Origin of the sequence: Pandoraea fibrosis (assembly GCF_000807775.2) — a bacterium.
Taxonomy (GTDB): Bacteria; Pseudomonadota; Gammaproteobacteria; order Burkholderiales; family Burkholderiaceae; genus Pandoraea; species Pandoraea fibrosis.
Genome location: NZ_CP047385.1, coordinates 4,548,877 through 4,606,547 on the forward strand (window position 1 = coordinate 4,548,877; position 57,671 = coordinate 4,606,547).

The following is a 57,671-nucleotide window of genomic DNA, read 5'->3' on the forward strand; positions in this document are numbered from 1 at the left end:
CGTCGAACAGGTTCTTCTCGTGCGTGGCGATGGCCCCCAGACGCCAGCCCGTCGCCCCGAAGTACTTCGAGTATGAATACACGAGGATGGTGTTGTACGGGGCGATCGCAAACAGCGAGCGGAAGTCATCGGCAAACGTGCCGTAGACGTCGTCGGTCAGGATGATCAGATCCGGGCGCTTCTTGACGATCTCGGCCAGGTGATCGAGCGACGCATCGTCGAGCTTGACCGAGGGCGGATTGCTCGGGTTCACGAGGAAGAACGCCTTGATCTTCGGATCGAGCAGCTTGTCGAGTTCCTTCTTCGAGTACTGCCAGCCCAGATTCGGATCGGCGTTCAGGTTCACTTCGTGAAGCTGGTAATCGGCCAGTTCCGGAATTTCGATATACGGCGTGAAGATCGGCATGCCTAGCGCGATAGTGTCGCCGGCTTGCAGCAGATGGTTGGTCTTGAGCGTGTTGAACAGGTAGGTCATGGCTGCCGTGCCGCCTTCGACCGCGAACAGGTCGAAGTTGCCCACGAACGGGTGACGGCCCACCATCTCGCGTCGCAGATACTTCGCGGAGATTTTTTCGGTGTTACGCAGCATGCGATCCGGCACCGGGTAGTTACAGCCCAGAATGCCGTGCACCATTTCCGTGAGGAAGTCCTCGACGACCAGACCCATCTGGTCGCGAATATACGAGATCGCCTTCTCGAGGAATTTCACCCCCGGCTCGTGCTGATGCTCGCGCGCGAAATCCTGCCAACGGGCTTCCACGCCCTTGCCCGGCGGAATGCCGCCGACGCCTTCCGGCATATACGTGAACTGGCGCGCGGCTTCCGAGAGGGCGAACAGACCCAACTGGAAGAAGCCGTGGCGCGGCTCGAGCGCGAGGAAGTTCGGATTGCCGCGCCCGGCGTTGAGCATCGAGCGCTGTGCGCCATTGTCCTGAGCGAGTTCGATCAGCGTGTCCTTGAATTCGAACGGGCTGAGTTTGGCGAGTGCGTCGAGTTCCTTCGATTTCATAGCAATTTCTCCATGAACAACCAGTGACATCCCATTGCGATTCCGTCTTGCGGGGGGCATCGACGGACGATCGGGCGAATGAATCAAACACGTTGCGCGGCGTGGCGTCGCGAGACGGCAACGCCATGCCGCCTATCAGGTCAGCGACACCACCAACGGTCCGAGCAGCGTGAGCAGCACGTTGGCGATGGCATAGGTAATGGCGAACGGCACCGTCGGAATATTGCTCTCGGCCTTGTCGAGAATCTCACCAAACGCCGGGTTGGCACTGCGCGAGCCCGAGAGCGCGCCGGCCAGAATGGCCACGTTGTCGTAGCGAAGCACGTAGCGCCCGAACAGGTACGTCAGCAGCAACGGCACGATCGTGACGATCACCCCGGCGATGAAGATCGAAACGCCGCTTTGCTGCAGGGTCTGCCACGCCTGTGCGCCTGCCGACAAGCCAACACAGGTCACGAAGGTCGCAAGCCCCAGTTCCTTGAGCAACGAACTTGCGGCGAGCGGCATCGCGCCGAAGGTCGGATGCTTGCCGCGCAGCCAGCCGAAGACCAGACCGGCGAGCAGCGCACCGCCACCACTTCCCAGCGTGAGCGGAATGCCCCCGACCTTGACCACGATGTAGCCGATCAGCAGGCCGAACACGATACCGATGCCCATGTACACATAGTCGGTCTTCACCGAATAGGCCAGCGGATAGCCGGCCTCCTTCGCAGCGCGCTGCACGTCGCTGTCGGCGCCATACAGCGTGACCACGTCGCCGTGATAGACGATGGTGTCGTCGAGCACCGGCACGGGCTGGCCCATCCGGGTGATCTTCGCGATGTACACGCCGTGCTTGACGTCGCGCTCCACACCGGACTTCAACTCGCCGAGCGTCTTGCCGTTGCCGCCCTTGCGCGCGAATACGACTTCCTGCATCCGCAGCGGAATATCGAGATCGCGCGACGGGCGCTGTTCGTCGCCCAGCAGACGCCAGGCCTCGGTCGCCGCCTCACGGCGTCCGATGAGCATGACGTCGTCGCCCGCCTCTAGCACCAGGTCGTCGGTGGCAATGATGATCTTTCCGTTACGCCGCAGGCGCTCGATGGTCACGCCGTCGGTCAACTGCTTCTCAACCTCGATCACCCGCTTGCCCGCCCCGGTCGTGACGCGATAAACGCGGCCAACCAGCGGCGGCAGCGAATCGACCTGATCGGCGGAGAGCACGGCCTGACCACCGGCCATCTCGAGTTCAGCCTTCTTCGCGTCGTCCTTGAGCGAGCGGCCCATGAGCTTCGGCACGAGCGATGCGCACACAATGATCGCGCCGAGGCTACCGAAGATGTACGTGACCGCGTAGCCGATGGCGACTTCCGATTGCAGACGCTTGACCTCGTCGGCGGGCAGCCCCAGACGCGAAATCGCATCGCCGGCCGTGCCGATGATGGCCGACTGCGTGAGGCCGCCGCCCGCGACACCGGCTGCCAGCCCCTTGTCGAAGCCGAATATCTTCGCGCAGATCAGCACCGTGACCAACCCCGAGGCCGCGAGGAACAACGCCATGCCGATTTCGCGCAGCGTCTTGCGTGAGAGCGAGCTGAAGAACTGCGGACCGCTCTCGTAGCCGACGGCGTAGATGAAGAGCGCAAACATGATGCTCTTCACCCCTGCGTCGACCGAGATACCGATTTGGGAGACGACGACGGCCACCAGCAGTGAACCACCTACCCCGCCTAACTGGAACGACCCGAACTTGATCGCCCCGATTGCGTACCCGAGGGCGAGCGATAGAAAAATCGCGACCTCCGGGACATGGTTGAGAATGCTATGCACAAGTTCCACGGCAGAACCTCCGTCAAGAAATGGGAGCGGCGACTGGCGCGGTCAGGGCGGTGCCCCGACTGCACCGGCACGCCCTAACGCGAAAACTGATGGGCGACGAAAACAACCGCCGGCCCCATGAGCGGCAGCAACACGTTCGACAGGGCGTAGGTCACCGTGTACCCCACGACCGGCAGTGCGCTGTCTGCCGTTTGCACCACGGCGCTGATCGCAGGCGTACTCGCCTGCTGACCGGCGATGGCGCCGATCAGGATCGGCCCATCGATGCGCAGCAACTTGTGGCCGACCCACAGCGACACCAGCGCCGGAATGAGAGACACACAGATGCCCACTACCGGCAGCGCCAGACCGTGCTCACGCAGCAACACAGCCGCTTGCGGTCCTGCCGACAGGCCGACGCACACCACGAACACCGCCAGCCCAAGATCCTTCAGCAACTCATAGGCCGCCGGCGGAAACGTGCCCCACGTGGGACGACGCGAAAGCAGCCAGCCACTCGCCAGCCCCGTGAGCAGTGCGCCGCCCCCGGAGCCCAGCGTCATCGGCACACCGCCGATGCGCACGGACAAATGACCGATGCACAGACCGATGATCAGCGCCAGACCGACAAAGACAAGACTCGTCTTGTTGCCATACGGCACCGGCTTGCCGAGCACGGCGCCCGCGCGATCCACATCGCTCTGCAAGCCCTGCAACGTGATCACGTCGCCACGCTGCAACGCGATCTTGCCCAGCGACGGCAACTGCATGCCCATACGCTTGACCGATTTGACGAACACACCGTGGCGCACGTCGACCGGCGCTTCACGGCGAAGGTCGGTCACCGTGCGGCCTTCCGCTTCCTTGTTGGTCATGACGAAATCGCGCTCCACCAGCACGATCTCGTTCGTTTCGGTGCCCGCGACTTCCGGGCCCACGAGAGCATGCGCTTCGAGCATGGCGTCGCGCCGGCCGACCAGCAGCAGTTCGTCGTTCGGCTCGAGTGCAAGGCTCTGCGAGACGGCGACCGACGCCGACGCGCGACGCACTCGCTCGACCGCCACACGCCCTTCGAGCGCCGCCTCGAGCGCGACAACGGTGAGTCCCGAATGCGCGACGCGATAGCTGCGCCCAACCAGATCGGGGGCGGCGGGTGCGCCCGCTTCGTCGCCATTCTCGTCTTCCATTTCGCGGGCGAGACGCGCGCTGTCCTGCTTGAGGTCGATGCCCAGCAGGCGCGGTGCCAGCAGGTTGGTGAACAGCACGATGGTGATGAGGCCGAATACATACGTGAGCGTATAAGCGGTCACGACGTTGGCTTGCAGCGCCTTGAAGGTCTCGGGCGCGAGGCCGAGCCGGTTCAGGGCTTCGATGGCCGTGCCGACCATCGCGGATTCCGTGGCAGCACCCGCCGCCAGACCGCCGGCCGTCCCCGGGTCCAGGCCGAGCAGCTTCACGGCGATCATCACGATGCCGAACACAAACACGACTTCGATAATGGACAGCACACCAAAGCGCAGGCCGCGCAGGTTCAGGTTCTCGACAAACTGCGGCCCGGCGGAAAAGCCCATGGCGAAGATGAAAAGCGCGAAGGCGAAGTCCTTGAGCGAGCCTTCGACCATGCAACCCGTCTGGCCGACGAGCAACGCCACGAGCAGCGCGCCGCACACGCCACCGAGCTGGATCGGGCCGAGCCTGATGCGTCCGAGCAGTTGGCCCAGAACGACGCAGACGAACACGGTGATCAACGGCACGGCATCGAACAACGGTACTGAACACTGCATACGCGCTCCTGCCACATGTCACGCTGCGGTGACGAGCTGAGCCGCACATTCGCGGCGCTTGTCCGGCATTTGAGACTTCAGAAAACGGCAGACCGTCGTGGCGATTGCCCCGAAGATCGAAGAGACAGCAGACCGTGTGTGCGGTCTTACGTGATGTACCCGTGCGTGAGACCGCCGGGCGTTTTCGTGGAAACGGACAGAAACCGAGCAAAGCGCGCTGCCCTGGGGGAGGCGCTTGAGACAATGCGTTTGGTGTACATAGCGGATCCCGGAACGTTGAGACAACCCGATAATCGATTACGCCCTGTCTCCTCCCCCGGAAAACCTCGGGCGCTACACCATCAGCCGCAAGCGACACGTAGGAAAGACTTGTGCGAGGCGCGCGAATTTCACGCAATTTCGCTGCACAAGTAATTTAAATTACGCAATCTGCGACTGTTTCGCGCTTCGTGGTGACGCGATGTCGGCATAGTGTTGTTCAACGTTCTGGACGTGTCAATATGTTTCGCGTAATGGCTCCGCCTTGTGCTCGTCAAGTCTGCTTTTTAATGAATACATTGGATTGCTGACTAATACGACAAGCGCAGTTGCGGCGCGGGCGAGACGGCGCACTGCCATGGCGCAGCGCCAATTTTCGCCATGGCGGCCATCGCAATACATCGAAGGTGCGGATGAAAAATTTTCAAGCACTGCGACGCGATGACGCAGCACAGGACACCGGTCACTTGGGCGCGCGAATCTCGTGAATCGTGCCCGGTCCCCAGCCTGACGACTCCCATGCGCCGTCACGTAAGGTCCATTCGTGATCGCCGGTTTCCTCCCAGTGCGGCGGGGTATAGCGCATGCCCGGGCGTTTGGGTTCCATGTGTCCGTCGACCCAATCGTAGCGACCGTCTTTCCATTGCCAGTAGCCCGGCACCCAGAACTCGCCCTTCGGCGCCGCGTGCGGGTCTTCGAAGCGCGGGGGCGGTGGTCCACGTTGCAACGTCACGTCGGCGAAGACCGGCAGACTCGCGAGACAGAGAGCCACGGCAAGCGCGTAACGACGACGGGCCAGGCGTGAGGGCAAGACGATCGGAGAAGTCATGTGAAACGCAACGATAGAGAGCGACGCGGATGGCATTGGTGAACTTTCCGTGACAACGAAGACGTCAGGCATTGTACCGTTCGTGTTTTGCCAAGGCCTCCCGGCACAGCGTCGCGCCTGGCTCGATGCCGCCGCCGAGCCGCGCCTCCCTGCCCGCTTCGCAGCCCAGCCTCCATCGCTGCGTTCACCCCCGCGTTCACCCCTTATAATCGGCGCACTCATAACCCACCGCCCCGCGCGGATCGACGGTGCCGCCATGAACGGCTGCCGCACAGCTCACCCATGAACCCTGCCCCTGCGGCCGCCGGTCACCGGCAACTTCTTCGTCTGGCGGTGCCTATCGTGCTCGCCAACCTCACCCAGCCTCTGCTCTCGGCCGTCGATACGGCCGTGGCAGGTCATTTGCCGGGGCCTGCCTATCTAGGCGGCGTTGCGCTTGGTGGGCTGTTGCTGAACCTGATCTTCTGGGGGTTCTCGTTCCTTCGCATGGGCACCACGGGGCTCGCAGCACAGGCGTTCGGCGCAAACGACGCAGCGCGTCTGCGCGATACGCTCGCCCGTGCCCTGACGCTGGCATTTGTCATTGGCGCCGTATTGCTGGCCTTTCGCCATCCGCTGGTGTCGGTCGGCGTGTCCTGGCTGGGGGGAAGCGAACAAGTGCAGGCGCTGGGGCGCGAATACGCGAGCATCCGTATCCTCGCAGCACCGCTGGCGCTGGGCAATTATGTTGTGCTCGGCTATCTGCTGGCGTGTCAGCGCGTGCGGCAAGGGCTGGCCGTGCAGGTATTCATCAACGTCGTGAACATTGTGGCGGTGCTCGTCTTCGTGCGCGGCTTCGGTTGGGGCGTGGCAGGCATTGCCTCGGCGACCGCACTGGCGGACACGCTCGGCTTTGCGCTCGGCGCGTGGTTGCTCAATCTCGCCCGCACGCCGGGCCTGCCACCGCTGCGACTGGCCACGCTCGTCGAGCGAGCGGCGCTTTGGCGCCTGCTGCGGCTCAATCTCGATATCTTCCTGCGCACGCTGTTCCTGCAACTCGCGTTTGCATGGTTCGCCCGCGTCGGTGCGCGGCTCGGCGATACCACGCTGGCCGCCAACGCCCTGCTGCTGAACTTCCAGACCTTCATGGCTTACGGACTCGACGGCTTCGCCCATGCGGCCGAAGCGCTGGTGGGCGCCTATGTCGGCGCCCGTCAGCGGCAGGCATTGCTGCATGCGATCCGGCTATCGCTGGGATGGGCGCTGGGCTGCGCCGTCGCGTTCGCCCTCGTCTACGCGCTGGCGGGCGGCGCCATCATCGACACGCTGACCGATCAACCGGCGCTGCGCGAGGCCGCCCGCGAATTCCTGCCGTGGGCGGTGCTCTCGCCGATTGTCGCGGTGTGGTGCTTTCAGCTCGACGGCGTGTTCATCGGTGCGACGCGCACGCGCGAACTCCTCTCATCCTCGCTGATCGGTCTGCTGGTGTTTGGCGCCGTGATGCCGCTCACGCTCGCCGCATGGGGCAACCATGGCTTGTGGCTCGCGCTGCTGGCGTTTCTTGCCACGCGCGGCATTGTGTTGGGGGTCTTGCTGCCGCGCATCTGGCGAGGGCTTCCTCGCCAGCTCGCGTAATCGTCGCCGTGCGGCGTCAGTCCGCGCGAATGCACGCCAGCGCAGCGGCGTGCAGTTCGGCGTTGGCGGCCGCCAACACGCGCCCCTGTGAAGTCAGCGTAAGCGGCTTGCCTTCCCAATCGGTAATGACGCCGCCCGCCGCTTCGACCACCGGCGCCACGGCCAGATAGTCGTAGGTCTGCAATCCGGCCTCCATGACAAGTTCGATGTGGCCACTGGCCAGCAAGCCATAAGCGTAGCAATCGCCACCGAAGCGGCGACGGCTCACCGCCTTCGTCAAGCGCTCGAATTGCGCGTACTCCGCGGCATCGAAGATATCGGGCGACGTTGCATAGACCGTGGCGTCGGCCAGCGCCGTGACCGGACTGGTGTGGCACAGCTCGCCGCCGAAGCGGGCTTCTTGCACGCCGCTCGCCGCATCGTTCACCCCGATCCAACGCTCCCCCGTGGCCGGAATGTCGATCAGCCCGACGACCGGCTTGCCGTTCTGCAACAGCGCCAGCAAGGTGCCCCACAACGGGTGTCCCGTGATGAAGCTGCGCGTGCCGTCGATGGGATCGACCGACCAGACGAACTCCGCGTCCACGCCGCGCTTGCCGAACTCCTCGCCCCAGATGCCGTGCGACGGATAGCGCGCCGCGATCCGCTCGCGCAGGGCGGTCTCGACCTCGCGATCGGCAATGGTGACCGGGCTCTCGTCTGCCTTGTCGTCAACAGCCAGACGCCGGCGGAACCAGCCCAGCGACAGTGGCCTGACGGCATCGGCCAACGACGCTGCGAAAGCCGCGTATTCAGCAACTGCGGGTACGGACGACATGCACGAATCTCCTGCAAAAGTACCGCGCTTGGCGGCAAGAAATGGAATACGGTGACGAATGGCGATCATACGCGTTCGCGGGCCGTTCGCGGGCCTCTTGCGCTTCGCCGCCCCGCAGCGCTCGGCCTCACAAGAAAGCCCCGATCTGGTGCAAATTTGCTATGCTCGCGGCCTGATCCGGGCTTCGCCCCTCCCCCGGCCCTTATTTCACAGGACACCCATGCTTTCCGGTCGCGGCGTGATGCTCTCAGTCTCGGCGTCGGTGATGTTCGCCGTCATGCCCGCGCTCGTCTCGCAGTTGGCTCCCCTGTCCGGGCTGGACGTGTTCGCCTGGCGTATTCTGCTCACGCTGCCCGGCACCCTCGTCATCGTGACGGTGCTGCGGCGCTGGAACGTGCTCGGCCGCACCCTGTCGCACGTGCTGCACCGGCCGGCGTTGCTGGGCGCCGTATTGCTGTGCTCCGCACTATTGAGTGTGCAGCTCTGGTTGTTCGTCTGGGCGCCACTGCAACAGCGCCTGCTCGATGTGTCGCTCGGCTACTTCCTGCTGCCGCTTACCATGGTGCTGGCCGGCCGCACGGTCTACAAGGAGCGGCTCAACGCATTGCAGACGATCGCCGTGATCGCCGCCATCCTCGGCGTCGCGCATGAACTCTGGGCAACGCGCGCGCTGTCATGGGTCACGGCCCTCATCATGTTCGGCTATCCCCCCTACTTCATGCTGCGCCGCCGGTTGCGCCTGGACGCGCTCAGCGGCTTCATCATGGAACTGCTCGCCATGGCACCGGTGGCTGCCGTGCTGCTCTGGCAGGCGTGGCCGCAAAACGCCATGGTGCTCGGCGAGCCGCGTTACTGGTTCTGGCTGCCTGCGCTAGGGCTGCTGAGCGCCAGCGCGCTGGCGAGCACACTCGGCGCCGCGCGTGTATTGCCCATCGGGCTCTACGGCATTCTCGGCTACGTCGAGCCGGTGCTGCTCTTCGCCGTGTCGATCTTCCTGCTCGCCGAACCGTTCACGGCGCGTGGCCTGTGGACCTACGGGCCGATCTGGTGCGGCGTCGCCCTGATCGTGTTCGACAGCCTGCGCACGCTGCGCCGTCAGCGTCTGGCGAGTGCCGCCGCGCGCGAAGAAGCGACACGCTAACGAGCGATCACGGGGCTGAAAACGGGGCTCGGACGAGGCCGCCAAAGGCGCCCCCAGGGGTCCGCTTGTGGCGTATCCCAACCTTGGACGGGCACGCGCTCGCTGCCATGACGCCGCGTTATACTCGCGAGAGCTTGTAAGACGACCATCATGAAAAATCTCGCCAAGATCGCCATTCTGCTTTCCTCGGGGCTTCTCACCGTCACGCTGTCTGCCTGCGGCTCGTCTGCCCCGCTATTCACCTCGGACGGACGTCCCACGCAGCAGATCCAGTGTTCGGCCAACAGCGCCGGCGACTGTGACCAGCGTGCCCGCACCCAATGCCAGCAAAAGGGCTACGACGTGCTCACACGCGATGTGAGCGGCAACGTCGCCAACCTCGTGATCGCCTGCCGGCCGAACTGAGCCTGTCCGCGTTCCGGCATCAAAAACGCATCCGAGACCTCGACGCACTGCACCTCGGCGTGCACGCGTCGGCGGTTGGCATTACGATGCGATATTGCGTAGCGTCAATTCGCCGTCATTGCGCGGGATGACTTTCGATACCCGCAGTGCGAGAATGGAAAGCATACCGAGGAACTGCCGCGCATTGCGTTAGCGATGCCCTCGCAGCAAGCTCGCAACATCATGCAGGCCTAACGCATTTTCAGCCCCAAGAGGACACCATCATGTACGAACGCATTCTGGTCTCGATCGACGGCAGCACCCCCTCGAACCGCGCCATCGACGAGGCCGTCAAACTCGTGGCCCTGAGCCAGGGCAAGATCCGCCTGGTGTCGGTCGTTCCCTCGCTTGCCAACGCCTACGCCGCCGGCGCCTACAGCGGCTTCGTGCCGCTCGAAAGCCAGGAGTCGTTCGAGAAGGAAACGGACGAGATTCTCGCCACGGCACAGGCCGAGCTGAAGAAGCGCGGTGTCGACGCCGAAACGAAGATGATCACGCTCGACGCCGGCACCGACGAGATCGCCGACGCCGTACTGCGTGAAGCGCAGGAATGGAATGCCGACGTGATCGTACTCGGCACGCATGGCCGCCGCGGGATCAACCGCCTGCTGCTGGGCAGCGTTGCCGAAACGCTGCTGCGCATCACGACGCTGCCGGTACTGCTGGTCAAGGCGGCCGACAAGTAAACCGAGCGTCGCGGCAGCGCAAGTCGCCCGCCCGATCCGACAGGCGTCGGGCATTCGACGAAACGGCACACGCCAGCGTGTGCCGTTTTGCTTTTTGGGCGGCGGAATCACGTCCCTTCCCGCTCAGCGAATGCCCGCCCGCATGAACGACTGCACGAACTGGCGCTGAAAGAGCAAAAAGGCGATGAATAACGGCGCCGCTGTCATCAGCGTTGCCGCCGTGATCATCGACCAGTCGATGCCCTGATCGGTCGATGCAAACACCTGCAACCCCACCGTCAGCGGACGCGCCTCGACGGAGTTCGTGACGATAAGCGGCCACAGGAAGTTGTTCCAGTGGTGGCTGATCGACACCAGCGCGTAGGCGACATACACCGGACGGGCGAGCGGCACATACACGCGCCAAAGCACCTGCCATGCGTTGGCGCCCTCCACCCGCGCGGCGTCGTCCAGCTCACGCGGCACCGTCTTGAAGGCCTGACGCAACAAAAAGATGCCGAACGCAGACGCGAAGTACGGCAGCGCAATGCCGAAGATCGTGTCGCGCAGGCCCATCCACGCGATGGTGCGATAGTTCTCGACGATCAGCACATCGGGCATGACCATCAGTTGCAGCAATACGATCATGAACGCCACTTCGCTGCCGCGAAACGTGAAGCGGGCGAAGGCATAGGCGGCGAGCGTCGCGAGTACCAGTTGCGCGGCGAGGATCACCGTCACCAGGGCGAACGTATTGATCAGGTAGCGACCGAACGGCGCTGCTTGCCATGCGTTCACGAAATTCTCGAGCGTAAGCGGCGCGCTCAGCGAAAACCGTGTGGCGTAGGCCGACGGATGGAACGCGCTCCAGAAGGCGTACAGCAGCGGCAGCAGCCATAACAGCCCAAGCAGCCACGCACCGGCGGTATCGGTCAGGCTCGCCTGACCGTTCGCGGAAAACGCCGGCAGCGCGGCACGCGGCTTCGCGGCCTTGCGGGCGTCAGATGTCGGGCGGGCAGAGGTCGTCATTGATAGTGCGTGCGTGAGTCGAGCAGACGGAATTTCACAAAGGCGACGATGGCAAGCAATGTGAGCAAGACCACCGTGAGCGCCGCCGCGTAAGACGTATCCCAGAAGCTGAAAGCGACCTGATAGATGTAATACAGCAGCAATTGGGTCGCGTTGTCCGGCCCGCCACGCGTCATCACGACGATATGGTCGACGAGGCGGAACGCGTTGATGACGGCGTTGATCACCACGAACACGGTCGTGGGCATCAGCAGCGGCCACTGCACGCGCCGGAAGAACTGCCAACGCGATGCGCCTTCCAGGGCTGCCGCCTCGGCGAGCGTGGGCGAAATCTGTTGCAGCGCGGCCAGATAGAAAATCATGAAGAACCCGGCTTCCTTCCAGATCGTCACGACCATCAATGCGGGCAGCGCCGTGCCGGGCTGCCCCAGCCAGTTGTGATCGCCCCAGCCGAACGCCTGCGAGATCTGCGCGATCAGACCGTACTGCGGTGTATAGAAGAACAGCCAGATGTTCGCCACCGCGATCATCGGCAGAATGGCCGGCGTGAAATATGCCAAGCGCAGCAACGCGCGCCCCGGCACCTGCCGGTGCACCCACAGCGCCATGGCAATCGAGAGCACAATCGCCGCAGGCACCGTGATCAACGCGAACAGCAGGTTGTTGCGCAGCGCCTGCCAGAAGACGGGATCATCGACCAGCAACTGGTAGTTCTCTGCGCCGACGAATACCGACGACGCCCCCGCGCGAGCCGTGGAGAAAAAGCTATGCCACAGCGTAGCGACAGCCGGATAGTGAGTGAAAGCGATGAGCAGCACCAGCGCCGGTAACAGCAGCAGCCAGGGCACCCACGAAGCAGAGGAACGGTTCATCGACGGTCCATCGATTCAACACCCGGGGCCGGCCCACGCGGCAGTGTCACCGCGCTACACCGGCCCCGCATTTCAACGAGGCTGACAACGAAGTCCGGCGACATCAGGCCGTCGCGAGACTTCGACGACACTTCAACGCGCGTACGGGCGCAGGATGCGATCCGCTTCGCGTTGCGCATCGTCCAGTGCCTGTTTCGGCGACTTGGTACCGGTGAGCGCCGCTTGCAGGGCATCGTTAAGCGCCTTGGTCACACGCTGATTGTCGTGCGTGGAGAACTCCGCCACGCTCACGCCAAGCTGGTCGCGTGCCACGGCGGCGGCGGGCACCTTCTGCACGTACTGTTTCATCGCCGGGGTCTCCCAGGCGGCCGGCGTCACGGCAACATAGCCCGTGTCGATGCCGAACTGCGCCGCGCGCTCAGGCGTGGTGGCCCACTTGATAAAGGTCATCGCGGCCTGCTTCTCTTCCGGCGAGGTCTTCTTGAACACGTAGAAGTTGCCGCCACCGGTCGGGCTGCCGCCGCGCACCTTGGCCGGCATCTTGCCAACGCCGAACGGGAACGTGGCGTTGGTGCGGATATTGGTCAGGTTGCCGGTGGTGGTGTAGATGATGGCCGTCTTCTTCTCGAGAAAGTCCTTCGGCGTGGTGCCCCATTCGATAGCGCCCGTCGGCATGGCCTTGTACTTCGCGGCGAGGTCTACCCAGTACTGAAGCGATTCGACGGCCTGCGGCGCGTTAAGGAATGTCTTGGTGCCCGCCGGGTTCATCAGTTCGATACCGGCCGGCGTGGTAAACGCCTGGAACAGCCAGTAGGCAAAGCCCACAGACGGCACCTTGATGCCCCACTGGCTCACGTTGCCCGACGCGTCACGCTTGGTGAGCGTCTGCGCATAGCGGGTCAGTTCGGCCCAGTTCGCCGGCGCGCGATCCGGATCGAGACCTGCCTCGCGGAACATGTCCTTGTTCCAGTACATGACGATGGTCGAGCGCTGGAACGGCACGCCCCAGGTATGGCCGTTGATGCGTGAATTCAGCATCAGCGCCGGGTAGAAGCCGTCGAGCCACTGCTTGTCGGCAGCCGTATTGGCAATGCTGTCGATAGGCACCACGGCGTCTTCGTCGATCAGCGTGAAGACGTCTGCGGCGGCGAGCACGGCCAGTTGCGGCGGCGTGCCGGCCTTCGCGGCGGTCAGCGCCTTGACCACGGAATCCTGGTAGGTCCCGGCGTACACCGGTTTGACCTTGATGTTCGGATGATCCTTCTCGAAGTCTGCCACCAGATCGTTGATGATCTTCGTGACCGGACCGCCCACGGCGACCGGGTAGTAGAACGTGAGTTCGACCGGCTTTTGCTGCGCCATGGCCGAGTGCGTCAGGCCACTCAATGCCAGCGTGGCCAGACTGGCCGCAAACGTTTTCAGAATCGTGCGTCGCATGTCGTTGGGTTCCCCATGTAAGCGTGGTGATGGTGGTGTGACAGTTGTCCGATGCCGGGCCTCTCGATCGCCGCGCCGGGACGACGCAGGTCGACTCGACGGCAACGGCGGCGGGCCTGTGTCAGACGTGTTGCTCGGGTTTGTGGGACGTGAGGGCCGCGGCCACCCGTGGTATGACCGTCGCCAGTTCGGGCTCAGGCGCCACGACGGCGTTTGCGCACACCGGAGCGGCCAAGTCCGCCGTTCGCCAGTTGGCCGTGACCTCGGCGAAACGCATGCCGGTGGCGGTGTCGAACAGATGCTGGTCAGCCGAGTCCCATTGAAGACCGATCGCGTCGCCCGGCGCGAACGGCCGATGTCCGGGCACGCGCGTGGCGACCTCTCCGGCTTCGCCCAACGTGCAGGCGACGAGCGTGTCTGCGCCCAGATATTCGACAGCGCTCACCGTGGCGAGCACCGCCCCCACCGACGTTGGCGGAACGGCACGGACATGCTCGGGACGCAGGCCGAGCAATGCGGTGTCCGGCGTGCCGCTCGGTGCGGCAGCCAGCGCAGGACCGGTCTGGCCGGCGGGTACCCACGCGTCGCCGTGGCGTACGAGGCGCAGCAACTGCATCGGCGGCGTCCCGATGAAGCTGGCGGCAAAACGGGTGGCGGGCGTGGCGTAGAGCGTATGGGGTGCGCCGCGCTGTTCGATGCGGCCATCTCGCAGCAGCACGACCTGATCGGCCATGCTCATCGCCTCGGTCTGATCGTGGGTCACGTAGACCAGTGTCATGCCGAGCTGCTGTTGCAGCGCGCGGATCTCGCGGCGCATTTCCTGACGCAGTTGCGCGTCGAGGTTCGAGAGCGGTTCGTCCATCAGACAGACGGACGTCTCGGCGATCACGGCACGCCCAAGTGCCACACGCTGCTGCTGACCGCCCGAGAGTTGGGACGGCTTGCGCTCCAGATACGGCTCAAGCCCGAGCAGCGATGCCACACGCGCCAGACGCTGCGGATAATCGCGTGCCGGTTCACCCCGCACGCGCAGACCGAACAACAGGTTTTCGCGCACCGACAAATGCGGGAAGAGCGCATACGACTGGAACACCATCGAGAGCTTGCGGCGCGCGGGCGGCAGTCCGGTCACATCGGTGCCACCAAGCAGAATGCGTCCGGTGCTTGGCGTATCGAGGCCGGCAATCATGCGCAGCAATGTCGATTTACCGCAGCCGGACGGTCCGAGCAGCACCACCAGCGAGCCCGCATCGGCGGCGAAACTCACATCGTGAAGCGCGTGTGTATTGCCCCACTGCTTGCTGACGGATTCGATGACGAGCGATGACATGGCCTGAGGGTATGCGGCGCCGCCAGCAGGTCATGCAGGAGGCTGGATCGGAAAACCCAGACCATAACCGGCCATCGATGGCAGTTTGATGACACCCTCTCGCTTCAGGATGCTGCGCCCGGATGGCACGCCGATATCAGGCAGCCGGTCAGGCAACCGGATACCTCAATATGTTTCGCAGTACGTGGGAAATGAAGCGAGAAAGCGAGGAAGCGAGGAAGCGGGAAGGCGAGGAAACCGCAGTCGCCGCGCGCACCGTTTGGCAGCTGCGGCGACTGCGCCTGCCGGTCAGGCTGCGGCCTGACGCCGCTTGGCGCGCAGCAGCGCCTTGGAAATGATGCGCGTCTCGGACGTGGCGGCGCCCGTGCTGCGGGCCACGGCATCGCGGAAAAAGCGGCGCGTCTCGTCCGCAACGGTTTCGCGCTCGTTGTCCATCGTCAGAATGTGATAGCTCTCGCCGAGCAGGCACTTCTGCTTGATCTCGGACGACACCCCTTCGTAGACGATGCGCGCGTTATGCGGGCTCGACGTGTCGTCGTCGACGGCGTGAATGATGAGGCAATCGGCCGTGACGCGACTCAGCCGATTGCGCACATGCGCCGCCAGCCGGCGCGCATTGTAGAGGTGCGCCAGCGGCAACGAGGCGGAGCCGATCTCGGAGGCGTCGTGCATCGACATCGATTTCGCCACACGCGCCCGCAGCGCTTCGTTTTTCAGACCGAACGGTGCCTTCTCCTGATAGCGGTAACGATGCCGGAACGGCGTGTGGTAGACCAGATCGATGAGCGGGTAATACCAGGGAATGGTCCAGCCGTCGTACACGAGCGTGACGGCCAGCAGCGACAGCGCTGTAATATCCGGCTCTTCCTCCGCGACGGCAAGGCTCAGCGTCGCGCCCATGCTCAGACCGCACACCGACACGGTGTCGTGCGTGTCGCGCAGTTCGCGATACTTCGCACGCGCCGCCGCTATCCACGAGCGCCAGTCGGTGCACGGCGTGCCAAGCCCATAGCCCTCGATGTGCGGCACCGAGACGGTGTAGCCGTCGCGATGCAATGCCTTCGCGACCGGGCGCATCTCGAGCGGTGTGCTCGACAGCCCCGGCAACAGCAGCACCGCGTGTTCGCCGCCTTTATAGAAAATATCGTTCTGGAACATCCTCAAACTCCGCCAGAGACGACCGGCGTCTCGATAACATCGCGTGCATTGGCCGCAGGCGTAAGCGTGTGCAACGGCGTGACCGGACGCACGGTCGGCCCCGCGTGCAAACGCAAAATCACATACGTGCCGACATGGGCGCGGAAATACTGCAATTCGCAGTGGAACATCTCGTAACCGCCTTCGCGAGTGCGCATGCGCAGGTTATGCGCGCCGTGCTGCGGGCGCTCGCCATCCACCGCAAACAGCCCGGCCAGACGCTGGGCGTCCTCCGGATGCAGCAACGCGCGCAGTCCCTCGCGCTTGACGACCTCGGGGGCCACGCCGGTCGCCCGGCGGAAATGCTCGTCGATGAATTCGTAGTGCGTGGCCGGATTGGCCAGATAGAAGATCGTGTCGAGATGCTTCGTCAGATACGTCATCAAGGCGTTGCCCAACTGCACCGAGTCGGACAGCAACATGCGTTCGTTTTCGGCACGCAACAACATCTCGTAGCGCGTCTGCGCAACTTCCGCGATCAACTCGGCACGGTACTGGGCGCGACGCAGGCGTTCGATCAGCACAACGGCAAGCGGCGTGATCATCAGAAAGCCAGTCACGATCATGGCATCGCGCCGGTCGAGCTGGGCAACGTCGCGAAACGGCGGGACGAAGAAGAAGTCGAAAATCGGAATGCTGATGACCATGGCCATGATCGCCGGCCCCAGCCCCCACACGAATTCGACAATGATGACGGCGCAGACGAAGAAAAGACCCGGCATCGAGTGATCCAGCACCGGATGCAGCAGACTGCGAATAAGAAACGCAGCAAGTACCACCATAAGCGCGCCGACGTAACGTTTCGCGCCGGGCTCCGCCCAACGTCGGGCGTTTCTGATATCCATGATCCACCGCCGGGACTCACCGGCACTCAATAATCCACCGCCGTGCCCCAAAAAGCGGCACACCTGTTACAAAATATTACGGATTATCGCATGCCGGGCCTTGACGTTCTGTGGCGGCGAACCCCTACTCAGTAGCGCCTTAACAACATGGGATGGCAAACCAGCAACGGCGCGGGTGGGCAGGCTTCGCCGGGCCGGTTGACAGGGAAAACCACGGCGGGCGCACAACCAAAAACTCCCCCAAATGCCCTGACGGGCTTTAGGGGAATATCGATTTGGTCCGACGGGGAAAGCACTGGCGGGGTTGCGAAAGCGGACGGGATAGCGTCGCTCAACGCAACATGAATGACATCGCTGACAGGCAGTTCAGCATTCGCACCGCCGCCTCGACGCTCGGTGCCACGAACTGAAGTGTCACGCCATCGACACGTTCAAGCGTGGGCCACTGGCAGAAGAGATCGGCCAGTGCGGTGCTCTGCGTCTGCAGGCGCACGTCGACGGGGGGCTGCACCGTGTACGTATGCCACTTGCGCGGCTCCGCGAGCGCTGCCTTGGCGGCGTCGCGAATCAGGTCGCAGGACTGGCTCGGGCTGAGCGTCATGCCACTGCCCTGCCCCCATGCCGACTTCGTCTGGACGTAACGGGCGTGCGGGAAGATCAGTTGCGTCTCTTCGCAAAACACGTCATCACCGCTCGCCATGACCATCGGCACACCGCGCTCACCCGCGAGTGCGCCGTACAGCATGGCTTCGCTCGCCTCCACGCCGGCCAGCCACACGCGCGCGAAGGCAAAGCTGTTGATGGTGTGCGCCAGAATGCCGGCACTCTGCGCCTTGCCGTGGTAGCCGATCATGAACAGCGCGTCGCAACCGGCTTCCACCCCTGACACCATGCCGAGATAGCGCGGCTTACCCAACACGAGACGGGCGCGAGGATCGAGTTCGTCGGGGAGCAGATTGCGAAATCCGCCATGCGAGTCGTTGACCATGACTTCCGTCGCTCCACCCGCGAAGGCGCCTTCGACGGCCGCGTTGGCTTCGCGCGTCATCCAGCGGCGCGCGCGTTCGTATTCGCCGTTTCCCGCCCGGGTCTGTTCGGTGTGAAAGACGCCCGCGATGCCTTCGATGTCGGTGGAGATCAGAATTCGCATGATGTCAGCAAGAAAGGGAGAGGCTCACAGCGATGCCCAGTCGGGCAGCACGTCGGCGAGCGCGCGCCGCACGTGACCATCGCGCCCGAGCACGGACTCGGCGGCAAAGAGCGCGTGCAGAATCGCCTGTTCGGTGGCGTCGGCCGTGGCCTGAAAAATCGGATCGAGTAACGCGTCAGGCACGAGCGCTGCGGGGGCAACCCGCCCCATCGCGTCGTGCGGCATCGTATAGCCGGTGGTGAACGCCAGCGCCACGTCGCCACTGCCATGGCCGTACACCGAGCCGGTGCGCGCCAGACCGGCGCCGGTGCGCGTCGCGACACGGCGCAATTGCCGCGCATCGAGCGGTGCGTCGGTGGCGACCAGCATGATGATGGAGCCCCGCTCGGGGGCAGCGCTTTGGTCAGGTTGCGCCAGTCGCTCGTCGAGCACCGGCCCGACGTGACGTCCTGCGATGATCAACTGCGGCGCACGGCCGAAGTTCGACAGCACGAGCACACCGACCGTGAAGGTCTGCCCCGCCGTCTGCACCGTGCGCGACGCGGAGCCGATACCTCCCTTGAGGCCGAAGCTCGACATGCCCCGCCCGGCGCCGACCGCGCCCTGCTCGAACTCGGAGGACGCATTCGCCAGCGCCTGTGCATAGTGCGCCTCGGTCACGGCGAACGCCTGCATGTCGTTCAGATAGCCGTCGTTACATTCAAGAACGGTCGGATTGAGCGACGGACTGCCACGGCCAATGTCCGGATTCGCCGCGAGCGCCGCCCGCAACTGACCGATCACCACATGGCTGACGGAAAACGTGTTGGTAAGCGCAACAGGCGCTTCGATCACACCGAGCTCGTCGATCTGCATCAGACCAACGCTTTTGCCAAAGCCGTTGATGACCGCCGCCGCCGCCGGAATCCTGGTGCGAAACGGGTCCCAGCGAACATCGGGGGAAGTGGCCGGCTTGGCCGACCCTGCCGTCTCGGCAGGCGTCGGACAAACCACCGTCACCCCCGTCTGCAACGGCCCGTCGGCGAGCGTGACATGCCCGACGAAAACGCCCGGCACGTCAGTGATCGCATGACGCGGCCCGGCAGGCAAATACCCGACGTAGGGGGCGCCGAACAAGGCTTCGCGAGGGTCTGACGATGGCGTCATGTCGCGCTCCTGCGTTGAAATCAGTGACGATCGAGCTTCGGATCGAGCGCGTCGCGCAAGCCGTCGCCCAACAGATTGAACGCCAGCACGGTCAGGAAAATGGCCAGGCTCGGGAAGATCGCGATGTGCGGCGCATTGACCATGTCGGCGCGGGCCTCGTTAAGCATCGCGCCCCACTCCGGCGTGGGTGGCTGCGCGCCCAGACCGAGGAACGACAGGCTCGCGGCGGTGATGATCGACGTGCCGATGCGCATCGAAAAATACACCACGATGGACGACACCGTGCCCGGCAGAATGTGGCGCATGATGATCGTCCAGTCCGACGCACCGATGGAGCGTGCCGCTTCGATATACGTCAGATGCTTGAGCACCAACGTGTTGCCACGCACGAGCCGCGCAAACGCCGGAATCGAGAAAATCGCGACAGCAACGATCACGTTGATCATGCCGTTACCCAGCACGGCCACCACACCGATGGCGAGCAGAATGCCCGGGAAGGCGAATAGCACGTCGGAAATCCGCATGACGATGCGATCCCACCAGCCTTCGTAATAGCCCGCGAGCAGCCCGAGCACGGTGCCGATCACCGCCCCCAGCGCGACCGAGCCGAAACCGGCGGCCAGCGAGATGCGTGTGCCCGCGAGCACGCGGCTGAAGATATCGCGTCCGAGCGAATCGACGCCGAACCAGTGTTTCGCCGACGGGCCCGCATTCAGCGCGTCGTAGTCGAAGAAGTTCTCCGGATCGAACGGCACGAGATGCGGCGCCAGGATCGCGATGATGACCAGCACCAGCACGAACGCACCGGCAACCATGGCGATGTGCTGCTTCTTGAATTTGCGCCAGAACTCGCGCCACGGTGTACGCACGCGGTTGCTGCCGGCGGTGGCAGCGGTGGAGGTAGCAGTCGTTGGTTGACCCGCGTTCATGATGCGTGCCTCACTTGTAGCGAATGGTCGGGTTGATGACGGCGTACAGCACGTCGACCACGAGGTTAATCAGAATGAACTCGAGCGAAAACAACAGGACCAGCGCCTGAATCACGGGGTAGTCTCGCATCTCGACCGAATCGATCAGCAGACGTCCGAGCCCCGGCCAGTTGAACACCACTTCCACGACAATCGAGCCGCCGAGCAGGAAACCGAACTGCAGGCCCATCATTGTGACGACGGGAATCATGGCGTTACGCAGCGCATGCTTGAACACGACATGCATTTCGTTGAGCCCCTTCGCGCGGGCGGTGCGCACGAAGTCCTCGTGAAGCACCTCGACGAACGCCGAGCGGGTAAAGCGCGCCATCACGGCCGCCACCGCCGCTCCGAGCGTGATCGAGGGCAGGATGTAGCTCTTCCAGGAATCGGCGCCCATCGTGGGCAGCCATCCGAGCTGCACCGAGAAAACCTGCATCAGGAGCATCCCCAGCGCAAACGCCGGGAACGAGATGCCCGAGACCGCGAACGTCATGCCCAGCCGGTCCGGCCAGCGATTGCGCCACACCGCGGACGCCACCCCCAGTCCCATGCCGATGACTACCGACCAGATCATGCTCACCAACGTGAGCCACAGCGTCGGCATGAAGCGGCTGCCGATCTCCTGCGAGACCGGTTGCTTGCTGCGCATCGACAGACCGAAGTCACCCCGCACCGCGTGCGTGATGAAGTGGGTGAATTGCGTGAGCAGCGGCTTGTCGAGGCCGAGATCCTGGCGCACCAGCATCACGGTCGCCTCGTCAGCCTGCGGCCCGGCCGCCAGACGCGCCGGATCGCCCGGCAACATGTGCACGAAGCCGAACACCAGCACTGCCACGATCAGCAGCGTGGGGATCAGGCCGAGCAGGCGTTTGAGAAAGTAATTGAGCATCGCAGTCTTGCCGAACGTCTTGCCAAACCATGTCTTGCGGTCAACCGCGCCGCCAGTCTCGCCGGCGGCGCGGACACTTCACACTTGCGCGTGATGCTTACTTCATCGAAATATCGGTGAAGTTGAACGAACCGTCAGGCATGGTGTACACCCCCGACAGGCTCTTGCTGCGTGCATACAGCAGCTTTTCCGTCACGAGGAACGCCCACGGCGCATCGTTCCAGATCTTCTGTTGTGCGTCCGTGTAGAGCTTGGTCTTCTCGGCACGGTCGGTCGTGAGCAGCGCCTTGTTGAGGTCGGCGTCCACCGCGTCGTTCTTGTAGTACGCCGTGTTGAACAGCTTCGGCGGGAACGACTCGGAAGCCAGCAACGGACGCAGCGCCCAGTCGGCTTCGCCCGTCGACGACGACCAGCCCACGTAGTACATGCGCACCGGGGCCTTGTCGGGGTCCGGCGCCGACTCGACCAGCTCGACACGTTGACCGGCTTCGAGCGCCCGCACCTGCGCCTTGATGCCGACCTGCGCCAGTTGCTGCTGCACGAACTGGATCACCTTCTGCGCGGTCGTGTACGTATAGGCCGACCACAACGTGGTCTCGAAACCATTCGGATACCCCGCCTCCTTGAGCAGCTCCTTCGCCTTGGCAGGGTTGTACGGCCATGGGCCGGTCTTGGCGGCATAGTCGACGCCCTTCGGCACCACACCGTCGGCCGGCGTGGCGTAGCCCGAGAAGGCCACCTTCACCAGCGCTTCCTTGTTGATGGCGTAGTTGATGGCCTGACGCACGCGCACGTCGTCGAACGGCTTCTGCTTCGTGTTGAAGCTCACGTAGCGCTGAATGATCGACGGCCCGGCGATCACGTCGACCTTGCCGCTCGCCTTCAGACCATCGGCCTGTTCATACGGCACCGGGAACGCAAAACCCGCTTCGCCCGTTTGCATGACGGCGGCACGCGTGTTGTTGTCGACAACCGGCTTGAACGTAATCGTGTCGACCTTCGGATAGCCCTTCTTCCAGTAGCCGTCGAACTTCTTCACCTTCACGTAATCGGTACGGTTCCATTCCACGAACTCGAACGGGCCCGTGCCGACCGGGTGCGAAGCGATGTCCTTGCCGTACTTTTTGAGGGCTTCGGGCGAAATGATGACGGCCGACGGGTGCGCCAGCGTATTGATGAACGGCGAGAACGGCTCCTTGAGCGTGAACTTCACCGTATGGGCATCGACCGCTTCCGTCTTGGCGATTTCCTTGTACAGGTTGTAACGCTTGAGCTTGTTGTCCGGATTCGTCACGCGGTCGAAGTTCGCCTTCACGGCAGCGGCATCGAAAGTCGTGCCGTCCTGGAACTTCACACCCGACTTGAGCTTGATCGTGTAGACGAGGCCGTCCGGCGAGACCGTATAGCTTTCGGCGAGCACGTTGATGAGTTTCATGTCCTTGTCGAAACCGAACATGCCCTCATAGAACGCCTTGGCGACGGCCTGCGACAGCGTGTCGTTGGCGTCGTATGGGTCCATCGTGGTGAACGTGGACTGCACCGCCATCACAACATCCTTGGCGGCGAATGCCGGCGCTGCTCCGAGCAAGGCCGAAGCCACGGCGGCGGACGCGAACGCGGTTTTCCAGCGAGCGCCCAACAAAGCGGTTTTCGACATCTGTCTTTCTCCTTCTGGTCTGACGGGGCCGCCGCGAGCGAGTCTTGCGACTGCGTCCCTTGGCGGACATTGTGGCTACAAAGAGAGTTGCAACTGGGTACTGCCTGAGCTACCGGAGACGCATTCCCCGGAAAATCCCCTGCCGGTGGCCGGGGCGCGGGCATGACGCCGCGCCACCGCATCCGTCGGCCTAATACGCGCCCGCCACACGATGACGCGCCACGTAGTGCCCCACGCCGACTTCCACCAGCGGCTGCACCTGCGGTTCGTCGCCGAGCGCGCGGATCGGGCTCGGAATCTCTTCGGTCAACAACTCCCGCTTGGCATGACGGCGCGCCGGGTCGGCAATTGGCACCGCCGACATCAGCTTCTTCGTGTACGGGTGTTGCGGATTCTCGAAAATGGCGCGGCGCGGGCCGATCTCGACGATCTGACCGAGGTACATCACCGCGACGCGATGACTGATGCGCTCCACGACCGCCATGTCGTGCGAGATGAACAGGAAAGCGATGCCGAACTCCTTTTGCAGGTCGAGCATCAGGTTGATGATCTGCGCCTGTACGGAGACGTCGAGTGCCGAGACCGATTCGTCGGCGATTACGACCTTCGGCTTGAGCGCCAGCGCTCGCGCAATCGCGATGCGCTGACGTTGGCCACCCGAGAATTCATGGGGGTAGCGTTGCGCGTACTCCGTCGGCAATCCGACCCGTTCGAGCAACTCGGCCACGCGTTTCTCGGCGTCTGCACCACTCGCCACGCCATGCACGAGCAACGGTTCCATGATCGAGAAGCCGACCGTCAGACGCGGGTCGAGCGAGGCGAACGGGTCCTGGAAGATGAACTGGATGTCGCGGCGCAGCGTTTGCAGGGCGCGCCCGGCGAGGTTCTGAATCGGCTTGCCGCCGAATTCGATCGAGCCGCCCTGACTCGCGACCAGGCGCAGCAATGCGCGGCCGGTCGTGGACTTGCCGCAGCCGGACTCCCCTACGAGACCCAGCGTCTCGCCCGGATACAGGTCGAAGCTCACGCGCTCGACGGCATGCACGCGTTGCTTCACGCGACCAAAGAAACCCGATGGCACGTCGAAGCGGGCCACGAGATCCTTCACACGCAGAATCGGGCCGGCGTCGGTCTTGACGGTGGGCTGCGGGGTTTCGGCAGCAGGCTTGGCGTCGGCCGGCGCGTCGTAGCGCAGCAACGGGAAGCGCGCCGGCAGGTCGGTGCCATGCATCGACCCCAAACGCGGCACCGCAGAGAGCAGCGCCTGCGTGTAACGCTCGCGCGGCGCGGCAAAAATCTCCTGTGACACGCCCTCTTCGACCTTGTCGCCACGATGCATGACGAGCACCCGATCGGCGACTTCTGCCACGACCCCCATGTCATGCGTGATGAACACGACGCCCATGTGCATCTCGTCCTGCAACGCACGGATCAGTTGCAGGATCTGCGCCTGAATCGTCACGTCGAGCGCGGTCGTCGGTTCGTCAGCGATCAGCAGGCCCGGTTTGCATGACAGCGCCATCGCGATCATCACACGTTGACGCATACCGCCGGAGAGCTGATGGGGGAAGCGCCCCAGCACACGACGTGCTTCCGGAATTCGCACGAGTTCGAGCATGCGTAGCGCCTCGGCACGCGCGGACGCGGCGTCTTTGTGCTGGTGCAGTCGAATGGATTCCGCAATCTGCTCGCCCACCGGGAACACCGGATTGAGCGAGGTCATCGGCTCCTGAAAAATCATCGCCATGTCGGCGCCGCGAATGCTGCGCATGGTCCGGCCACTCGCGCGCGTCAGGTCGACAAGCTTGCCGTTGCGGCGACGCATGATCATCGACCCGTGGGTGATGCTTCCGCCGCCGTTTTCGACGAGGCGCATCGCCGCGAGCGACGTCACCGACTTGCCGGAACCGGATTCGCCCACGATGGCGAGCGTTTCGCCACGGTCGACATGGAAGGACAGGTCGCGCACGGCCGTGACCACGCGCTCGGACGTCGCGAACTGCACGGTAAGGCCGCTCACGTCGAGCACGCGCTCGTCGGGCAACGAAATCGTAGGGGTTGTCTTGCGCTCTGCCACGCCTGTCCTCGCTATTCTTCGCTTGCTGAATCTGATGCTGAAGGTCTTGCCGTCAATGACAAGGCTTTGTCCGACCTTGCCTCTGGCCTTACTCGTGAATCGCCGTCACCGGCGTTTCACCCACGCGAGCCACGCCGCGATACATCCCTTCGGTGTTGAACGGCAGCGCGACATTGCCTTGCGCATCGACCGCGATCAGACCGCCACGGCCCTGCACGCGCGGCAAACGTTCGCGAATCACACGCTCGGCCGCATCGACGAGCGACAGACCGGCGTATGCCATTAGCGCCCCGACTTCATAGCAGGCGACCGCGCGAATGAATGCCTCGCCGGTACCCGTGGCCGAGACGGCTGCCGTGGCATCGTTCGCGTAGCAACCGGCGCCGATGAGCGGCGAATCGCCCACGCGGCCAACGGCCTTGTTCGTCATGCCGCCGGTCGATGTCGCTGCTGCCACATGACCGTAGCGATCGCAGGCCACCGCCCCTACCGTGCCGAACTTGGTGTCGGGATCGATCGGTTCCTTCTTGAGCGGCATGTCATGGTCGAGCGCCACGGCGGCGTCGGCCAGCGCACGTTGCCATTGGGCGTAGCGGGCTTCGGTAAAGAAGTAGTCGGGGTCGACCATGGCGGCCCCGTTCGCCGCAGCAAAGGCTTCCGCGCCCTCGCCCACGAGCAGCACATGCGGGCTGTGTTCGAGCACCGAGCGCGCAGCAAGGATCGGATTGCGCACACGGTGTACGCAGGCAATGGCGCCGGCGTCGAGCGTAGCGCCGTCCATGATCGCGGCGTCGAGTTCGTGCGTGCCTTCGTGCGTGAATACTGCACCGCGTCCCGCATTGAAACGAGGGCAGTCTTCGAGATGACGCACGGCTTCGGTCACCGCGTCGAGCGCGGAGCCACCGGCGGCGAGCACCGCCTGCCCTGCACGTAACACCTCAGCCAGCGCTTCGTGGTAGGCCTTGAGTTCCTCGGGCGAGGTCTCGCGACTGATCGTTCCGGCACCGCCGTGAATGGCGATGACCGCGCGTTGGGCGTGACTCATGATGCTTTGTCCTTTCTATCCTGACTGCCCGGCACGGTGCGAGGCGTGGCCTGATGGCCGAGGTTCGGTGCGCCTTGCGTGCCGGCCGTCGCAGCAGCAACAACAGCGGTCGTATGCGAGTTCGCCGTGGCGTTGGCGGCAGCGGTGCGTTGGGGCGCGACGACGCGCCCGACCACGGGGCCCGCCGGGGCATTGGCCGGTGCACTCGCACCCGTCGTCTGGGCAAGCGACGCCGAATCGAGCCACGGCAGCAGAAAATCGGTGAGTTCGGTGGCCCGGTCCACTGCGTGCTTGGCGCGCTGCGCAACGGCGTCGCACAGCGCATCGATGATCGCCAGCACGCTCGCTTCCGAGTTGCTCGACAGACGCGGCTTGCTGCGCACGAAAATCACGATGTCGCCCAGCGGCGCCAACGGCGACGTCGGGCTGTCCGTCAGCACCATCACGGGCACGCCTCGCCCACGCAGACGTCGGCACAGCGTAATGGTGTCCGACACGTATCTCGGGAACGCGAGCGCGATCACCAGATCGCCCTCACGCAATTTGAAGAGCTGACGCGCGGCATGCGTCGATCCGCCAACGCCGACCACCGCCTGCACGTTCTCGCAGTACGGGTCGAGCCCGTGATGCAGCAGTCCGGCGAGATACCCGCTCGCGCCCAACCCCAGCACATAGATGCGACGCGCCTGAAGAATCGACTCGACGGCACGCTCGCAGGTCGCGGCGTCGAGCGCACGGCGCGTCCAATCCAGATTCTCGATGGCTTGCGCCAGCGACGCGGCCATCACATCGGCGCTGGCACTCACCTGCGCCTTGCTCGTGCGCAGACTTTCGATCGGCGCAAGCGTGGCTTCGTACCCCCGCACCATCGCGGCCCGACATTGCGGATAGCCGTCGAAGCCGAGGGCACGAGCAAAACGATTGACCGTGGCAAGCGACACGCCAACGGCGCTCGCGAATTCGTCGATACGCATGGTCGCCGCGCGAAACGTATTGTCGAGCACGAACGCCGCCATGCGCTGCTGCGCGGGCGTCAGGTCGGGCATGGCACGCACGATGCGCTCGGTGAGCGGCAGATCGGCGGGCAACGATTCGGCGTCAGTCATGGTGCGAGGCTATCCATTGGAGTGAAGGAAAGTATATTTTCATCAGCACCCCGTCAAAAGAAAAAAAATAGTTCAAACGCTGCCGGGATGGCGTCGTCTCCCCCCGTTGCGCCGTGCAAGCCCTGTCAAAACAAGGGGGACACGTCACATCGATACGCAAAATGCGGGCATACTAGGGGAAACCCGAATGCACGAACTTGCCGGACGCTTTGCGATCCGACTTCTGAACTACGGTGTCACGACGCGACGGTTTTCTGCCGTCGCGAAAAAATCAGGCAACGGAACACAGGACTGTCACAGGACCGCCTGGGGAGGCTGGGTCGGAGGCGAGTCGTAACGTGCAGTAAACATGGCGTAGTCGTGGGCTTACATCTGCCCGGTACGCTGACGATATGAATTCGCCTCAAGGAGCATGACCATGCTGAGCCCGCATGAAATCGCCACGCTGTTGCTGGCGGCCGCATCCCTTGGACCTATCGATGCCGATGCGCTCGAACCACCGGACCTCGCGGCGCTGGAACAGGCGCGTCTGGTGCATGTGGATGTCGACGAAGGACAAGCCAAAGTGATCGTGACCGAAGACGGTCATCGGGTACTGCGTCGTCTGGGGCTGGAACGCTCGGTCGGCGAGCGCCCAGAGGCGCCGCGTCTGAAAGAGACGACCGCGCAACGCGCGGATCGGACGGCAGGGATGGGTATCAGCGAACGGTCTGCACCGGCGAATGCTGCTGCCGGGGAGACCGTCCGTGAGTTGCAGCAGGCAGCGGCGCTGCCTGCCGACGTCGCGATGCGATCAGAGCGTCGCGAAGAACAGGCTTAAGCGGGCGAGCACGATCAGCAGAATCTGCATCAGCAGGAACAGTCCCAGCGGTGAGAGATCGAATCCACCCATCATCGGAATGACGCGCCGGATCGGGCGCAGCAGCGGGTCGAGCAAGTGCTGGAGAATCGGCATCGCGGCAGCACGGGGATTGACCCACGACAGCACGGCCATCAACAGCGTCAACCACATCACGAGGTTGGCGCCCCACTTGGCGACCAGCACCACCGCCACCAACAAGCCTCGCGGAAACACCGAGGCCGGCGACACCCCCACCACGGCCGTGATCAATACCAGATAAACGAGGGCGCTCAGCCAGGCAGCGATCACGCACGCCCAGTCGATCCCACCGATCCCCGGCACCACACGCCGCAACGGCAACACGATCCAGTTGGTGAACTGGAACACCCCTTGTGAGAGCGGGTTGCGCGGCGGCAACTGCGTGGCCTGCATCCACACACGCAACAGCAACAAGGCGCCGAATAGCGAGAAAACAAGGTCTAGTAGCAGACGGGCGATTTCGACGAGCATCTGGACTCCAACGGATTGTGCGGTCCCCCGCAAAACCGGCATTGTCGCATGCGTTTGCCCGAGTTCAATGCTCCCCTAGCGCTTTGAGGGGATGACCGTCGTCCGGCCACGGCGAGACGAAGAATGCCTCGACCTGCCCGGCCGGGACGTCCGCCAGCGTTGGGTAACGCCAACGCGGTTGCTTGTCTTTGTCGATCAACAGTGCCCGGACGCCCTCGACGAAGTCCCCCGATGCGAATGCGTGATGCCCCAGCACCAGCTCCATTCGGAAGGCGTCGGCCAGATCGAGGCGACGCCCCTTCTGCAATTGCCGGTCGGTCACGCACAGGCTCAGTGGCGAGCGCTGCCGCAACAACGCCAGCGTCTCGACGGCCCACGGCGTGGCTGAGTCTTCGGTGAGCGACGCAACGATGCCCTGCACATCGATGGCGCTGAAATGCCGATCCAGCGTGGCTCGTGCTTGCGCCAGCGGCGCGGCGTCCGTCCACGTGCGCCCCAGCGGCAGAATGGCGGCACGCAGCCGCTCAAGCAGCTCTGCCGAATCTGCCGAATCTGCCGATTCCGACGCATATTGGCCCGCAAGTTTGCTGGTCTGCTGTGTCACCGAACCGCCATCCCAATCGAATTGACGGAGCATCGCCTTCAGTCGCCCCTGCGCATCCCCCTCGATCCAAACGTCCGCGAGTCCGCAGTACAGCGCATCGGCGGCAGTGATGGTCACGCCGGATAGCCCCAGATAGCGCGCTACGGTCGGCGCCAGATGCCCCAGAAACCAACTGGCCCCGACATCGGGGAACAAGCCGATGCCCGTCTCCGGCATCGCCAGTCGCGAGCGGTCGGTCACAATGCGCAGCGCAGCCCCTTGGGCAACGCCCATGCCGCCGCCCATCACAATGCCGTTGAGTAGTGCGATATATGGCTTCGGATACCGGTGGATCAGATAGTCGAGCCGGTACTCGTCGATGAAGAATGCCTGATGGTCGTTGGCATGGTTCACGCGACTTTCATAAAGCGCCCGGACGTCACCTCCCGCACAGAAGGCCTTCTCCCCCGCGCCTTCGACCAGCACAGCCCGCACCGCCGAATCATTGGCCCATGCGTTGAGTTGCTGCCACATCAAACGCACCATGCCGTGCGTGATCGCATTCAATGCGCGTGGCCGGTTCAGCGTGATCACACCGAATCCGTTGACCACCTCGAACAACACTTCGTCTTGCGTCTCGACGACGCTCTCACGCTGATTCACTGCTCATCCTCCTTGCCATGCCCGAGTTCCCCGACTTCGTATCGCGCTCACATGCCCAATCCCGCAATCCCGCGGTGACACGATTGACAGCGGTTGCCGCGACGCGATCAGTCCAGCGCGCGGGCAATGACCTGACGTTGAATTTCGCTGGTGCCTTCGTAAATCTGCGTGATGCGGGCGTCGCGATAATGGCGCTCCACCGGATAGTCTTCGAGATACCCGTAACCGCCATGAATCTGAATGGCGTGTGAGCACACCCATTCGGCCAGCTCGGACGCGAAGAGCTTGGCCTGCGACGCCTCGGACAGGCAAGGCAACCCTTCCGTGCGAAGTGCCGCTGCATGGAGAATCAGAAATCTTGCCGCATTGATGCGGGTCGTCATGTCGGCGAGCATGTTCGCAATGCTCTGATGCTCGCGGATCGGCTTGCCGAACTGCTGACGCTCACCGGCATAGCGCAGCGCCGCTTCAAACGCCGCGCGCGCTACGCCAAGCGCCAGTGCAGCGATGCCGATGCGGCCTCCCTCAAGATTCGACAGTGCAATCTTCAGTCCCTGCCCCGGCTCGCCAAGCAACGCGTCGTCGCCGACTTCACAATCGACCAGGGTGATCGGGCAAGTATCCGACGCCCGGATGCCGAGCTTGTGCTCGGGATGGCCCACTTCGAAACCCGGCGTATTCGTCGGCACGATGAACGCCGAAATGCCACGCTTGCCGGCGGCGGGGTCCGTCACCGCGAACACGATCGCCATCGCCGCCCGCTTGCCGTTCGTCACGAACTGCTTGCTGCCATTGAGCACCCATTTGTCGCCACGACGTTCCGCGCGCGTTCGCAGATTGTTGGCTTCCGACCCGGCTTGCGGCTCAGTCAGGCAGAACGCGCCGATCTTACGGCCGGCGGCCAGATCGGGCAGCCAGCGCTCGCGCTGCGCGTCCGAACCGAACTTCAGGACCGGTGCGCACCCCACGGAGTTGTGAACCGACATCATCGTGGCCGTGGACGCGCATCCCACCGCAATCTCTTCCATCGCCAGCGCATACGCCGTGTAGTCGGTGTACGACCCGCCATATTGCTCGGGCACCATCATGCCCAGCAAACCGAGGTCGCCCATTTGCGCCACCATCGCGTCCGGCAACGCGCAGTCGCGATCCCATTGCGCGGCATTCGGCGCCAACTGCTCACTGGCAAACGTGCGCGCCATATCGCGAATCATGCGTTGGTCTTCGGTATAGAAATCCATGTTCTGTCTCCCGCACCCTGACGTTTTCCAAAGGGATCGCCGGCGCTTTTGCGATGTCGATGGGCCCAGTTTAGGGATTGCGCCGCGTTGGCACCATAGCCAAAACCGGCAAATTGCATGAGTGGAATTGCCATCGGAAACGTCTGAAAGCCGCCCCGGACAAACCCTTGGCGTGGCAGACCGGCCCGCGCCGTCTCGCCGGGGGGCCTCGCCCAGCCTCGATTCCCCCACCCTCGAAGTGGATAAATCCCTCACGAACTCTGAGCCGATAGGACATTGCCTGCCGCCGACGCCACGCATTACGATGAATTTCGCCATTGCCCCGTGAGCGCCGCGCCCCGTAAAGACGGCGCCAGGGGAGGCCAGCGATGCGCGTTCGCGTCCTTTCATGATAGGCGCGCCGCCGGCCAGCATCCGACTACAGGAGACGATCCATGACTACCGATTACGCCGACGCCTATCGGGCGTTCGACCTCGACGCCGCTGTGCGCACCACGCTTGCCGGCAATTTCGACGCGATGAACGCGTGCGTCGAGTGCTGCGACCGTCATGCGCTTCCCGGGCGCATTGCCTTGTTCTGGGAAGGCAAAGACGGCACGAGCCAGACGTGGACGTTCCGGCAATTGCAAACGCTTTCCGCACGTTTCGCCAACTTCCTGCGCGAACAGGGCGTTCAGCCTGGCGACCGCGTGAGCGGGCTGCTGCCGCGAACGCCCGAACTGCTGGTGACGATCCTCGGCACCTGGCGGGCGGGCGCGGTATATCAACCGTTGTTCACCGCGTTCGGCCCGAAGGCCATCGAACATCGGTTGCACAGCGCGCAAAGCAAGCTCGTGATCACCGACGGCGCCAATCGGGCCAAGCTCGACGAGGTGGGCAACTGCCCCTCCGTCGCCACGGTCGGTGGCCCGCGCGGCCAGGGCGTGCGGCGCGGCGACTTCAGCTTCTGGCACGAAGTCGAGCAACACGCAGATGACTTCGAACCCGTCATGCGGCGTGGCGACGACCCGTTCCTCATGATGTTCACCTCCGGCACGACCGGGTCCGCGAAACCGGTGACGGTGCCGTTGCGCGCCATTCTGGCATTCGTGGGCTACATGCGGGACGCCGTCGATCTGCGCCCGACCGACACATTCTGGAACATTGCCGATCCGGGCTGGGCCTACGGGCTGTATTACGCCGTGACGGGGCCGCTCGCCATGGGCATCCCCACGACCTTTTACGATGGGCCGTTCAACGTCGAGAGCACCTACCGGATCATCAACAAGCTCGGCATTACGAATCTGGCCGGCTCGCCAACGGCATTCCGCCTGCTGATCGCGGGCGGCGACAAGGTTGCGGCACCCGTCAAGGGGAAACTGCGCGCGGTGTCCAGTGCAGGGGAACCGTTGAACCCCGAGGTCATTCGCTGGTTCGCCGAGCATCTCGGCGTGACCATTCACGACCACTATGGGCAGACAGAACTCGGCATGGTCGTATGCAATCACCATGCCCTCGCCCATCCTGTGCAAGCCGGGGCCGCTGGGTTCGCCTCGCCGGGCCATCGCGTGGTGGTCCTCGATGACGACGGACGCGAATGCCCGGTCGGACAACCCGGCGTTCTCGCGCTCGATCGAAAACGATCGCCGTTGATGTGGTTCAGCGGGTATTGGGAGCGTGAAACGCCTGCGTTCGTCGGCGACTATTACCTTTCCGGCGATACCGTCGAACGTAACGACGACGGCAGCATCAGCTTTGTCGGGCGCAACGACGACGTCATTACCTCAGCCGGTTATCGCATCGGGCCGTTCGACGTTGAGAGCGCGCTGATCGAACATCCGGCCGTGGTCGAAACGGCAGTGGTCGGCAAGCCCGACCCGGAGCGCACCGAACTGGTCAAGGCGTTTGTCGTGTTGCATCCGCAGTTCGTGCCGACCGAAGCCCTCGCCTGCGAGTTGCAGGCCCACGTTCGGCATCGTCTGTCCACGCACGCCTATCCGCGTGAAATCGAATTCGTCTCCGAACTGCCCAAAACACCGAGCGGCAAGCTCCAGCGCTTCATCTTGCGCAATCAGGAAGTCGCCAAGGCCGCGCAGGTATCGGCCAACGCCGCCTAAGTCCCCCTCTTTCTTTCAGGAATCGCAGCTCATGCAAATCAAGGATCGTGTTTTTCTCGTGACCGGTGCGTCGTCAGGCCTTGGCGCTGCCACAGCGCGCATGTTCGTCGACGCCGGTGCGAAGGTGGTGCTCGGCGACATCAATGCGCAAGCCGGTGCCGCGCAAGCCGATGCACTGGGCAACGCCGCGCGCTTTGTCGCGACCGACATCACCCGGGAAGACGATGTGCAGCGTCTGGTCGATACGGGCAAGCGCGAGTTCGGTGCGCTCAACGGTGTCGTAAATTGTGCTGGGCTCGTCATCGGGGAGCGCATTCTGGGCAAGCAAGGCCCGCACCGGCTCGACAGTTTTGCACGCATCGTCAACGTGAATCTGATCGGCACGTTCAACGTGCTGCGTATCGCGGCCTCGGCCATGGCCGAAGGGACCGCCGATGCAGAAGGCGAGCGAGGTGTCGTCGTCAATACGGCATCGGTGGCGGCGTTCGACGGGCAGATCGGGCAGGCGGCGTATGCGGCATCGAAAGGCGGCGTTGCCGCGCTGACCCTGCCCGCAGCCCGCGAACTGGCGCGTGTCGGCGTGCGTGTCGTTACGGTCGCGCCAGGGATCTTCGAGACCCCGATGATGGCCGGCATGACACCGGAAGTGCAGGCCGCGCTGGGCGCCTCAGTGCCCTTCCCGCCTCGCCTCGGACGTCCGTCGGAGTACGCCGCGCTCGTGCGCCACATCGTCGAGAACACCATGATCAACGGCGAAGTCATCCGGCTCGATGGCGCGTTGCGCATGGCACCGAAATAAGTCGCGCAACGGATCGAGATCCTGCGACACACGCGAAATCGGAAAGCGCCGACCCCGTTTTCGGACGGCACCGAAAGCGTCGACAGGGGCCGCACTGCTAGAATCCTTGCGTCCCCCTGCTACGACGTACCGTTTCGCGACGCATGGAAAAAGGCAGCATCTCGATCTATTTCGTTATCAACGCGCTGGCGCATGTCGAACGACTCGGCGGCGATCCAACGGCATTGCTGCGTGCCGCCGATATTGCGCCGTCCTTGCTGGCGCATCCGCAAGCCCGCGTTTCGTCTGACCGTTACGCCCATTTGTGGCGGCTCATCAGCCTCGCCCTCGACGACGAGTTCTTCGGGCAGGACTCTCGCCGCATGAAAGTCGGCAGCTTCGCGATGTTGTGTCACAGCGTCATCACCTGCCGCACGCTGGAGCAAGCGCTGCAACGCGCAGCGCGCTTCATGGGGTTGCTGCTGGACGATTTCGAAATGCATCTGGTGCGAGACGGCGCACTCGCCCGCCTCGAAGTCCACGAGCGCGCCGACGCACAAGCGCCCCGCATCTTCGGGCACGAAACGCTATTGATCCTCTTCTATGCGCTGACGTGCTGGCTGATCGCGCGTCGCGTGCCCTTGAGCACCGCCTATTTCGCATTTCCCGAAACGGCTTACAGCGACGAATACCGGACGATGTATTCGCCGCGCCTCGTCTTCGACGCACCGCATACCGCGATTGAATTCGATGCGGCGTGCCTGGACCTGCCAGTGGTGCAGGACGAAGTGTCCGTCAAAGAATTCCTGCGGGCGGCCCCGGCCAACATCATCCTCAAATACAAGAACACGAAGGGCATGGTCGCACGGGTGCGGCGGCGTCTGAAAACGATGCCGACGGATAGCTGGCCGGCGTTCGAGGCGCTCGCGGGAGAGTTTCACACGACGCCGTCAACGCTGCGCAGACGGCTGGAAGACGAGGGACAGTCGTACCAGTCGATCAAAGACCAGTTGCGGCGCGATCTCGCGATTCACGCCCTGTGCCATACGTCACAGCCGATGCTGGAGATTGCCCTCTCACTGGGCTTCGCCGACCCGAGCGCGTTCTTTCGCGCCTTCCGGAAATGGACGGGGGCCCGTCCCGGCGACTATCGACGTCAGGCCGTGGAGGCCTGACGCCTATCGTTCCACTCAGGCTGTGTGTGCCTTGGCGCGCGCCTGAGCGCCCTGCCCCACCGTCGCGCTCTCGCCATCGTCACCGTCGTCGTCCAGCTCGATACGCTTCACCTCGCCGAGCAGCAACAGATAGCAAAGCACGCCAGCAATCGCGAAGAGGCTGATGAGCCCCAACGCCCAGCCGAACGAGCCGGTCGCCTTGACGATGAATCCGATCGCAATCGGCGTTACGATGCCTGACAGATTGCCTGCGAAGTTCACCGCACCGCCCGTGATGCCGACCATGCCCTTGGGGGCAATGTCCGCCACGAGCGACCACGACGCCGACGCCACGCCCTGCGCGAAAAACGCGAACGACATGATGGCGATCACCAGCCAGTTGGCATCGGTAAGCACGGTCAGCGACATCGTCGGCACCAGTAACAGACCGGTCACGATCGGGGTCTTGCGCGCCGTTCCCACCGCCACACCGCGACGTAGCAGCCAGTCGGAGAGCAAGCCGCCGCAAACCACGCCAATGGACGCAGCCACAAACGGCAGCGAGGTCATCCCGCCCGCCTTGAGCACCGTCATGTGGCGCTCGGTAATCAGATAGGTCGGGAACCACGTCAGGAAGAAGTACAGCGACGACAGCGACGCGAATTTGCCCACGCAGATCGCAATGATCTGACGATTGCGGAACAGCGCCAGCAGTTTGCGCCACGGGAATTTCTGAGGCGCGGCCCGATCCGCTGGCTTGGTCTCGACGAGCGCCCCGCCGCTGCGGATGTGCGCCAGTTCGGCCGCATTTACCCACGCGCACTTGTCCGGATCGCGATAACCGAGGTACCACACGCCTGCCCAGACGATGCCCAACAGACCGGTCGCGTAGAAAATTTCCCGCCAGCCCCACGTGTGCGCAATCCAGAACAGTAACGGCGTGAGCGCCGCCATGCCGATGTACTGCCCGACAAGATAGATGCTGGTGGCGACCCCTCGCTCGCGCTGCGCGAACCAGATCGAGACCACGCGGTTGTTGACCGGGAACGTGGGGGCTTCGGCAATCCCCACCCCGAGTCGCATGCCAAACAACGTGACGAATCGCGTCGCAAAGCCTTGCATGAACGTCAGTACCGACCAACTGAGAATGGCGATCCCGTAGATGGCCCGCGTACCGAAACGGTCAATGACCCAGCCACCGGGAATGTTCGCGATGACATACGTCCACGCGTAGGCCGAGAAGATAAAACCAAGTTCCACGGGACCTAGGCCGAACTCCTGCTTGAGCATCGGCGCGGCCACCGAGAGATTGGCACGGTCGACGTAGTTGATGACCGTGCCGACGAATACCAGAAAGAGCATCCAATAGCGCACCCGCGATGGGCGTTGCGAGGACGACGGGCTCAGAGAAACTGACATGATGAGTCTCGTAATAGGCGGCGATATCTTCAATACCTTCAATCGGCCGCCGAAAAGCTTGCCGCCACCGGGCCAGGTAACCCTGCCCCCAGTGGCGTCGCAACTTAGAAGCTGTGATACATACCGACGCGCAGCAGCATCTGATCGTGATTGCTCGACGCCCCGATCGGATACGACGCGGCGTGGTTATTGCCATTCGCACCGATATACGTCACCTGCGCCTGCAATTGCGTGCGCTTCGAGAACGAATAGAGGTCGCCCGCTTCGATCTGGTTGTAGTGCGTGTGGTTGAACGACGAATACGAATAGCCCAGCGTGAGTGCGTTGGCTTCCGTCACCCGGTACTCGGTGCCGACGTCGTAGTTGAACATGTTGCCCGAGCCGCCCGGCGCACGCACTTCGCTGCGCGTGTAGAGCGCATGAACGTTCCAGCGCGACGAGATGCGATACGAGGCACCGATGCCAGTGTTGTTCACGGCGTCGGACTTGAACACATTCGTGGCCGACAGGCCGGATTGTCCGAAGATCGACGTGATACCCAGGCGCGACGAGAAATCGAAGGTCCGCTTGTTGATACTCACGTAGGTCGCGGCCACAGAGAACGGGCCGTTGTCGTACTTCACGTAGCCACCGGCCGTGCGGCCGAGCGCGTTACCGCCTGCGAAGCCGTACATCAGACCGCCGGTCAGACCATGAAAGCTGGTGCTGTTCCATTTGACCGCATTGTCGACCTGCGACGAGTTGGCCAGATTGTCGAGGTTGCCCGGGTGATAGGCGTACAGATTGTGTTGCCAGAATCCGTTCGAATAACGGATCGAAACGTCCTGCATGAAATCTGTCTGGTGGCCGATCGATACCGTGCCGAATCGATCGCTGGCGAGACCGACCCACGCTTGGCGGTTCCACTCCACACCGCTGTTGATCAATGCGCCGCTGCTCGTATTGAAGCCCTGCTCCAACTGGAACACCGCCGACAGTCCGCCCCCGAGGTCTTCACGGCCTTTCAGGCCAAAGCGGTCGGGTTGCCCGATGCCGGCATCCATCTTGAACAGACGGCCACCGCCCTGATTGCTCACGTAAGTGAGGCCGTCGTCGATCGTTCCGTAAATCTGCAACGAATTGCCTGCGGCGTGTGCCGCGCCAACGCATGCCAAAAGGCAGGCTGCGCCGATACTGCGTCTCTTCACCTTCCACTCCTGTAGTGCGTCCTGATACTCCGAGGCTGTCTGACACCTCATGCCAACGAGGTTGTCGTCACTCGGGACGTACCTGCCGATGCATCGTTTTTGTCTTACCTATGAAACAATGGTTAATAGGTGAGACAATTATGGCGAAGGGAATTCGGCGAGACAAGCAGAAAATAAGTCCGCGCTTATTGATGTTGCGCAAATGCTAATGACAAAGCCTTCGCGCGTCTGCGGGAAAAAATTGAGGGAAGGGGTTGGGTGCCGCAGACCGGCGAGCGCTTCCCTACGCGAGCCGATAGCGTGTTGAAGCGTGTTGAAGCGTGAGGGAAGCGTGAGGGAAGCGCGAGGGAAGCGCGAGGGAAGCGCGAGGAAAGCGCGAGGGAAGCGCGAGGAAAGCGCCCGGAATGTCGGCACGCGCGCAACCTGCGCGGTGCTTATCGAACCGCGTGGTCAGTCACTGCGTGGGCGTGCCTAGAGCGCGTCTATACAACGCTGGCACGTTCGGCACGGTAGTTGAGCTTGTGTGAAAGCTCGTCGGCGGCGGACACAACTTTCTCGACGATCCCGTTCTCGAGCAAGTCCGCTTCGACGCGTGCCTGAGGAATCGTCACGCTGATGACCGCAGCGATCTGTCCGCGATGATTGCGCACGGGTGCAGCAATCGTCGAAATGTTCTGCTCGAAGAAGGCCTGGCTCATGCTGTAGCCACGAGCGATGTCTTCCTGCACCACACGATGCAGGGCTTCGACCGTCGTCGGCGTGTGTGCCGTGTAGGCTTCGAGCTTGCGCTCCGGGTAGAGCTGCTTGAGCGATGGCAGCGAATAATCTCCCAGCAGAATGTGGCCGACGGCAGTCGCATGCGCCGGCAGACGCGTCCCCACGCGCACCGTGCCAAACACCAGTTCGCGGCTCGCCGCCTTGGCGACAAACACTGCATCGCGCTGGTCGAGAATCAGAATATGGCTCGAGAAACCCGTGGCATCACGCAACTTCTCGATGACCGGTGTGCCGAGATCGGTCAGCTCCAGCGAGTTGAGATACTCGAACCCGAGGCGCAACACCGCCACCCCAAGCCGGTAGTGACGCTCGTCTCCCGCCTTCTCGATAAAGCCCTCGGCTTCCAGCGTCTGCAACAGACGGAACACCGTCGAGCGCGGAATATCCAGACGCCGCGCAAGATCGGCTCCGGCGAGCACGGGCTCGCGCGCCGAAAAGGTCATGAGGATGCGCAGGCCACGCTCGAGACCCGGGACGGAGTATTTGTTATCGCTGTCGTTGCTCATGCCGTTTGCGCACACTGGCGCCGACCGGTGGTGCGGCAGTTCCGCGCAACCGATAGACGATATTCATGGAAGGCGCACATTATAGGCCACGGGCCCGTCGCCCGGCCATGACGGAACACAACGCCGCGACCGGGCCACTTTCTCACCTGACGAGACTCGGTTGCGCCCCATGCGCAACGGGTTGCGCCCATTCTCGCGACATGGTGCCCTATCGGGGCGCAAGCGGGCACCCAACTTGGGCGAACCGCCTTCGGCGTGGGCCATGCACCGCAATGGGGGTAATTCCGAAGCGCGTCGACTCCCGCTTTTTGTCATCATTGCGCCTGCAAGCTTGACAAGCTGGCGCATGTGGAGCGAGACACCGTGGTCCGAGCCGAGAACAATAAACGATCCGGACGGGCCAAAAGGCACGTATTCCTTTTCTCCTGACGCTTTTGCGATTGCCTATCCCAATAGCCACTCAGGAGCTGCGCCCACCTGCCAAGTGGGCGTTTTTTTGCTGGTTAAACGCCCCCTTCGCTGTGTGGTTCGACCCGCCCGCGGTGTTCTTCACGAGAGAACCCGATGCCCTGGCATGCTTGTTGCTTGTATTTCCAGCATCGGGGAACGACGCCGCCTTGGCCGAGGTTTCATTGATAAGCCCGCACCAGATTGCACCGGTACGTGCCAGATCGTGAAGCCCGGACTCGCCCCCTGCGGCGCCTCCGTTTGTTTTGGGTCGAGGTGTTATGTTTACTGAACTGAGCGACGTTGAATGGCACGCCCTGCGTGATCTGATTTGCGACCGACCGGTCCGTACGGAACGACGCGGCCGCCCTCAAGTCGAGCAGCGCACGCTGACCAATGCTGTCTTGTGGGTGCTGTTCACTGGCGAAAGCTGGTCCAAACTGCCGATGCAATACCCTTCCGTGCCGACTTGCCGCCGCAAACTCAATGAGTGGCGCGAATCGGGCATGCTCGATACGATTCTGAAACGCCTGCAACAATCGGGCCGCGATATCAGCGCCTGCGCAGGTCAGATCAGCAAGCCGGCGCGCAGCACGCCGTGCGGCGACACCGATCGCCTGCGCGGGGTGTTCTGGACGAACCCGGCTTCCTGGAAGCCCCCGGTTGCCATGCGTTGATCGGCCTTGAGCGGCCGATTGGCCGCAAAACGCCATTGCAAGCATTCTCATTCGACAGGAATGTCCGCGCAACGCTCGCGGCACCGTCGGCAGGAAGTACGGGGTTAGCCAGATAAGCAGCCAATGCGCGAGATGCGACCATCACCACGGGTCACATCTCGCGTCACAGCGCCGCGCGCACCGCTTCGGCAATGGCCAATGAGGCCGTGAGACCGGGCGACTCGATACCAAACAGGTTCACGAGTCCCGCCACACCATGCACCGCCGGCCCGTCGATGCGAAAGTCTGCCGCCGCCTCGCCCGGCCCGCTGATCTTCGGCCGAATACCGGCATAACCGGGTTGCAACGCGCCGTCCGCCAGCGTCGGCCAATAGCGCCGCACCGCCGCGTAAAATCCATCGCCATCCGCCGGATTGACCGTGTAGTCGATCTCGTCGATCCATTGCACGTTCGGCCCGAAGCGCGCCTGCCCTGCCAGATCGAGTGTCAGGTGAACCCCCAGCCCGCCCGGCTCCGGCACCGGATAGATCAGGTGCGAGAACGGCGCGCGCTGCGCGCAGGTGAAGTAGCTTCCCTTCGCGTAGTAGCGCTGCGGAATATGCTCGGGCGCCAGCCCGACGAACGTCCTGGCGATGTCGACGGCGTAGAGTCCGGCGCTGTTGACGACCGTACTCGCGAGCAGCGTCGATGTGGCACCTTCTGTCAGCACATCCAGTTCGATGCCATCGGCATGCCCGACTCGCGCACCCACGACACGCGCGTCGAATGCAAGCATTGCACCGGCATTTTCTGCGCCGCCCTGCAAGGCGAGCATGAGTCCGTGACTATCCACGATGCCCGTCGACGGGGAGAGTAATGCACCAAATGTGTGCAGTTCAGGTTCGAGCCGGGTGACGTCGCTCGCGCTCAACCACTGCAAGTCGTCGACACCGCTATCGCGCGCGTTGGCCGCAATGGCTTCGAGTTCGCCCACCTGATGATCGGTGGTCGCGACAATCAGCTTGCCGCAACGGCGATGCTCCACGCCATGCGAGGCGCAAAAATCGTACAGCCGGTGTTTGCCCTCGACGCACAATGTTGCCTTCAGCGAGCCGGGCGGGTAGTAGATGCCACCGTGAATGACTTCGCTGTTGCGCGAACTCGTACCGGTGCCGATCGCGCGCTCGGACTCCAGGATGACGACCTCGCGCCCGGTCATCGCCAGCGTCCGCGCGACGGCCAATCCCACCACGCCCGCGCCGATCACGACGCAATCGACTTTGTCCATGGGTGTTCCTTGGTTACCTTCCGATTCGCATGAAGACGCCGGATCGCCAGCCGACCGCCTCCTCATGCGGATCGGTTGCGGGAGGCACTCGCATGCGCTCCCGCAACGTCACCTCACGACACGCTTACAGCGCGCCCGTCAGTTCCGGCACCACCGTGAACAGATCGCCCACCAGGCCGTAGTCCGCCACCGAGAAAATCGGCGCTTCCGGATCCTTGTTGATCGCCACGATCACCTTCGAATCCTTCATCCCCGCCAAGTGCTGGATCGCGCCGGAAATCCCCACCGCGATATACAACTGCGGCGCCACGATCTTGCCCGTCTGACCCACCTGATAGTCGTTCGGCACATACCCCGCGTCCACCGCCGCACGCGACGCACCCAGCGCAGCGCCCAGCTTGTCCGCCAGCGGCTCCAGCACCTTGGTGTAGTTCTCCCCGCTGCCCAGCCCCCGGCCACCCGAGACGATGATCTTCGCGCTCGTGAGCTCCGGACGGTCCAGCTTCGTCACCTCACGCCCCACGAACTGCGACACGCCCGCGTCCGGCGTTGCCGCCACGGCTTCCACCGCCGCGCTGCCGCCCGTCGCCGCCGCCGGGTCGAAACCCGTCGAGCGCACCGTGATCACTTTCACCTTGTCCGCGCTTTGCACCGTCGCAATCGCGTTGCCCGCATAGATCGGACGCTCGAACGTGTCGGCGCTGTCGACCTTCGTGATATCCGAAATCTGTGCGACGTCCAGCAGCGCTGCCACGCGCGGCGCGATGTTCTTGCCGTAGGCGGTGGCCGTGGCCAGAATGTGCGAATAGTTGCCCGCGATCGACACCACCTCGTCGGCGATGTTCTCGGCCAGACCGTCGGCGAAGTACGGCGCATCCGCCAGCAGCACCTTCTTCACGCCCGCGATCTGCGCAGCCGCGTCAGCCGCCGCCTTCGCGTTCGAGCCGGCCACCAGCACGTGCACGTCGTCGCCGCATTGCAGCGCTGCCGTCACCGTGTTGAGCGTCGCCGCCTTGATCGATTGGTTGTCGTGTTCGGCAATTACCAGAATGCTCATCTCGTCGTCTCCCTTAGATGACCTTCGCTTCGGTCTTCAGCTTATCGACGAGCGCTGCCACGTCCGCCACCTTCACCCCTGCGCTGCGCTTGGGCGGCTCGGCCACCTTCAGCGTCTTCAGACGCGGGCTCACATCCACGCCCAGATCCGCAGGCTTGACCGTCTCCAGCGGCTTCTTCTTCGCCTTCATGATGTTGGGCAGCGTCACATAACGCGGCTCGTTCAGGCGCAAGTCCGTCGTGATCACTGCCGGCAACGACAGCGACACCGTCTCCAGACCGCCGTCCACCTCGCGCGTGACCTGTGCCCGGTTATCCGCCACCGTCACCTTCGAGGCGAACGTCGCCTGCGGCAGCCTGGCAAGCGCCGCGAGCATCTGACCGGTTTGATTGGAGTCGTCGTCGATCGCTTGCTTGCCAAGGATCACCAGTTGCGGTTGCTCCTTGTCCACGATCGCCTTGAGCAGCTTGGCCACCGCCAGCGGCTGCAATTCCTCGTCCGACTCGATCAGGATCGCGCGATCCGCGCCGATGGCCAGCGCCGTGCGCAGCGTCTCCTGCGACTGCGCCACGCCCGCCGACACCGCGATCACTTCCGTGGCTACGCCCGCTTCCTTCAGGCGCACTGCCTCTTCCACCGCGATTTCGTCGAACGGATTCATCGACATCTTCACGTTCGCAATGTCGACGCCGCTGCCGTCGCTCTTCACGCGAACCTTTACGTTGTAATCCACTACCCGTTTGACCGGTACCAGGATCTTCATGCGCAACTCCCTTGAATCAGAAAAACCGGGAGGCGGGCCGTCTCGACGGCGCTCGCCCCGCGGGAAGATACGAACTTACTCGATCTCGCGCCCTTTCGTCTCGGGCAACAAAAATGCAGTGACCAGCACGACAAGATAGGCACCGCCGGCAAACATGCCGATGGCGGTTCCCAGACCGCTGGTCTTGGCCAGATAACCGACCAGACTCGGAAACAGTGCGCCGATGCCGCGCCCGAAGTTATACGCGAAGCCTTGTCCGTTGGCACGTACCGCCGACGGAAACAACTCGGTGAGATAAGCGCCCATGCCACTGAAAATGCCGGATGCCGCGAACCCCAGCGGGAAGCCGAGGATCAGCATCTGGTCATTGCTCAGTTGGAACTGCGTGTATGCATAGATGCTCGCGCCCGACAGCACGGCAAAGATCAGCAGGTTCGCTCGGCGGCCCAGACGGTCGGTCAGATACGCCCCCGTCAAATAGCCGATGAACGATCCCAGAATGATCACGAGCAAATATCCGCCGGTGCCGATGACCGAGAGATGACGCTCCGTCTTCAGGAACGTCGGCAGCCATGTCGTCACGGCATAGTACCCGCCCTGCACACCGGTGCACAGCAGCGCCGAGAGCGCCGTCGTCTTGATGAGCGACGGCGAGAAGATCGCCCAGGCCGACGTGCGCTTGGCTGCGCGCTCCTCCTGCTTGCGCGTGCGTTCGAACAATTCCGGTTCCGGCACATGCTTACGGATATAGAGCACGAACACTGCCGGGATCACCCCGATCCAGAACAACGCGCGCCAGGCGTAGTCCTCCGGCAACAGCGAGAACGACGCCGTGTAGCACAGCGCCGCCACCGCCCAGCCGATGGCCCAGCCGCTTTGCACCGTGCCGACGGCACGTCCGCGATACTCGGTGCGCACGATCTCGCCCATGAGCACCGATCCGACCGCCCATTCGCCGCCGAAGCCCAGCCCCTGCAACGCGCGCAGCACGAAGATCTGTTCGAAGTTCTGCGCAAAGCCGATCAGGATCGTGCAAATGGAGAACCACAGGATCGTCGCTTGCAGAATGCGCACGCGCCCGAAGCGATCCGCGAGTACGCCCGCCACCCAGCCGCCGATGGCCGAGAACAATAGCGTGATGGTGGCCAGCATGCCGGCCTGCCCCTTGTCGATGCTGAACACCGTGATCAGTGTCGAGATCACGAAGGTGAATACCATGAAGTCGAGCGCATCGAGCGCCCAGCCGCCAAACGCCGCGATAAAGGTGCGCCGCTCGGTCTTGTTCATCTGGCGATACCAATCCATCTTGTCTCCTCCTCTTGTACCCGCTGAACTGCAAGAGCGCGAGTTGCGCCCGGATAGGATGAAATTCAGTGACGAGAACGTCTGTGCATCGTCAAACCGTGGCGGGGAACCCGTACAGACGCGCCGGGTTGTCCACCAGAATGCGGCGGCGCGTGTCGGCATCCGGCGCCCATTGCGGCAGCAGATTGCGCAACGCGCCCGTGTTCGGCATGCGTGTGAGCGACACGTGCGGCCAGTCGCTGCCCCAGACCATACGCTCGGGCGCGTCTTCGATCAGGGCTTGGGCGAACGGCGTGACGTCGTCGAACGACGGGAATCGTTCGCTGATGCGATAAGCCCCCGAGAGCTTGACCCAGTACCCGTGATCGCGAACCAGGGAGCGCAGCGCGGAGAACCCGGGCGCTTCAAGCCCCTGCGCCACGGGCGTATGTCCCATGTGATCGACAATGCCCGGCACCGGCAGCTTCGTCATGCGTGGCATGAGTTCGGGCAATGCATTCACGTCCATCAGAAACTGCATATGCCAGCCGAGATCCTTGATCCGGTGCGCCAGCGTTTCCATCGCCGTGAAGCCGATACCGCCACCGAACAACACGTTGATGCGCAAACCTCGAACCCCTGCGGCATGCATCGCTTCGAGTTCGGCATCGGTGATGTCGGGGGAGACAACCGCGATGCCGCGCAAACGGTCCGGGTGACGGCGCAGCGTTTCGAGCATGTAGCGGTTGTCGGTGCCGTAGACACTGATCTGTACGAGCACACCGTAGGTCATGCCGGTGGCGTCGAGCATCGCAAGGTATTTGTCTTCCGGCGCGGGTGGCGGTGTGTAGCTGCGCTCGGGCACCATCGGATACGCGTCGCTCGCGGCGACTACGTGGGCATGCGTGTCGACGGCACCGAACGGCACGTCGAATGTCGGTGGATCGATCTCCGGCAGCGGACCAAGGCACAGCGGCGCGCCGGCGGCGGGGGTTACGGTCATGTCGACTCCTCAGGAGGCGCGAGGGCGACAGTCGCAACGTCGGGCTCACGCCGGGGTAAAACCGATCGGGCACCGTCACCGCCGGTGCCCGCAAGAAAGCAGGCCCTTACAGCAGCTTGCCCGGATTCATGATTCCGGCCGGATCGAACACGGCCTTGATCTCGCGCATCAACCGCAGCTCCAGCGGCGATTTGTACTTGGCGAAATAATCGCGCTTGAGTTGCCCGATCCCATGCTCGGCGCTGATGCTTCCGCCGAAGCGCGCCACTTCATCGAGCACTTCGGCAGTGATCGCCTCGCCCTGCGTGGCCATGAAATTCGCCGCCTCGCCCACCGGGCGCGACAGGTTGTAATGCAGATTGCCGTCGCCGAAGTGGCCGAAGATGAACGGGCGCACCTGTGGGCAAACGCGTCGCACGCGCGCCTCTGCACTCGTCATGAATTCCGGGATGGCCTCGATGGGCAACGAAACGTCGTGCTTGAGGTGCAGACCGTCGGCGCGTTGTGCCTCGGAGATTTCCTCGCGCAGCTTCCACATCTCCTCGAGTTGCGCCAGCGTGGACGACACCACGGCATCCGCGCAAAGATCGCGCTCGATGGCCGTCTCGATCACACGCTCGAGCAACGCCGCCAACGCCGCTTCGTCAGCCGTGTCGGCCAGTTCGATCAGTACATAACCGGGGTGGCGCTCGCCAAACGGCGCACGCACGCCCGGCACATGCGCCATGACCAGATCGACGCACTCGCCCGTGAAGAACTCGAACGCCTGCATGCGCGGGCCGCACTCGGCAAACAGCAATTCATACAATTCCAGCGCCTGACGCGGCGACGTCACCGCAGCGATCACCACCTGACGCACGGGCGTCGGTGCATAAAGACGCAGCGCTGCCGCGGTAATCACCCCCAGCGTGCCTTCCGAGCCGATCAGCAACTGCTTGAGGTCGTAGCCCGTGTTGTCCTTGCGCAGCGTGCGCAGGCCATGCAGGATTTCGCCGTTCGGCAGCACGGCTTCCACACCGAGCACCAGCTCACGTGTCATGCCATAGCGAACGACGTTCACGCCGCCAGCATTCGTCGCCAGATTGCCGCCCAATTGACACGAGCCCTCGGCCGCGAGACTGAGCGGCAACAAACGATTCGCGTCGCGTGCCGCGCGTTGCAAGTCTTCGAGAATGCAGCCCGCTTCGGCGACCAGCGTGTTGGCGATGGTGTCCAGACTGCGCACGGCATTCATGCGATCGAGGCTAAGCACCACGTTTTGCGCCGAGGCGTCGGGCGTCGCGCCGCCGCACAAGCCCGTGTTGCCGCCACGCGGCACCACGGGCGTCGCCGTGCTCTGGCACAGCGCGAGAATTTTGGCGACATCTTGCGTCGTGCGTGGACGCACGACGGCCTGCGCGTTGCCGCGATACATGCCGCGCCAGTCGGCCAGCCACGGCGCCAGATCGTCGGCAGACGTGAAGACGCTGTCGGCACCGACGGCGTCGATGAGACGTTGAGTAAAGGCGGAGATAGTCATAGGGTCACGCGTCGGGGGTTACGGTGCGAATTGCGGTGCAGGAGATCGCATTTGACGACGAGTCAGGCACGGGTCGGCGCGATGGCGCCGGTGATGATGTCGCGCCCGGGCAGCGTTAGCCCGAGACGCGCCGACGCCCGCAACAGATGCGAGAGCGACGCGGCACGCGCCAGCAAAGGATCGCGCGCCTTGATGGCATTGAACACGGCGACGTGCTCCTGATGCACCTGCGCGGCGAGCCCTTCATGGCGCAACGTATTCGTGCGCGCCGCCTGCACGACCTGACGGATTTGCAGATTCAGATACTGCAGAAGGTCGGCGTAGTAGCGATTATGTGTAGCGCGAGCGATAGCGGCATGGAACGCGGTGTCGAATTCCACGCCGTTTTCCGCGTGATACAGATTCGTCTCAAGCTTGCCGAGAATGTCTTCGAGATGACGAATGTCTTCGTCGGTGTGACGAACAGCGGCAAGTGCCGCTGCGGTGCTCTCAAGATCGAGACGTAGTTCGTAGACGCTGGCGAGATCGGCGGCGTCCTGTCCGACCGGCACCTGAAAGCCGCTCGACGGCGTGCGCGCCTTCACCGTGACGCCCGCGCCTTGCCGGCTGTCGATCAGTCCCTGAGCGCGCAAACGCTCCGTGACCTCGCGGATCACAGCCTGACTCACGCCGTACGTTTCGGAAAGCTGCTTGCCGGTCGGCAACCTGGTGCCGACGGGATAGGTACCCTGCCGGATCGCGTCCTGCAACTGTTGCGCGACCTGCTCGGTCAGGGTCTTGGGCTTGGTTGTCATCCTCTCGCGTCATCTCATGCTTTTCTGGTTTGCATGTTATATGAAAACTTTTGACGCCAATTACCGAGTTAACCCTTAGTCTGCCACGCTATCAATGACAAAGGCGGCGGGGAGACTGGCTCCGCCGCCGCCCGCGGGGTGGCGCGAACGCCTTTACGCTGCGCGCATCGCGCTTAGAAGCCGATCAGCGCTTCCGTGACGTGGCTCACGTTCGGCGGTGCCGCGAAACAATCGCTGACCAGCGCACGCCATTGCGAGAAGGCTTCCGAGTTACGGAAGTGGACCGTGTGGTCTTCAAGCGTTTCCCACGTCACGACCAGGCTGTAATGGGTGGGTTGCTCGATGGACTTGAGCAAACGCATGCCGTGGCAGCCTTTCGAGCCCTTGAACAGCGGCGCAGCCTTCGCCACCCCTTGTTCGAATGCGGCTTCGGTGCCGGACTTCACTTCGATCTGGGCAATTTCAAAGATCATCGGATTTCCTCAGTGGTTTGTGCGTGATGGTGCTTGTGTCGATCTTGTTGTCGTCGCGCGATCGCCGCAGGCGGGGCGAAATCGCGCAATCGTCAGCACCAAGCGGTAGGCCGGGTGCCGCGAGAACGTCCGATTCTATACCGCGCATTCGCGTGACGCATCGCGTGTCGCACCATCGCAGGCTTTCAGCGTTTTTCGACATGCCTTCCTCGTCCCGATGCACGGACTTCGCTCATCGATTGACCGCGCGGCACCACGAGCGTGCAATACCGCGCCGCACTTTGCGCCTCATCAGACAAAACATCGAGAAAAATCAGACACCTGAAAAAATCTGGCATTGCTCTTGCATATCTTCTTTCTTCTTCACGTTTGCACCAAAAGAGCACATTCATGCCCAATTCCAATACACCCGGCGACGTGCTGTTCCTTCTGCTCGGCGCGATCCTGGTGCTTGCCATGCACGCCGGCTTTGCCTTTCTTGAACTCGGGACCGTTCGCAAGAAGAATCAGGTCAATGCGTTGGTCAAGATCCTGACCGACTTTGCCGTCTCGGGACTTGCCTATTTCTTCATCGGCTATCCGCTCGCTTACGGCGTCGACTTCTGGTCGAGCGCGACAGTCCTGTCCGAACACAATGGCTACGCGCTGATCCGCTTCTTCTTCCTGCTGACGTTCGCGGCAGCGATTCCCGCCATCGTCTCGGGCGGCATTGCCGAGCGGGCGAAGTTTCATCCGCAGTCGGTCGCAACGTTCTTTCTCGTTGGCGTGATTTATCCGTGCTTCGAGGGCATTGCGTGGAACGGTCATCTCGGCATTCAGGACTGGCTCACCCGGGTATTGGGCGCGCCCTTTCATGATTTCGCGGGCTCGGTTGTCGTGCATGCGGTCGGCGGATGGATCGGACTCGCGGCAGTGTTGCATCTGGGCGCACGTCGCGGACGCTACAACGGGCAAGGCCAGGTCGCTGCACACCCGCCGTCGTCGATCCCCTTCCTCGCGCTCGGTGCGTGGATTCTGATCGTCGGCTGGTTTGGCTTCAACGTGATGAGTGCGCAGCGGGTGGGCGGCATCTCGGGGCTGGTGGCCGTCAACTCGCTCATGGCGATGGTCGGCGGCACGCTCGTTGCGATGTGGATCGGCAAGGATGACCCCGGCTTCATCCACAACGGCCCGCTCGCGGGGCTGGTCGCCGTGTGCGCCGGTTCGGACGTCATGCATCCGCTTGGCGCGCTCGTGGTCGGCGCTGTCGCAGGCGGCCTGTTCGTGTGGCTCTTCACCGTGACGCAAAACCGCCTGCGCATCGACGACGTGCTCGGCGTCTGGCCGTTGCACGGCGTATGTGGCATCTGGGGAGGCCTGGCGGCAGGCATCTTCGGACAGACAGCGCTCGGCGGACTCGGTGGCGTGAGCTTCGTGGCGCAAGTCATCGGAACGGTGATGGGAGTTGCCATCGCGTTCGCTGGCGGCTACCTCGTCTATGGCGTGATCAAACGCGTCGTCGGTCTGCGGCTCGACGACGAACAGGAGTACTACGGCGCCGACCTCTCGATCCACAAGATCACCGCAACGCCGGAACGCGAGACGAATTGGTAAGGACCGCTCCGGGGTTGGCGTACAGACTGCCGCGTCAATCCCGAGCAGCCCGCTCATTGCGGCCGAGACAGCCCAGGAAAAACAGCACGACGGTGAATGCCAGGGCAAGCACGCAAACCCCACCCCACCCTGCCGCCGCCCACGCGGCCCCAGAGAGCGCCGCGCCAATCGCCCCGCCCACGAAGAAGATGCCGACGAAGAGCGCGTTGAGCCGACCGCGCGCCGACGGATTGAGCAAATTGATCGCGCGTCGTCCAAGTGTCTGATCGGTGATCACGCCAGCGTCGAGCGACGCTGCGCCCACGATCAATAGCACGAGCGCCAGTCCGGGGTGCGCCGTCAGCGAGAACCCGGCCCAACCCGCGCCCGCCACGCCCAGCAGAAGCACCGCACCGATCATCAGAAGATGAGCAGCGAGCTGCGTGATGCGGCCCAGCCCCCGGTCCCCCAGATACCCGGCCAACGGCGTCACGATGGCGCCGGATGCGCCCGCCAGCGCGAACAGGGCTACGCCCTGCATGCCGAGCGAAAACGGAGGCTGCACCAGCAGCAGCGCGATGGCGGTCCAGAAGGCGCTGAACGCACCGAGCGACAGCGCCGCCTGCGCTGCGCGCAATTGCAGCACCGGTTCAGTACGCAGGAGCGTCCAGAGCGAACCCAGCAACGCCGGGTAGCGTGCCCCCGACTGCGGTGTGCGAACAGGTAAGCGCAGATACAGCACTACGGCGAGTACCGCGTCGGCCAGCGCTTCGACACCATAGAAGGCACGCCAGCCCAACGTGCCCGCAATCACACTCGCGAACGGACGCGACAGCAGAATGCCGACCATCAACCCGCTCATGACGTTGCCGACCGCGCGTCCGCGACGACTCTCGGGCGCCATCGATGCCGCCATCGGCACCAGCATCTGAATCACGCTGGAGGTCGCCCCCGCAAGGAACACCGACACCAGAAACAGCCAGCCCGAATGCGCGAGCGACGACAGCGCGAGGAACACGGCACTGCACGCGAGTGTTCGGAAAATGAGGCGGCGATTCTCCAGCAGATCGCACAGCGGCACGAGCAATAACAGCCCCGCGGCATAGCCCAGTTGCGGCAGCATCGCGATCAGCCCAGCGAATTCGCCAGGCAATCCCTGCGCCCGGCTGACGGGCCCGGTCAACGGCTGCGCCGCGGAAAGATTCACGACGATGATGCCCACGGCAGCGGCGAAAAAGATCGTCATCGGCAGGCTCAGCCCCTCGCCAGTTGCAACGGGTGAAGGCGTTGGCAGCGATGTCGAGGACACCGGTGCGGCGCAAAGATCGCGCGAACAGAGGGGGGGCGGCTGCGTCATTTTCTCTTCATGTGGGTCACGGTTCGGCTGATTGTAGGAACGCCGACGTTATGCCACAATTGAATTATGTTCATATTCATTATGCGAATTTATTTTGAACACACATGACTTGCTGGCCTTTGTAGCGGTGGTCGAGAGTGAATCGATGGTGCAGGCCTCGGAGAAACTGTTTCTTACGCAACCGGGATTGACGCGTCGCGTGCAAAATCTGGAAAAGTTGCTCGGCATCGCGTTACTTGATCGGCAGAGCAAGCCGCTCAAACCGACGGCGGCCGGCAACGAAGTGTATGGACTCGCACGCGCCGTGCTGCGCGCGGTCGACGACCTGATGGCGGTAGCGTCGCCCGATAGCGAACCGACGGGCGAGTTGAGAATCGGTGTACCGCCGTTTCTTTCCGAACTCGCGCTGGAGCACCCGATCGACGGTTTGCGCAGCGCGTTCCCGAAGCTCTCACTACGTGTGACCGCAGGGTGGTCGCCGGAGCTGTTACAGCGTCTGGACCACGCCAAGGTGGACGCCGTCGTTGTGCTGATGCCAGAGGACATGCCGCTGCCCCACGGCATGACGGCGATACGGCTGGCCTATCGCCCCACGGCAGTCATCGCGCCTCGCTCGTTCGGTTTGCCGGAAACCCCCGTGACGCTTGCCCAACTGGCGAAGCATCCGTGGGTGCTCAATCAGGATGGTTGCGGAATGCGCTCGACGCTCAGTCGCGCGATGTCGGCGTCAGGCTTGCCCCTCAATATCGCCGTCGAGGCGTTCGGTGCCGAACTGCAAATGTCGCTGGTGGCGCGAGGCCTCGGCGTTGGCCTCGCCGCGCCGGAGGTGCTGGCGCACAGCGCGCACGCTGACCAATTGCAAGTGCTGGATGTCCCTGATTTCCGAAAGGGACTGCATGTCTGGCTCGTTCACAGTGCGCTGCCCAGACGTCTCGAACAGCCCATTGTCTTCATGCGCGATGCGCTAATGGAAGCCCTGGGCAAGGACAATCATTGATAAAAATTGCCGTCGCGACCTAAGGAACGAAAGGTGACACGCGACCGCTTGCGATGCTGTGCCGCGCATTGAATGGACGCGCACTGCGCGCGTCCTCTCTCCCATCGGATGTCGCGTTTGCCGAGAAGGCGCAGACACAGGCCCGCGCCAAAGACCAGGGTGCGACGATGGCATCGGAAAACGGCCTGCAACAGGCCATCTCCGCACTCCATCGTCTGATGAACGGCTGACGTCCGCCCCCCCTGCTTCGTCAGACGCGCGTCGACTCGATATCGACGTGGGCAACCCCGGTTCGGGTACGTTTGATGCCTGCCGGATCGTCGAATGAGGATTCTGCGGGCGTTGCGCCCATACAGGACGACGACACCGCTCGCTCCAGCAACCCCGAACTCCAGTGCTGATACCCCAGCAATAACCGATACGACGCGCGTGCCGGGGTTGCGCCGCCCCACTGCCACGCGTCGTCTTTCCAGCGCTGTCCCCATGGACTCTCCGCCGGGTTCAGGCTCAGATAGGTCGCACCATCGACACATGATGTGTGACATTCGACGTCAAACTGCCGGCATGCCCGCGCAATCTCACTTGCCGTCAACGCATCGCCCGACGCGAGTAAGTGCTCGCGCAACGCGTCGTTCGCGGCGATTGTCGTCAGAAGCGATGTGTCGCAATGCGTGGCGAGCTGCGTCACGCACGCCACACGGCGAAGCACAGCGGGCTGATCGTTGCCCTGAACGTCGGCGAGCCGTGCACAGAGTGATTGCCAGCGGTGAGTCAAACGTTGCGCGTCATGTGTGAACGCCGCGTTACGCGCCCAGGTGCCCAGCAGACTTGTCACGGCGCGACAAGAGTCGAGCATGAGGCCCGCCACACGCAAGATGCCCCGATAGCCGTTGATCTCGGCCGGCGGGTTCGCGAACCACGACGGCATCCAGAGCCCCAGCCGGGCAGGCGGTATCGCCGTGTTGGCGAAGGTGAAGAGCGTGGCGACATCGCGGGCGCGAGTCAGTCTGCCCAGGGTGTTGCGCCATGAAGCAGCCGCTGCCGGCGGTGGCATCGCAACGCAGGCCTCCAGCAAGCGGCATCCTGCGTCCATGCGCTTGAGCACTTCGTCGACCGCATGATGGCGAATCAGTGTCGGCGAACCCAGCGACTGCGTGATCACCCCCTTCGCGCCTTCGAACGCCAGCAGTGTCCAGTCGGCCCAGGGCACGCCGAACGGTGTATTCGCTACCGCCGCGCCGCGAACCGTGTCTGATGCGTCATCCCCCGCAGTCGCCCCCTGTCGATGAAAGCAGGCGGCAATGATCGCGAGCATCGACAGATTGCCCACGAGCGACAGTGCATCGCGCGCCCCACGGAAATGCCACCCCCGGTGACCAGTGGCCGCCACCGTTTCAAGCCACTGCGCAATCTCGCGGTGCACCTGCTCGAGCGCGACACCGTCTGAAACGTCGGGGACGATCTCGTCCGGACCGCCTTGCGCGTGAGTGGGTGCCAACATCGCTTCCGCCCGCGCACGATTGTCTTCCAGACGTGCATCTCGCTTGTGCGCCAGATCGAACTCCTTGCGGTAGAAGTGCTGACAGGGCCCGGTACTGACCCACAATCCGGCCCACGCCTGGGTGAAGGCACGCGCCATCTCAGGATCGACGCGACGCGACACATCGACGCCATGGCGCCTCGCGCTGTGCGTCGTGTTGGCCGCGTGCGCGAGACGTTCGCCAAATCCGGTTCGTTCGGCGCGATGCGGCACCGTCGCCTCGCGCATACCTGCGAACTCGATGTCGAGTGTCGCGCGTCTGTCGACGTGCCAACCACTTGCGCCTGCACATTGCTGGTACCACATCGCTCCCCCTACGGTCATCGCCGGGCGCGCCGGCAAACCGTCGACTATAGGCGCGCGACGCGCATTGCATGGCATGGCGTCGAGCGGACACGCACGCCAGCCCCGGCCATCCGGTCTCGACGGCAGCGGATGTGACGCTCACGACCTCCCCAGCGAGCACCCACTTACGTAGCTTGCACAGGCGAGAGGATGCATCTGCTCTCGCCAAGTGCCAACGCGTCGCGGTAGACTTTCGCCACACCTGACGTCTGCGGTCCTGCTCGCACGCTCTGGCAAGCCCTCACTTCGCTGACATTGCTACGAAGCCGGGACTTCACTGCCAATCCTGCCGGCCGGTCAACGACTCAAGCCCTTTCGACGAATGCGAGCGCGTCCTCGTCGCGCGCCCCCCAGCCCATATGTCCAACATCCCGCCTCAAGCGCCTGCTGCTGCCGCCACCCCGCTTCCGCTCGTCGCGCTCACGCCCGACGAGATCCCGCTGGGTGAAGCCCTGCCCTGGGCCATCGTCGATCGAAATGGCGAGCCGTTGCTGGCCGAGGGGGACATCGTTCCCACGCAGGCCGGGCGCGACTGGTTGTTCACCTCCTTCGCGCCGCACCGCATTGCGAACCTCGGCGAGGACGACACCGCACCGTCCGATGCCGAGACATCGCCCTCGCCCGCCGCGGACAACACCGCATCGGCAGCAAGCGGAACCCAACCGCAGTACGCGCTCACCGACCTGAACCTGCGCCCGGGCGACTGGTTACAGATTCAGTTGCCGCCGGGTGCCGGGTCGCAGCGGGTTCGCACGCGGGTCATCGGTCACGCACCGAATCAGATGCTGTTCGTCACGGCACCGACCGGCCGTGCCGCGCCCCCGACCTTGCAGACGAGCGAGCGGCTCGAGTTGTGGACTTTCTCCGGCGAAGACATCTATCACTTCGTCTGCACGGTCGAGCGTGTGGAGCGCGCGCCGTTCGACTACGTCGTGCTGTCCGCGCCGGCCCAGATTCGACGCAAGGTGCTGCGCCGTTCGCAGCGCGTGTCCGCGAAGCTCGTTGCCTCGGTCACCCTGGGCGAAGCGCGACACCTCGCCTTGTTGCAGGACGTGAGCGCCGAAGGTGTTTCGCTGCTGACCAACGCGCCACTCGGCGCCCCGGGCGACAGCATGCATCTGGCGTTTCGCGTGCGCGTCGGCGATATCGACATGCCGATCGAAGCGACCGGCACGATTCGCGGCGTGCAACAGGGCGACGACGGCAGTCATCTACATGGCATCGAATTGCCGGCACTCGAACCCTCGCACTACGTAGCGCTCAAGTGCTACGTCTACGAGCGCCTGCTCGCGCTCGGGGGGGCCTGATGGCAAAGCCGAAATCGCCCGAAGCCGAGCGTCCCCGCACACTCGCCAGCCAGACGCTCTTTCGCGGTCTCGATATCGTGGAGGCCGTCGCCGCCGGCATCGACACCGTGCCCGCGCTCTCTGCACACACCGGCATCACGTCGTCGACCACGCACCGCATTGCCTCTGCCCTCGTCCATGCGGGCTATCTGCGATTCGAACCCCGTCGCGGCTATCGGCTGGGCAACAAGCTCATCGAATTGGGGTTTCTTGCGTATCGCCAGATCGACTTGCCGCGCGTTGCCCGGCCGACGCTGGAATCGCTCGCGAACGACACGCAGGACACCGTGCATCTGGCCATCGCCGATGGCTGGGAAGTGATGTACCTCGACAAACTGCCGGGACAGCGCGCCGTGGAAATCAGCTCGCGCATCGGGGGACGCAAGCCGATCTGCGTGACCGGTGTAGGCAAGGCATTGCTGCTCGATCAGGACGAAGGGGAATGGCAGGCGCAGCTCGATCACTACCAGACGCAAGTGTCGTCGCACCCCATCGACACGACGGCGTGGCTCGCCCGCATGCACGACTACGCGCGCCTCGGTTACGCCTTCGATCTGGAGGACGATACGCCGCAGATCCGCTGCGTGGCCGCCCCGTTGTATGACGCCAGCCAACGCATCGTGGCTGCGATCAGTGTCTCGAGTACGACCAAGTACATGAGCCGTGAGCGCATGCAGGAACTCGTGCCGCGCGTAAAAGACGCCGCCGCACAGATCAGCCGTCAACTCGGCTGGTCTGGCAACGCACGCTGATTGCCATTATCCGCAGACGAAACGCAGACAAAAAAAGCCGGCCCTTCCAGGGAGGGGCCGGCATCGGTACGACTTTGGAGATGCCACGACTTCGGTAATGCGTCAGATACGCTTTGGGGGATGCTCGGAGAAAACCGTGATGCCTTGTCCCTGCCAGCGCGGCGGGTCGCGTAGATATGTTATGCCGCGCGGCGCTTGAGCAGATCGAGCGCGACGTCGACGATCATGTCTTCCTGACCGCCCACCATGCGACGCTGCCCCAGCTCGACGAGAATGTCGACGGTCTTCAGGTCATAGCGTGCCGCTGCCGCTTCCGCGTGACGCAGGAAGCTCGAGTACACGCCGGCGTAGCCGAGCGCCAGCGTCTCACGGTCCACGCGCACAGCGCGATCCTGCAGCGGACGCACGATGTCATCTGCCGCGTCCATCAGCGTGTACAGATCGCAGCCGTGGTTCCAGCCCAGACGCGATGCCGCCGCGATGAACACTTCCAGCGGCGCGTTGCCCGCGCCTGCGCCCATGCCGGCGAGGCTGGCGTCGATGCGATCGCAGCCCTCTTCCACCGCGACGATGGAGTTCGCCACCCCGAGACTCAGGTTGTGGTGCGCGTGCATGCCGGTGAGCGTTTCGGGCTTGAGCACGTCCTTGAACGCGCGGAAGCGCTCGCGCACATCGTTCATGCTCAGCGCGCCGCCCGAATCCACCACATAGATGCAAGTCGCGCCGTAGGACTCCATCAGCTTGGCCTGTTCGGCGAGATGCTGCGGCGTGGTCATGTGGCTCATCATCAGGAAGCCAACGGTGTCCATGCCCAGTTCGCGCGCATAGGCAATGTGCTGACGGGAGACGTCGGCCTCGGTGCAATGCGTTGCGATACGAACCACGCGAGCGCCGGCGTCATAGGCTTCGCGCAAATCGTGCACGGTGCCCACGCCCGGCAGCAACAGCGTGGCAACCTTGGCATGCGTGACCGTCTCGGCCACCGCGGCGATCCATTCGAGATCGGTGTGTGCGCCAAAGCCGTAGTTGAAGCTCGAACCGGCGAGGCCATCGCCATGCGCCACTTCGATGGAATCCACGCGGGCGGCGTCAAGGGCGGCGGCAATCGCCTTCACGTTGGCAATGCTGTACTGGTGACGAATGGCGTGGCTGCCGTCGCGCAGCGTCACGTCGGAGATATAGAGCTTTTTCTGCGTCATGATGAGGTGTGTCTCCTGATAGCGCGTGCGACGCTCAAGCGGCAAGCGCCAGGCGGGTGGCGGCAATACGATCGGCACAGGCCAGCGCAGCGCTGGTCATGATGTCGAGGTTGCCCGCGTAGGCCGGCAAATAGTGCGCGGCGCCTTCCACTTCGAGGAAGACCGAAGTCTTCAGCCCCGTGAGTTTGCCCAGGCCCGGTACGTTCAGCGGACGCGACGCGTCGAAGAGCTCGAACTGCACCTTCTGCTTCAGACGGTAGCCCGGCACGTAGGCATGCACCTTGTCGACCATCGCCTGAATGCTGGCTTCGATGGCCGCCTGATCACCCGGCTCCGACAGCACGAACACCGTGTCGCGCATGATGAGCGGCGGCTCGGCGGGATTGAGCACGATGATCGCCTTGCCGCGCGA

The 57,671-nt window shown here is 63.6% G+C and carries 51 protein-coding genes (2 of these 51 only partly in view); 13 read left to right on the forward strand and 38 right to left on the reverse strand.

Features of this window, described 5'->3' with window-relative positions:
- From PI93_RS20105 to PI93_RS20120, 4 genes are all read right to left on the reverse strand, one after another.
- Positions 1 to 1,009, reverse strand: partial view of a bifunctional aspartate transaminase/aspartate 4-decarboxylase gene (locus PI93_RS20105; protein WP_039366721.1) — the 5' portion only. The gene continues 605 nt to the left of window position 1, outside the view; the window shows 1,009 of its 1,614 coding nt (coding positions 1-1,009); the start codon lies at positions 1,007 to 1,009; the stop codon falls past the left edge of the window.
- A gap of 135 nt (positions 1,010 to 1,144) precedes the next feature.
- Positions 1,145 to 2,830, reverse strand: a complete 1,686-nt coding sequence (gene aspT / locus PI93_RS20110) for an aspartate-alanine antiporter (RefSeq protein ID WP_039366724.1) — start codon at positions 2,828 to 2,830, stop codon at positions 1,145 to 1,147.
- 74 nt (positions 2,831 to 2,904) lie between these two features.
- On the reverse strand, positions 2,905 to 4,593 hold the full coding sequence (gene aspT / locus PI93_RS20115) for an aspartate-alanine antiporter (RefSeq protein WP_039366727.1): 1,689 nt from the start codon (positions 4,591 to 4,593) through the stop codon (positions 2,905 to 2,907).
- Between the two features lie 721 nt (positions 4,594 to 5,314).
- On the reverse strand, positions 5,315 to 5,680 hold the full coding sequence (locus PI93_RS20120; protein ID WP_158453261.1) for a YXWGXW repeat-containing protein: 366 nt from the start codon (positions 5,678 to 5,680) through the stop codon (positions 5,315 to 5,317).
- A 282-nt stretch (positions 5,681 to 5,962) separates the two neighbouring features.
- Here PI93_RS20120 and PI93_RS20125 point away from each other — a divergent pair, with 282 nt between their 5' ends.
- The gene (locus PI93_RS20125) at positions 5,963 to 7,294 is read left to right on the forward strand and encodes an MATE family efflux transporter (protein WP_039366731.1); all 1,332 of its coding nucleotides are present in this window, start codon (positions 5,963 to 5,965) and stop codon (positions 7,292 to 7,294) included.
- Positions 7,295 to 7,310: 16 nt separating this feature from the next.
- Here the strand turns inward: PI93_RS20125 and hisN are convergent, their stop codons facing one another.
- Entirely contained in the window at positions 7,311 to 8,111 is an 801-nt protein-coding gene (gene hisN, locus PI93_RS20130) for a histidinol-phosphatase (RefSeq protein ID WP_039366733.1), read from the reverse strand.
- 220 nt (positions 8,112 to 8,331) lie between these two features.
- Here hisN and rarD point away from each other — a divergent pair, with 220 nt between their 5' ends.
- The 3 genes from rarD (at position 8,332) to PI93_RS20145 (ending at position 10,382) form a co-directional block, all read left to right on the forward strand.
- The gene (rarD, locus tag PI93_RS20135) at positions 8,332 to 9,252 is read left to right on the forward strand and encodes an EamA family transporter RarD (protein WP_039366736.1); all 921 of its coding nucleotides are present in this window, start codon (positions 8,332 to 8,334) and stop codon (positions 9,250 to 9,252) included.
- Positions 9,253 to 9,402: 150 nt separating this feature from the next.
- Entirely contained in the window at positions 9,403 to 9,657 is a 255-nt protein-coding gene (locus PI93_RS20140; protein ID WP_052240443.1) for a hypothetical protein, read from the forward strand.
- Positions 9,658 to 9,920: 263 nt separating this feature from the next.
- Positions 9,921 to 10,382, forward strand: coding sequence for a universal stress protein (locus PI93_RS20145; protein ID WP_039366739.1), 462 nt, complete (start codon positions 9,921 to 9,923; stop codon positions 10,380 to 10,382).
- Between the two features lie 123 nt (positions 10,383 to 10,505).
- Here the strand turns inward: PI93_RS20145 and PI93_RS20150 are convergent, their stop codons facing one another.
- The 14 genes from PI93_RS20150 to PI93_RS20215 all read right to left on the reverse strand — a co-directional run bounded on the left by PI93_RS20150 (position 10,506) and on the right by PI93_RS20215 (position 27,112).
- On the reverse strand, positions 10,506 to 11,390 hold the full coding sequence (locus PI93_RS20150) for a carbohydrate ABC transporter permease (protein WP_236105776.1): 885 nt from the start codon (positions 11,388 to 11,390) through the stop codon (positions 10,506 to 10,508).
- Positions 11,387 to 12,262, reverse strand: a complete 876-nt coding sequence (locus PI93_RS20155; RefSeq protein WP_039366742.1) for a carbohydrate ABC transporter permease — start codon at positions 12,260 to 12,262, stop codon at positions 11,387 to 11,389. The genes PI93_RS20150 and PI93_RS20155 overlap by 4 nt, the downstream gene beginning before the upstream one ends.
- Positions 12,263 to 12,394: 132 nt before the next feature.
- Positions 12,395 to 13,699: an ABC transporter substrate-binding protein gene (locus PI93_RS20160; protein ID WP_039366745.1), complete on the reverse strand. Its 1,305-nt coding sequence runs from the start codon at positions 13,697 to 13,699 to the stop codon at positions 12,395 to 12,397.
- Between the two features lie 121 nt (positions 13,700 to 13,820).
- A complete protein-coding gene (locus tag PI93_RS20165; protein ID WP_080759047.1) occupies positions 13,821 to 15,029 on the reverse strand; it encodes an ABC transporter ATP-binding protein in 1,209 nt (402 codons plus the stop codon).
- Between the two features lie 288 nt (positions 15,030 to 15,317).
- Positions 15,318 to 16,187, reverse strand: coding sequence for an alpha/beta hydrolase (locus PI93_RS20170; protein ID WP_039366748.1), 870 nt, complete (start codon positions 16,185 to 16,187; stop codon positions 15,318 to 15,320).
- A gap of 2 nt (positions 16,188 to 16,189) precedes the next feature.
- Complete coding sequence (locus PI93_RS20175; RefSeq protein WP_052240444.1) at positions 16,190 to 17,071, reverse strand: DUF4118 domain-containing protein; 882 nt, start codon at positions 17,069 to 17,071, stop codon at positions 16,190 to 16,192.
- A gap of 331 nt (positions 17,072 to 17,402) precedes the next feature.
- Complete coding sequence (locus PI93_RS20180) at positions 17,403 to 18,221, reverse strand: M55 family metallopeptidase (protein ID WP_039366751.1); 819 nt, start codon at positions 18,219 to 18,221, stop codon at positions 17,403 to 17,405.
- 24 nt (positions 18,222 to 18,245) lie between these two features.
- Complete coding sequence (locus PI93_RS20185) at positions 18,246 to 19,367, reverse strand: DmpA family aminopeptidase (RefSeq protein ID WP_052240445.1); 1,122 nt, start codon at positions 19,365 to 19,367, stop codon at positions 18,246 to 18,248.
- 20 nt (positions 19,368 to 19,387) lie between these two features.
- Entirely contained in the window at positions 19,388 to 20,296 is a 909-nt protein-coding gene (gene gsiD / locus PI93_RS20190) for a glutathione ABC transporter permease GsiD (RefSeq protein ID WP_039366754.1), read from the reverse strand.
- 10 nt (positions 20,297 to 20,306) lie between these two features.
- A complete protein-coding gene (gsiC, locus tag PI93_RS20195; RefSeq protein ID WP_039366757.1) occupies positions 20,307 to 21,227 on the reverse strand; it encodes a glutathione ABC transporter permease GsiC in 921 nt (306 codons plus the stop codon).
- 97 nt (positions 21,228 to 21,324) lie between these two features.
- Positions 21,325 to 22,884 (reverse strand): glutathione ABC transporter substrate-binding protein GsiB, encoded by a 1,560-nt coding sequence (gene gsiB, locus PI93_RS20200; protein ID WP_039366760.1) that lies wholly within the window; start codon positions 22,882 to 22,884, stop codon positions 21,325 to 21,327.
- 190 nt (positions 22,885 to 23,074) lie between these two features.
- Positions 23,075 to 24,961, reverse strand: coding sequence for a dipeptide ABC transporter ATP-binding protein (locus PI93_RS20205; protein WP_039366763.1), 1,887 nt, complete (start codon positions 24,959 to 24,961; stop codon positions 23,075 to 23,077).
- Positions 24,962 to 25,049: 88 nt separating this feature from the next.
- Positions 25,050 to 26,006, reverse strand: a complete 957-nt coding sequence (locus tag PI93_RS20210) for an isoaspartyl peptidase/L-asparaginase family protein (RefSeq protein WP_039366766.1) — start codon at positions 26,004 to 26,006, stop codon at positions 25,050 to 25,052.
- Positions 26,003 to 27,112 carry a MurR/RpiR family transcriptional regulator gene (locus tag PI93_RS20215; RefSeq protein ID WP_052240446.1) on the reverse strand — a complete coding sequence of 370 codons (1,110 nt, stop codon included), beginning with the start codon at positions 27,110 to 27,112 and terminating at the stop codon, positions 26,003 to 26,005. Before PI93_RS20215 ends, PI93_RS20210 begins: the two co-directional genes overlap by 4 nt.
- A gap of 418 nt (positions 27,113 to 27,530) precedes the next feature.
- Between PI93_RS20215 and PI93_RS24735 the strand changes: the two genes are divergently transcribed.
- Positions 27,531 to 27,932, forward strand: coding sequence for a hypothetical protein (locus PI93_RS24735; RefSeq protein WP_039366769.1), 402 nt, complete (start codon positions 27,531 to 27,533; stop codon positions 27,930 to 27,932).
- Here the strand turns inward: PI93_RS24735 and PI93_RS20225 are convergent.
- The 3 genes from PI93_RS20225 to PI93_RS20235 all read right to left on the reverse strand — a co-directional run bounded on the left by PI93_RS20225 (position 27,906) and on the right by PI93_RS20235 (position 30,950).
- The gene (locus PI93_RS20225; protein WP_039366772.1) at positions 27,906 to 28,463 is read right to left on the reverse strand and encodes a YggT family protein; all 558 of its coding nucleotides are present in this window, start codon (positions 28,461 to 28,463) and stop codon (positions 27,906 to 27,908) included. The genes PI93_RS24735 and PI93_RS20225 overlap by 27 nt on opposite strands.
- A gap of 64 nt (positions 28,464 to 28,527) precedes the next feature.
- Positions 28,528 to 29,709 carry an enoyl-CoA hydratase/isomerase family protein gene (locus tag PI93_RS20230; RefSeq protein WP_039366775.1) on the reverse strand — a complete coding sequence of 394 codons (1,182 nt, stop codon included), beginning with the start codon at positions 29,707 to 29,709 and terminating at the stop codon, positions 28,528 to 28,530.
- Between the two features lie 107 nt (positions 29,710 to 29,816).
- Positions 29,817 to 30,950, reverse strand: coding sequence for an acyl-CoA dehydrogenase family protein (locus PI93_RS20235; protein WP_039366778.1), 1,134 nt, complete (start codon positions 30,948 to 30,950; stop codon positions 29,817 to 29,819).
- A gap of 434 nt (positions 30,951 to 31,384) precedes the next feature.
- Between PI93_RS20235 and PI93_RS20240 the strand changes: the two genes are divergently transcribed.
- The 3 genes from PI93_RS20240 (at position 31,385) to PI93_RS20250 (ending at position 34,999) form a co-directional block, all read left to right on the forward strand.
- Positions 31,385 to 33,046 carry an acyl-CoA synthetase gene (locus PI93_RS20240; RefSeq protein ID WP_039366782.1) on the forward strand — a complete coding sequence of 554 codons (1,662 nt, stop codon included), beginning with the start codon at positions 31,385 to 31,387 and terminating at the stop codon, positions 33,044 to 33,046.
- 31 nt (positions 33,047 to 33,077) lie between these two features.
- Positions 33,078 to 33,845, forward strand: a complete 768-nt coding sequence (locus PI93_RS20245; RefSeq protein WP_039366784.1) for an SDR family NAD(P)-dependent oxidoreductase — start codon at positions 33,078 to 33,080, stop codon at positions 33,843 to 33,845.
- Between the two features lie 143 nt (positions 33,846 to 33,988).
- The gene (locus PI93_RS20250) at positions 33,989 to 34,999 is read left to right on the forward strand and encodes an AraC family transcriptional regulator (protein WP_039366788.1); all 1,011 of its coding nucleotides are present in this window, start codon (positions 33,989 to 33,991) and stop codon (positions 34,997 to 34,999) included.
- A gap of 15 nt (positions 35,000 to 35,014) precedes the next feature.
- Here the strand turns inward: PI93_RS20250 and PI93_RS20255 are convergent, their stop codons facing one another.
- The 3 genes from PI93_RS20255 to PI93_RS20265 all read right to left on the reverse strand — a co-directional run bounded on the left by PI93_RS20255 (position 35,015) and on the right by PI93_RS20265 (position 38,867).
- Positions 35,015 to 36,397, reverse strand: coding sequence for an MFS transporter (locus tag PI93_RS20255; RefSeq protein ID WP_039366790.1), 1,383 nt, complete (start codon positions 36,395 to 36,397; stop codon positions 35,015 to 35,017).
- A 104-nt stretch (positions 36,398 to 36,501) separates the two neighbouring features.
- Positions 36,502 to 37,584 carry a porin gene (locus PI93_RS20260; protein WP_039366792.1) on the reverse strand — a complete coding sequence of 361 codons (1,083 nt, stop codon included), beginning with the start codon at positions 37,582 to 37,584 and terminating at the stop codon, positions 36,502 to 36,504.
- A 482-nt stretch (positions 37,585 to 38,066) separates the two neighbouring features.
- On the reverse strand, positions 38,067 to 38,867 hold the full coding sequence (locus PI93_RS20265; RefSeq protein WP_039366794.1) for an IclR family transcriptional regulator: 801 nt from the start codon (positions 38,865 to 38,867) through the stop codon (positions 38,067 to 38,069).
- 728 nt (positions 38,868 to 39,595) lie between these two features.
- On the opposite strand from PI93_RS20265, the gene PI93_RS20270 reads away from it, so the two are divergent.
- The gene (locus tag PI93_RS20270; protein WP_039366796.1) at positions 39,596 to 39,991 is read left to right on the forward strand and encodes a transposase; all 396 of its coding nucleotides are present in this window, start codon (positions 39,596 to 39,598) and stop codon (positions 39,989 to 39,991) included.
- A 163-nt stretch (positions 39,992 to 40,154) separates the two neighbouring features.
- On the opposite strand, the gene PI93_RS20275 is transcribed toward PI93_RS20270, so the two are convergent.
- The 9 genes from PI93_RS20275 to PI93_RS20315 all read right to left on the reverse strand — a co-directional run bounded on the left by PI93_RS20275 (position 40,155) and on the right by PI93_RS20315 (position 48,543).
- Positions 40,155 to 41,258 carry an NAD(P)/FAD-dependent oxidoreductase gene (locus PI93_RS20275; RefSeq protein ID WP_039366798.1) on the reverse strand — a complete coding sequence of 368 codons (1,104 nt, stop codon included), beginning with the start codon at positions 41,256 to 41,258 and terminating at the stop codon, positions 40,155 to 40,157.
- Between the two features lie 124 nt (positions 41,259 to 41,382).
- Entirely contained in the window at positions 41,383 to 42,315 is a 933-nt protein-coding gene (locus PI93_RS20280) for an electron transfer flavoprotein subunit alpha/FixB family protein (protein WP_159372140.1), read from the reverse strand.
- A gap of 13 nt (positions 42,316 to 42,328) precedes the next feature.
- Positions 42,329 to 43,078, reverse strand: coding sequence for an electron transfer flavoprotein subunit beta/FixA family protein (locus PI93_RS20285; protein ID WP_039375881.1), 750 nt, complete (start codon positions 43,076 to 43,078; stop codon positions 42,329 to 42,331).
- A 75-nt stretch (positions 43,079 to 43,153) separates the two neighbouring features.
- Positions 43,154 to 44,383 carry an MFS transporter gene (locus tag PI93_RS20290; protein WP_039369981.1) on the reverse strand — a complete coding sequence of 410 codons (1,230 nt, stop codon included), beginning with the start codon at positions 44,381 to 44,383 and terminating at the stop codon, positions 43,154 to 43,156.
- A gap of 91 nt (positions 44,384 to 44,474) precedes the next feature.
- Positions 44,475 to 45,365, reverse strand: a complete 891-nt coding sequence (locus PI93_RS20295) for an amidohydrolase family protein (RefSeq protein ID WP_039369979.1) — start codon at positions 45,363 to 45,365, stop codon at positions 44,475 to 44,477.
- A gap of 106 nt (positions 45,366 to 45,471) precedes the next feature.
- Positions 45,472 to 46,884 carry an FAD-binding oxidoreductase gene (locus tag PI93_RS20300; RefSeq protein ID WP_039369975.1) on the reverse strand — a complete coding sequence of 471 codons (1,413 nt, stop codon included), beginning with the start codon at positions 46,882 to 46,884 and terminating at the stop codon, positions 45,472 to 45,474.
- A gap of 62 nt (positions 46,885 to 46,946) precedes the next feature.
- The gene (locus tag PI93_RS20305; protein ID WP_039369972.1) at positions 46,947 to 47,678 is read right to left on the reverse strand and encodes a FadR/GntR family transcriptional regulator; all 732 of its coding nucleotides are present in this window, start codon (positions 47,676 to 47,678) and stop codon (positions 46,947 to 46,949) included.
- 173 nt (positions 47,679 to 47,851) lie between these two features.
- Entirely contained in the window at positions 47,852 to 48,151 is a 300-nt protein-coding gene (locus tag PI93_RS20310) for an antibiotic biosynthesis monooxygenase family protein (protein WP_039369969.1), read from the reverse strand.
- 185 nt (positions 48,152 to 48,336) lie between these two features.
- On the reverse strand, positions 48,337 to 48,543 hold the full coding sequence (locus PI93_RS20315) for a hypothetical protein (RefSeq protein ID WP_144400535.1): 207 nt from the start codon (positions 48,541 to 48,543) through the stop codon (positions 48,337 to 48,339).
- Here PI93_RS20315 and PI93_RS20320 point away from each other — a divergent pair.
- Positions 48,542 to 49,744: an ammonium transporter gene (locus tag PI93_RS20320; RefSeq protein WP_039369967.1), complete on the forward strand. Its 1,203-nt coding sequence runs from the start codon at positions 48,542 to 48,544 to the stop codon at positions 49,742 to 49,744. The genes PI93_RS20315 and PI93_RS20320 overlap by 2 nt on opposite strands.
- Before the next feature lie 34 nt (positions 49,745 to 49,778).
- On the opposite strand, the gene PI93_RS20325 is transcribed toward PI93_RS20320, so the two are convergent.
- Positions 49,779 to 51,080: an MFS transporter gene (locus PI93_RS20325; protein ID WP_039369964.1), complete on the reverse strand. Its 1,302-nt coding sequence runs from the start codon at positions 51,078 to 51,080 to the stop codon at positions 49,779 to 49,781.
- A 94-nt stretch (positions 51,081 to 51,174) separates the two neighbouring features.
- Between PI93_RS20325 and PI93_RS20330 the strand changes: the two genes are divergently transcribed.
- Positions 51,175 to 52,077: a LysR family transcriptional regulator gene (locus PI93_RS20330; protein ID WP_039369962.1), complete on the forward strand. Its 903-nt coding sequence runs from the start codon at positions 51,175 to 51,177 to the stop codon at positions 52,075 to 52,077.
- Between the two features lie 250 nt (positions 52,078 to 52,327).
- On the opposite strand, the gene PI93_RS20335 is transcribed toward PI93_RS20330, so the two are convergent.
- Positions 52,328 to 53,923 carry a hypothetical protein gene (locus tag PI93_RS20335; RefSeq protein WP_039369959.1) on the reverse strand — a complete coding sequence of 532 codons (1,596 nt, stop codon included), beginning with the start codon at positions 53,921 to 53,923 and terminating at the stop codon, positions 52,328 to 52,330.
- Positions 53,924 to 54,321: 398 nt separating this feature from the next.
- Here PI93_RS20335 and PI93_RS20340 point away from each other — a divergent pair, with 398 nt between their 5' ends.
- Together PI93_RS20340 and PI93_RS20345 are read left to right on the forward strand one after the other, a co-directional pair.
- Positions 54,322 to 55,269: a flagellar brake protein gene (locus tag PI93_RS20340; protein ID WP_039369957.1), complete on the forward strand. Its 948-nt coding sequence runs from the start codon at positions 54,322 to 54,324 to the stop codon at positions 55,267 to 55,269.
- Complete coding sequence (locus tag PI93_RS20345; RefSeq protein WP_039369954.1) at positions 55,269 to 56,060, forward strand: IclR family transcriptional regulator; 792 nt, start codon at positions 55,269 to 55,271, stop codon at positions 56,058 to 56,060. The genes PI93_RS20340 and PI93_RS20345 overlap by 1 nt, the downstream gene beginning before the upstream one ends.
- A gap of 179 nt (positions 56,061 to 56,239) precedes the next feature.
- Here PI93_RS20345 and dmpG read toward each other — a convergent pair whose 3' ends face one another.
- Positions 56,240 to 57,259 (reverse strand): 4-hydroxy-2-oxovalerate aldolase, encoded by a 1,020-nt coding sequence (dmpG, locus tag PI93_RS20350; protein WP_039369952.1) that lies wholly within the window; start codon positions 57,257 to 57,259, stop codon positions 56,240 to 56,242.
- A 34-nt stretch (positions 57,260 to 57,293) separates the two neighbouring features.
- A protein-coding gene (locus PI93_RS20355; protein ID WP_191623379.1) for an acetaldehyde dehydrogenase (acetylating) crosses the window boundary here: on the reverse strand, positions 57,294 to 57,671 show its end. Its footprint extends 609 nt past the window's final position; 378 of the gene's 987 nt are visible here — the last part of the coding sequence; its start codon lies beyond the right edge, outside the window; the stop codon is at positions 57,294 to 57,296.

Coding starts and splice junctions, on each gene's coding strand:
- PI93_RS20245 (WP_039366784.1), top strand. CDS start 33,078: ATGCAAATCAAGGATCGTGTTTTTCTCGTGACCGGTGCGTCGTCAGGC.
- dmpG (WP_039369952.1), bottom strand. CDS start 57,259: ATGACGCAGAAAAAGCTCTATATCTCCGACGTGACGCTGCGCGACGGC.
- PI93_RS20285 (WP_039375881.1), bottom strand. CDS start 43,078: ATGAAGATCCTGGTACCGGTCAAACGGGTAGTGGATTACAACGTAAAG.
- PI93_RS20180 (WP_039366751.1), bottom strand. CDS start 18,221: ATGCGAATTCTGATCTCCACCGACATCGAAGGCATCGCGGGCGTCTTT.
- PI93_RS20185 (WP_052240445.1), bottom strand. CDS start 19,367: ATGACGCCATCGTCAGACCCTCGCGAAGCCTTGTTCGGCGCCCCCTAC.
- PI93_RS20225 (WP_039366772.1), bottom strand. CDS start 28,463: ATGCTCGTCGAAATCGCCCGTCTGCTACTAGACCTTGTTTTCTCGCTA.
- PI93_RS20335 (WP_039369959.1), bottom strand. CDS start 53,923: ATGTGGTACCAGCAATGTGCAGGCGCAAGTGGTTGGCACGTCGACAGA.
- hisN (WP_039366733.1), bottom strand. CDS start 8,111: ATGTCGTCCGTACCCGCAGTTGCTGAATACGCGGCTTTCGCAGCGTCG.
- PI93_RS20280 (WP_159372140.1), bottom strand. CDS start 42,315: ATGAGCATTCTGGTAATTGCCGAACACGACAACCAATCGATCAAGGCG.
- rarD (WP_039366736.1), top strand. CDS start 8,332: ATGCTTTCCGGTCGCGGCGTGATGCTCTCAGTCTCGGCGTCGGTGATG.
- PI93_RS20120 (WP_158453261.1), bottom strand. CDS start 5,680: ATGACTTCTCCGATCGTCTTGCCCTCACGCCTGGCCCGTCGTCGTTAC.
- PI93_RS20265 (WP_039366794.1), bottom strand. CDS start 38,867: ATGAGCAACGACAGCGATAACAAATACTCCGTCCCGGGTCTCGAGCGT.
- PI93_RS20235 (WP_039366778.1), bottom strand. CDS start 30,950: ATGGATTTCTATACCGAAGACCAACGCATGATTCGCGATATGGCGCGC.
- PI93_RS20275 (WP_039366798.1), bottom strand. CDS start 41,258: ATGGACAAAGTCGATTGCGTCGTGATCGGCGCGGGCGTGGTGGGATTG.
- gsiC (WP_039366757.1), bottom strand. CDS start 21,227: ATGCTCAATTACTTTCTCAAACGCCTGCTCGGCCTGATCCCCACGCTG.
- PI93_RS20270 (WP_039366796.1), top strand. CDS start 39,596: ATGTTTACTGAACTGAGCGACGTTGAATGGCACGCCCTGCGTGATCTG.
- PI93_RS20140 (WP_052240443.1), top strand. CDS start 9,403: ATGAAAAATCTCGCCAAGATCGCCATTCTGCTTTCCTCGGGGCTTCTC.
- PI93_RS24735 (WP_039366769.1), top strand. CDS start 27,531: ATGCTGAGCCCGCATGAAATCGCCACGCTGTTGCTGGCGGCCGCATCC.
- gsiB (WP_039366760.1), bottom strand. CDS start 22,884: ATGTCGAAAACCGCTTTGTTGGGCGCTCGCTGGAAAACCGCGTTCGCG.
- PI93_RS20345 (WP_039369954.1), top strand. CDS start 55,269: ATGGCAAAGCCGAAATCGCCCGAAGCCGAGCGTCCCCGCACACTCGCC.
- PI93_RS20340 (WP_039369957.1), top strand. CDS start 54,322: ATGTCCAACATCCCGCCTCAAGCGCCTGCTGCTGCCGCCACCCCGCTT.
- gsiD (WP_039366754.1), bottom strand. CDS start 20,296: ATGAACGCGGGTCAACCAACGACTGCTACCTCCACCGCTGCCACCGCC.
- PI93_RS20255 (WP_039366790.1), bottom strand. CDS start 36,397: ATGTCAGTTTCTCTGAGCCCGTCGTCCTCGCAACGCCCATCGCGGGTG.
- aspT (WP_039366727.1), bottom strand. CDS start 4,593: ATGCAGTGTTCAGTACCGTTGTTCGATGCCGTGCCGTTGATCACCGTG.
- PI93_RS20125 (WP_039366731.1), top strand. CDS start 5,963: ATGAACCCTGCCCCTGCGGCCGCCGGTCACCGGCAACTTCTTCGTCTG.
- PI93_RS20215 (WP_052240446.1), bottom strand. CDS start 27,112: ATGACTGACGCCGAATCGTTGCCCGCCGATCTGCCGCTCACCGAGCGC.
- PI93_RS20145 (WP_039366739.1), top strand. CDS start 9,921: ATGTACGAACGCATTCTGGTCTCGATCGACGGCAGCACCCCCTCGAAC.
- PI93_RS20155 (WP_039366742.1), bottom strand. CDS start 12,262: ATGAACCGTTCCTCTGCTTCGTGGGTGCCCTGGCTGCTGCTGTTACCG.
- PI93_RS20165 (WP_080759047.1), bottom strand. CDS start 15,029: ATGTCATCGCTCGTCATCGAATCCGTCAGCAAGCAGTGGGGCAATACA.
- PI93_RS20325 (WP_039369964.1), bottom strand. CDS start 51,080: ATGACGCAGCCGCCCCCCCTCTGTTCGCGCGATCTTTGCGCCGCACCG.
- PI93_RS20175 (WP_052240444.1), bottom strand. CDS start 17,071: ATGGATATCAGAAACGCCCGACGTTGGGCGGAGCCCGGCGCGAAACGT.
- PI93_RS20290 (WP_039369981.1), bottom strand. CDS start 44,383: ATGGATTGGTATCGCCAGATGAACAAGACCGAGCGGCGCACCTTTATC.
- PI93_RS20300 (WP_039369975.1), bottom strand. CDS start 46,884: ATGACTATCTCCGCCTTTACTCAACGTCTCATCGACGCCGTCGGTGCC.
- PI93_RS20295 (WP_039369979.1), bottom strand. CDS start 45,365: ATGACCGTAACCCCCGCCGCCGGCGCGCCGCTGTGCCTTGGTCCGCTG.
- PI93_RS20150 (WP_236105776.1), bottom strand. CDS start 11,390: ATGACGACCTCTGCCCGCCCGACATCTGACGCCCGCAAGGCCGCGAAG.
- PI93_RS20320 (WP_039369967.1), top strand. CDS start 48,542: ATGCCCAATTCCAATACACCCGGCGACGTGCTGTTCCTTCTGCTCGGC.
- PI93_RS20210 (WP_039366766.1), bottom strand. CDS start 26,006: ATGAGTCACGCCCAACGCGCGGTCATCGCCATTCACGGCGGTGCCGGA.
- PI93_RS20315 (WP_144400535.1), bottom strand. CDS start 48,543: ATGAATGTGCTCTTTTGGTGCAAACGTGAAGAAGAAAGAAGATATGCA.
- PI93_RS20250 (WP_039366788.1), top strand. CDS start 33,989: ATGGAAAAAGGCAGCATCTCGATCTATTTCGTTATCAACGCGCTGGCG.
- PI93_RS20240 (WP_039366782.1), top strand. CDS start 31,385: ATGACTACCGATTACGCCGACGCCTATCGGGCGTTCGACCTCGACGCC.
- PI93_RS20310 (WP_039369969.1), bottom strand. CDS start 48,151: ATGATCTTTGAAATTGCCCAGATCGAAGTGAAGTCCGGCACCGAAGCC.
- PI93_RS20170 (WP_039366748.1), bottom strand. CDS start 16,187: ATGTTCCAGAACGATATTTTCTATAAAGGCGGCGAACACGCGGTGCTG.
- PI93_RS20160 (WP_039366745.1), bottom strand. CDS start 13,699: ATGCGACGCACGATTCTGAAAACGTTTGCGGCCAGTCTGGCCACGCTG.
- PI93_RS20305 (WP_039369972.1), bottom strand. CDS start 47,678: ATGACAACCAAGCCCAAGACCCTGACCGAGCAGGTCGCGCAACAGTTG.